Source organism: Alloyangia pacifica (assembly GCF_020524285.1).
In the GTDB taxonomy this organism is placed as follows: Bacteria; Pseudomonadota; Alphaproteobacteria; order Rhodobacterales; family Rhodobacteraceae; genus Salipiger; species Salipiger pacificus_B.
In genome coordinates, this window is the sequence record NZ_JAIVKX010000013.1 from 55,932 (window position 1) to 112,633 (window position 56,702).

A 56,702-nucleotide genomic window follows, 5' to 3' on the forward strand; every position below is an offset into this window, starting at 1 on the left:
GCCGGTGGAGCTGCTGCGCCGCCAGGGCGACGCGGTGATCATCCGTGCCGCCGGGCTCGACGGGCGGCAAGTCGTGTCCGAACGCACGCCCTTGCTCGGTGCGGGGATCAAGGTGCGGCCTCTGAACACCGAGGCCGCCAGCGGCCCGAGCGGCCCCGATGTGCAGGCCGAGGCCGCCATGCTCGAGCTGACCGAGGCGCGCCGCGCGCGGCTTGTCGCCTTCATCGAGGGCAGCGCCGGAATGCCCGACGAGGCCAAGCAGCGCCTGCTGGCGCAGCTCTCGGAGCCGATGGTGCCCGCGCAGGTGATCGAGCGGCTCGAAGCGCGGATGGGGGGCTGAGCCGATGCGGCACATCCCCGGCTCCGCGAGCGGCATCCTGAGCTATTTCACCCGCCACCGCACGGTGGCCAACCTGCTGCTGGTGCTGCTTCTCGGCGCCGGGCTGCTGGCCGTGCCCAACATGCGTGCGCAGTATTTTCCTGATGTGATCGAGGACGAGATCGACGTGACCCTGCGCTGGGAGGGCGCCGGGGCATATGACATGGACAATGCCATGGTCCAGCTGCTCGAGCCGACCCTCCTGGCCGTCGAGGGCGTGGTGGCAACCGAAAGCATCTCGCGCGAGGCTTGGGCCCGGATCGAGCTGGAGTTCGAACCCAACTACAATATGGCCAAGGCGCTGGACGATGTGCAGACCGCGGTGGATTCGATCGACAACCTGCCCGAGGAGGCCGACGATCCGCGGGTGACCTCGGGCGGCTGGCGTGACCGGGTGACCGACGTGGTGATCACCGGGCCGGTCGGCGTCGACCAGCTCGGGCGTTTCGCCGACGAGTTCGTCATGCGGCTCTTTGCCGAAGGGGTGACCCGCACCACCGTCCGCGGCGTCGCCGCGCCGCAGATCATCGTCGAGGTGCCGACCGCCAACCTGCTCGGCTACGACGTCACCATGCAGCAGATCGCCGAGGCGATCTCGGCCGAGGTGGATGCCGCCCCGGCGGGGGACGTCAGCGGTGCCAATGCCCGTGTCCGGGCCGGCGTCGAGAAACGCGCCGTGCGCGACATCGCCTCGATCGTGCTGCGCTCCGAGCCCGACGGCACGAAGTTGACGGTGGGCGACGTGGCGCTGCTGCGCGAGGCGGGCATCGACCGCGAGCGCGCCTATTACGTGGGCGAGCACCCGGCGATCTCGGTGCGGGTCGACCGTTCGGCCGATGGCGACGCGATCAAGATCCAGTCCGCCGTTGCCGAGGTGGCGCGGGAGTTCCAGTCGGTGCTGCCGGAGGGCACGACGGTCGACCTGATCCGCACCCGCGCGGAGGCGATCACCAACCGGCTCGACCTGCTGTTGCGTAACGGGCTGTCGGGGCTGGGTCTGGTGCTCTGCCTGCTGTTCCTCTTCCTCAACGCCCGCACCGCGCTCTGGGTCGCGGCGGGCATCCCGACGGCGATGCTGGCGGCGCTGGCGCTGATGTTCGTCTCGGGGCTGACGCTGAACATGATCTCGCTGTTCGCGCTGATCATCACGCTGGGCATCGTGGTCGACGACGCCATCGTGGTGGGCGAGCATGCCGATCACCTGCACCGGCGGCGCGGCCTGTCTCCGGTCGAGGCCGCCGAGACCGCCGCGCGGCGCATGGCGCTGCCGGTGTTCAGCTCGACCCTGACCACGATCATCGCCTTCTTCGGCCTGACGGCGATCAGCGGGCGCTTCGGGCAGATGATCGCCGACATTCCCTTCACGGTGATTGTCGTGCTGATCGCCAGCCTCGTCGAGTGCTTCCTGATCCTGCCCAACCACATGGCCCATGCCATTGCCAAGTCGACCGAGCATCACTGGTACGACTGGCCCTCGCGCATGGTGAACCGCGGCTTCCGCTGGGTCCGCGAGACGCTGTTCCGCCCGTTCATGGCCGGGGTGATCGCGGCCCGTTACGTGGTGCTGGCGGCGGCGGTGCTGCTGCTCGCCTCGCAGGCGGCGAGCTTCATCCGCGGCGACGTGGTCTGGCGCTTCTTCAATTCGCCCGAGCAGCCCTCGGTCAGCGGCAATTTCGCCATGGCGCCGGGTGCCTCGCGCGCCGACACGCTGGCGCAGCTGCGCGAGATGCAGCGCGCGACCGAGGAGCTGGGCGCCGAGTACGAGGCGCGCTACGGCCGCAACCCGCTCGAATATGTGATCGCCGAGATCGGCGGCAACTCGGGCCGTCCGCTGGCCGAGGCCGAGAATAAGGAGCCCGACCAGCTCGGCGCCATCTCCATCGAGCTGATCGAGCCCGACTTCCGGCCCTATTCCAGCTTCCAGTTCGTCGCCGACCTGCAGGAGCGGGTCGAGCAGATGCCGATGGTCGAGGTGATCAGCTTCCGCGGCTGGCGTTCGGGGCCCGGGGGCGATGCGCTCGACGTGCAGTTCTACGGTGCCGATGCCGCGACGCTGAAGCGCGCCGCTGAGGATCTGAAGACCGCGGTCCTGCGCTATCCCGAGGTCTCGGCGGTCGAGGACAACCTGTCCTACGACAAGGATGAGCTGGCGCTCGAGCTGACGCCGCAGGGACAGGCGCTGGGGCTGACCGTGGACGATCTGGGGCGGGTCCTGCGTGGCCGCATCGGCGGGATCGAGGCGGCGACCTTCCCGGTCGGCCCGCGCAGCGCCGAGGTGCGGGTGGAATTGCCGGAACGCGAGCAGACCGCCGACTTCCTCGAGCGCACGCAGATCCGCACTCCCGAGGGCGCCTACGTGCAGCTTGCCGATATCGTGCGGGTCGAGCGCAGCAGCGGCTTTTCCTCGGTGCGGCGCCAGAACGGGCTGAACACGGTCTCGGTCACCGGCGACATCTCCGAGGATGACGCCGAGCGGGCCGCCGAGATCGTGCAGACGCTGAAGGACGAGATTCTGCCGGCCATCGCGGCCGAACGGCAGATCGAGTACCGAATCTCGGGCATGGCCGAGGACGAGCGGAACTTCCTGTCGGATGCCGGGTCCGGCCTCGTGCTGGTGCTGCTGGGCATCTACCTCGTGCTGGCCTGGGTCTTTGCAAGCTGGACGCGGCCGCTGGTGGTCATGGCCGTGATCCCCTTCGGCCTCGTGGGGGCGATCTACGGCCATGCGCTCTGGGACGTGCCCCTGTCGATGTTCACCGTGGTGGGACTGCTGGGCATGACCGGGATCATCATCAACGACTCCATCGTGCTGGTCAGCCAGATCGACGAATATGCCCCGGACCGGGGCATATTCCAGGCGATCATCGACGGCGCGGCGGACCGGCTGCGGCCGGTGTTCCTGACCACGGCGACCACGGTGCTGGGTCTCGCGCCGCTGCTCTACGAGCGCAGCTCGGACGCGCAGTTCCTCAAGCCGACGGTGATCACCCTGGTCTACGGTCTGGGCTTCGGAATGCTGCTGGTGCTGCTGGTGGTGCCGGCGCTGCTGGCGGCGCAGCATGACATCGCCCGGCGCATCGCGGCGGTGCGCCGCGGGGCGCGGCACCGCCACGGCGGCGTGCGGGCGCTGGTGCTGGGGCTCGGGGCGCTGGTGCTGGGCTGGCTCGCCGCGACGATGGGCAGCCTGCTGGTCCGCGGCGCGCTGCCCGAGGCGCTGCAACTGCCCGCGCTGGCGGGACTGCCGGGGCCGGTGGCCGGGTTCGTGCTCTTCGTCGGAGGCGTGGCGCTGCTGCTGGGGCTGGTCTGGTTGGCGGTGCTGGGACTGGCGCTGCGCCGGGGGCGGGCAGGGGCCTGATCGCGGCCCCGATCGGGGTCGGAACCCCTCTGCCGGAGGCGCTGTCGCCCGTGCTGGCGGGGGCCTCGTCAAGAACGCATCAAACAAGCATCGCGCCGAAGGGTCATGCGGTCAGGCGCCGTCCGGTGGACATATCCCGAGGCTCATGGCGATCTGTGAGAAGACTTCGCGGGCCAAGATCGTAAGATCGTCGGAATGCGATCCGGCGGCTAGGCGCGAGTCCGACTTCCGGCGGAGGCTTCAGCCGCAGCCCTGGATGTCGACCGCCTGGCTGTCGCCCAGCACGGTGAAGCGCAGCTTCGAGCGGTCGAGGGCGAAGGGCTTGCCCTCCATGTGCATCAGCTTGGTCTCGCTGACCAGCGTGCCGCCGGTGCGCCGGGTCTTGGGTTCGGAGGCCCAGAGCTCGGGCTGGCCGGCCTCGACCACGGTTTCCTCGGAGCCGGTGATCGCCGGCATGTCGATCTCGGCGCGCAGCTTGATGCCGCCCTTGGTGGGGCTGACCGAGCAGCGCACCGCGCTCACCCGGGCCTCCTTGGCGGTGAAGGGCGCCTCGGCCAGCGCCGCGGCGATCATCGGATCGACGCTGGTGCTGTCGGGCAGGACGGCGGTCACATGCAGGGTCTGCGGCACGCAGATGTCGCTGCACACGCCGATCATCATGTTCGCCTTGAGGGTCACCGGTCCGCCGCTGCCCGCGATGCGCAGCGGCAGCACCAGCTCGTCCTTGTAACCGACCGAGCGCGCGCCGGATTGGCGGAAGATATGCGGCGTCGGCCAGAGCGCCGTGACCCGCGCCACGTTCGAGGAGCCACTCCAGTCGAAGACCGGCGGAATGCCGGCCTCGCCGGGCGCGCGCCAGTAGGTCTTCCATCCCGGTGCGAGGCGCAGGTGCAGCGCCGCCATGTGATCGCCGCCCGGCAGGCGCCACCCGGGGCGCAGCTCGGCGGTGACAGGCTCTTCGGCACGGGCCGTCCCGGAGGTCAGAACGGGCACTCCGAGGGCGCACAGGCAGGTCAGGACACGGATGGCTTTGCGGATCATGACTTTCAAATGGCGCCTCCCCACGCTCCTGCCAAGTCACATTGCAGCGAGAGCGCGGTGTTTCAACCCGCTTGTGTGCTTGCACCCTCAGTTCCGGAAGGTCACACTCGGGAGGCAGATTGCAGAAAGGTCCTCATGACGCACGCCCAGATCGCCTCCGGCGCCACCGACCTCACCGGCTCCGTGCTGATCGCCATGCCCGGCATGGGCGACGAACGTTTCGAACACGCGGTGATCTACCTCTGCGCCCATTCCGACGAGGGAGCGATGGGGTTGATCCTCAACAAGCCGTCCTCGGACGTGACGCTGGAAGGGCTGTTCGAACAGCTTGGAATCGACGCGGAACCCGGATCGGGGCACGAGCCGGTGCACTTCGGCGGCCCGGTCGAGATGGGCCGGGGATTCGTGCTACACAGCGCGGATTACCGCTCGGAGCTGACCACGCTGCAGGTCGACGACGGGTTTTCCATGACCGGCACGCTCGACGTGCTCGAACATATCGCGCGCGGCGACGGGCCGGACGACTGGATCGCCATGCTCGGCTATGCCGGCTGGGGGCCGGGGCAGCTCGAGGGCGAGCTGGCCGAGAACGCCTGGCTCGTCTGTCCCGCGAGCCGCGAACTGGTTTTCGGCACGCCGGACGATTCCAAGTGGGGGGCCGCGCTCGACAGCCTCGGCATCGCGGCGCTGGCGCTCTCGGGCGAGGGCGGACGCGCCTGAACGGCGCGGTCGATGCCGCACCTCCAATGTAAAATGCCGCGCTTCAGCGCGGGGCGGCGGCGCGGCTGAGCCGGTCGTTGATGGCCACGCCCGCGCCGACATGCGGGATCGGCGCGACGGCGATCACCTCGGCGCCCTGCGCATCGAGCGCGTGCAGATGTGCAAAGAGGTTGGAGGCCGCCTCGTCGAGATCGCCCTCGGTCGAGAGGTTCAGGTCGCACTCGATATCCCCGAAGCCGAGCCGGGCCTCGCCCTCGCGCCATTCGGCGGCGTTGAGGCGCATCCGCGCCCGCGGCGCGTAATGCGAGGCGGTCTGGCCGGGGGCGGAGATCTGCTCGCGCTCCTGACGGCGCATCACCGGGTGGCCGAGCGCGTCCGAGAGTTGCTCGGCGCTGATCCCGCCGGGGCGCAGCAGGGTGGGGCGGCCGGCGAGGCCGAGAATGGTGCTTTCGAGGCCGACCGGGCAGGGGCCGCCGTCGAGCACCGCGGCGATGCGCCCGTCGAGGCTGCTGAGCACGTGGTCGGCGGTGGTCGGGCTGATCCGCCCGGAGCGGTTGGCCGAGGGGCCGGCGAGCGGGCCGCCGAACGCGGTGAGCAGGTCGCGCGCCAGCGGCGCGGCGGGCAGCCGCACGGCCAGCGTGCTGAGCCCGGCGGTGACGCGATCCGAGATGCCGGCATCGTCGCGCAGCGGCAGCACCAGCGTCAGCGGGCCGGGCCAGAAGGCCTGCGCGATATTGTCGGCGGTGCCGGACCACTGCACGAGTTCCTTGGCGTGCTCGATGCTGGGCACATGCACGATCAGCGGGTTGAAGCTGGGACGGCCCTTGGCCTCGTAGATCGCGGCCACCGCCGCATCGTCGCGGGCATCCGCGCCGAGGCCGTAGACCGTCTCGGTCGGGAAGGCGACGAGCTTGCCGTCGCGCAGCAGCTCGGCGGCGCGGGCGATCCCCGCCGCATCGGCGGTCAGGCGCTGGGTCGAGGTGTCGGGCATCGGGCTATCCGTGACGCTGCGTTCCGTTTGGTCGGGGGCGAGCCATGGTCTTAGGGTCGCTCACAAATCGTGGGATCCTCCCTACCCGAGGGGACCCGCCTTGCCAACCGGGATCGGAGGACCTGCCATGCCCTATCGCGCGCCTGTCGCTGAAATGACCTTCCTGCTCGAGGAGGTGGTCGGCTTCGATGCGGTCAGCGCGACGGAGCGGTTTGCCGAGGCGAGCCCCGACATGGTGCAGGCGGTCCTGGGCGAGGCGGGGCGGATCTGCGACGAGGTCATGGCGCCGCTCAACCGCGCCGGTGACCTGCAGGGGGCGAAGCTGGAGAACGGTGTGCTGCGCAGCTCGCCGGGCTTCGCCGAGGGTTATGCCGCGCTGGCCGAAGGGGGCTGGGTGTCGGTCTCGGCGCCGCCGGAATTCGGCGGCATGGGCCTGCCGGTGGCGGTGGGCACGGCGGTCAACGAGATGATGGCCGGGGCCTGCCTCGCGCTGCAATTGAACCCGCTGCTGACGCAGGGCCAGATCGAGGCGCTGGAGCATCATGCCAGCGAGGAGATCAAGGCGCTCTACCTGCCCAAGCTGATCTCCGGCGAATGGTCGGGCACGATGAACCTGACCGAGCCGCAGGCGGGCTCGGACGTAGGGGCGCTGACCAGCAAGGCGGCGCCGAACGGCGACGGCACCTATGCGGTGACCGGGCAGAAGATCTTCATCTCGTGGGGCGATTGCGATTTCGTCGGCAACGTCTGCCACCTCGTGCTGGCCCGGCTGCCCGATGCGCCCGCCGGGACGAAGGGGATCAGCCTCTTCCTCGTGCCCAAGTACATTCCCGACGCCGAGGGCGCGCCGGGGGTGGCGAACGGCCTCAAGGTGGTCAGCCTCGAGCACAAGATGGGGCTGCACGGCTCGCCGACCTGCGTGATGAGCTTCGAAGGGGCCACGGGCTGGCTGATCGGCGAGGAAGGCGGCGGCATGCGCGCCATGTTCACCATGATGAACAATGCCCGGCTCGGCGTCGGCGGGCAGGGCATCGGCGCGGCCGAGGGCGCCTACCAGCACGCGCTTGAATACGCGATGGAGCGCAAGCAGGGGCGCTCGCCGGATGGCACCATCGTCGGCCATGCCGACGTGCGGCGGATGCTGGCGGGGATGAAGGCGGACATCCTCGCGGCCCGGTCGATCGCGCTGGCCTGCGCCGTGGCCATCGACATGGGCCGCGCCGCCGGCGAGGCCGACTGGATTGCCCGCGCCGCCTTCCTGACGCCGATCGCCAAGGCCTTCGGCACCGATGTCGGCTGCGCGGCGGCCGAGGCGGGCGTGCAGGTCTACGGCGGCATGGGCTACATCGAGGAGAGCGGCGCCGCGCAATTCTACCGCGACGTGCGGGTGACGGCGATCTACGAAGGCACCAACGGCATCCAGGCGATGGACCTAGTCGGGCGCAAGCTGATGGACGGTGGCGAGGCGGCGGCGCGGCTGCTCGACGAGATCGAGGCGCAGGCCGAGGCCGCCAAGGCGACCGTTCCCGAGCTTGCCGGTGCGGTCTGGGAGGCCGCCGAGAGCCTGCGCGAGGCGACCGAGGCGCTGGTGGCGCGCCCGATGCCGGAGCGCTTCGGCGTGGCGGTGCCCTACCTGCGCGCCTTTGCCCGCGTGCTCGGGGGGCATTTCCATCTGCGCGCTGCCGTGGCAGACCCCGCGGGAGCCCATGCGCGTCTCGCGCATTTCTACATCACGCGGCTCCTGCCCGAACACGCCGGCCTGCTGGCCCATGTCGCGCGGGGGGACGCCGAGCTGATGGCCATCACCGCCGAGGACCTTGCCGCCTGATGAAGCCTGCCCTGCACTACCCGTTCGACACGCCGCCCGCCTGGGGCGAGGCCCTGGAAGTTGCCGAGGGGGTGCTCTGGATGCGCCTGCCGCTGCCGATGAAGCTCGATCACGTCAACGTCTACGCGCTGGACGACGGCGACGGCTGGACGCTGATCGACACGGGCATGCACACGCCGCGGGCGCTGCGGGTCTGGGAACAGTTGCTGGAAGGGCCGCTCAAGGGCAAGCCGGTGCGGCGGGTGGTGGTGACCCATCACCACCCGGATCACGTCGGCCTCGCGGGCTGGTTCCAGCAGCAGGGGGCGGAGCTGCTGACCACGCGGACGGCCTGGCTGTTTGCGCGCATGCTGCAGCTCGATGCGCAGGAGGCGCCGCCGCCGGAACAGGTGACCTATTGGCAGCGCTGCGGCATGGCGTCGCGCGTGCTGGAACGGCGGCGCACCGAACGGCCCTTCAACTTCGCCGATTGCGTCTGGCCGATGCCGCTCGGCTTCACCCGGCTGCAGCAGGGCGACGTGCTGCGCATGGGCGGGCGCGACTGGGAGGTACACATGGGCAACGGCCATGCGCCCGAGCATGCGACCTTCTGGTCGAAGGACGACGCGCTGGTGCTGGCGGGGGACCAGATCCTCTCGACCATCAGCTCCAACCTCGGCGTCTATGCCACCGAGCCAGAGGCCGACCCGGTGGGCGACTGGCTCGAGGCCTGCGAGCGGCTCGGGACCATGGCGCGCGACGACCACTTCGTGCTCGGCGGGCACAAGCTGCCGTTCTCCGGTCTGCCGTTCCGCATGCGCCAGCTGATCGACAACCACCACGGCGCGCTGGAGCGGCTCGAGGCGCACCTCGATACGCCGAAGAGCGCCGGAGATTGCTTTGCGCCGCTGTTCAAGCGCACGATCGGCGATGCGGAATACGGGCTCGCGCTGGTCGAGGCCATGGCACATTGTCAGCGCCTCTACCTCGAGGGGCGCGCAACGCGGAGCCTCGGCGAGGACGGCGCGTGGCTGTGGCAGGCGGCACGAAGCTGATCTCCGACGCGGCTGCGGTACGGGGTCGGGACTGGCTCAAGACAGGTGACAGCTGGGTGAGAATCCGCTAAGCCTCTGGTCGGAGAAGAAACGCCCGAGGGATGGACGGACACATGGCAGACTACAAGCCCGGCAGCATGGATATCACCGCGCAGGAAGCGACCTTTCACGGCTTCATCAAGTGGGTCATCCGCACGGTCTACGTGATCATCGCGGTGCTGCTGTTCCTGGCGATCTTCAACTCCTGATCCCCCGGGATCGCGGGAGGGGAATTCCAGCCAAGTCCGGGCGGCGGAGGAGCCGCCCGCTGACCAGTGAAGGGTCGGCTTTCATGTTTCATCGCGCCACGGTTCTGGCCGCTCTCGCCGCGCTTGCGCTGGCGGGATGCACGACGCCGTCCAATCAATACCCCAATGCCACGCCCGAAGAGGTCGCCGCTGCCCGCTACGTCGATGGCGGTCCGACGAAGCTGACGCTCTACACGATGATCAACAACACCTCGAACGCCGGGGCGCATTCGAGCCTGATGATCAGCGCGCCGTCGCAGCGGGTGGTCTTCGACCCGGCCGGCTCGGTGCGGGCGCGCAACGTGCCCGAGGTGGACGATGTGCTTTACGGGGTCACACCCGAGGTGGCGGATTTCTACGCCCGCGCCCACGCGCGGGAGTCGTTCCGCGTGCGCATCCAGAGCGTCGAGGTGCCGCCGGAGGTGGCCGAGCAGGCGCTGCGCGCGGTCGAGGCCTACGGGCCGGTGTCGCAGTCGCGCTGCACCCGGGCGACCTCGTCGGTGCTGGGCGAGCTGCCGGGCTTCGAGCGCATTGGCCGGACATGGTTCCCCAACAGTCTTGCGGATGAGTTCGCGCAGCTGCCCGGTGTCACCGAGCAGGTGCTGCGCGAGGCCGATTCCGACGACAAGAGGCTGGCCGTCGCCGCCTTCGAGGAGAGCGCGGCGAACTGAGCGGCTCAGCCCAGCAGGTAGCCGCCCGCGACCAGCGCCGCGGCGCCGCTGAGGATCGCCAGGATCACGTTCTTGCTGAACAGGCCGACACCGAGGGTGACCGCGGCGGCAATCATGCGCACGGGGTCGGTCTGGCCACCGGTCGCGGCGGGCCAGACCACCAGCGGCGCGACCAGAGCGGGCATCATCGCCACGGCGGTATAGCGCAGGTGGCGGGTCAGCCAGGCGGGCAGGGGGCGGTCGCCGACCAGCCCGAGGAACAGAAAGCGCAGGCAGAAGCTGCCGAGCCCGAGGCCGATCACCACCAGCCAGAGATCCCCGCGGTCGATCATTGCGCCATCCTCCGTTCGGTCTCGGCCCCGGCCATCATGCCAAGCGCGGCGGCGCAGAGCACGCCGAGGTTATAGGGCATCCAGGCGAGCAGCAGCGTGCCGAGCGTGGCGACCAGGGCCGCCACCACATGCGATCCCGTGCGCAGCGCCGGGGCGATCATTGCAAGAAAGGCGATGGGCAGGGCGAAGTCGAGGCCGAAGTCGGCCGGCACCGCCTCGCCCAGCCAGGCGCCGATCAGGGTGAAGAGATACCAGGGCGGGCAGATCGGCGTCATCGTCCCCATGAAGAAGGCGAACTTCTGGCCCAGGGTCTTCTCCGGGTGCTGCTCGAAGTGCAGCGCCGCCGAGGCGTAGGTCTGGTCGACGAGAAAATAGGCGCTCAGCGCGCGTTTCCACAGGGGCAGCCCGCCCATGTGCGGGGTGATGGCGGCGGAATACATCGCCATGCGCAGGTTGACCGCCAGCGCCGAGGCCAGCACGATCAGCGCCGGCACGTGGTCCTGCAGCATCTGCAGCGAGACGAACTGCGCCGCCCCGGCGATCACCACGACCGAGAAGGTGAGCGTCTCGAAGAGGTTCAGCCCGGCCTCGGTGGCGAGCACGCCGAAGAGCGTGCCGAAGGGTGCAATCACCAGCAGGAAGGGCAGCCCGGCCTGAAAGCCTTGCCAGTAGTCGGATTTTTCGGTTGCCACGGGCTGCTCCTCCTCGGTCTGCCGGGCAAGCCGTAGCCAAGCCCGCGGGGAGATGCAATCGCGGCGGTGACGGGGGCGCGGGCCGTGTGACCTGCGCGGAAGAGGGGGCGCTGCCCCCGCCCGCCTGCGGCGGTCTCCCCCGGGATATTTCAGCCTAGGCGAAAGCCGGACAGTCGCGCCAAGCCTGCCGGTCGCGATCCGGGATCAGTCGAAGGCGCCGGCGACGCGGCCGAGCAGCATGAAGGCGCGGGCGGTGCGGGTGTTCGACAGCTCGGCGATCTCGGTGTCGGTCGCGGTCTCGGCGAAGCGCACGAAGGCGCGGTCGTAGAGGCGCAGGAAGTGGTGGGCGGCGTCGCGGAAGATCGCGTCCTGCTTCATCCGGCCCGAGCTCAGCGCCAGGGAGGCGCGGTCGCGCACGCCGCCGAGCGCCGCCACGGCGCGGCCGCGGGTGCCCTTGGCAAAGTCGCGCCAGACCTCGGGACGGGCGAGGTCGGGGCGCAGGTCGTCCATGTAGATGCCGTCCTGCGAGAGAAGCGTCAGCACGTCTTGCGAGGCCTGGATCAGCTGCGCCGCGGGCCGGTCCTTCAGCGCCCGGCGCAGGGCGGCGAAGCCCTCGAGATCCTCGGCGGTGTCGGGGAAGTTCAGCGCGCGGATGAAGTCGGCATGGGCCAGCGGCGGCTCCAGCGCCTCGGCCGGGGTGCCGAGCGAGAGCGCGGGCTGGTCGTCGGCGGGGGCGGGCTCGGCAGCCGCCGCCGGGGCCTGCGCCTGCACCAGCGCCGCCTGCGCCGCCCGGGTCGAGCCGAGCATCGCCAGCGTCGTCTCGATCTTGCGCTGCGCCGCCGCGATCTCGTCGAGCTTGCGGGCGAGGGTGCTGGCCGAGGGATCGTTGCGCCCGGTCTGCGCCTGCGTCAGGTAGGACTTGCGGATCGCCTCGATGGCGGTCTGCAGCCGGGTGCTTTCCTCGCGCATCACGCGCGAGGCGCGGGCGGTCATCGCCGCGACCCAGATTATCGCCACCGGCAGGAACACCACCATCACCGCCAGCACGAAGCCGAGCCCGCCCGGGATCGCCGGACCGAGGGCGAAGACATAGCCGCCCGAGAGGATCAGCCAGAGCAGGCTGGCGGCCAGCGCTGCGATCTCGATCCCGGTCATGCGGCGCTTGCCGCCCTGGTCATACATGCCAAGCGGCGCGGAACGGCTGTCATTGCTGTCTGCCATGATGCGGCGCGACCCTTACCTGTGGGGATTACTTGTAGGCGATCGTCAGGATCTCGTAGCTCTTCTCGCCGCCCGGGGTGCGGACCTCGACGCTGTCGCCCTCTTCCTTGCCGATCAGGGCGCGGGCGATGGGCGACTTGATGTTGAGCAGGCCCTTTTCGATGTTGGCCTCGTGCTCGCCGACGATCTGCCAGGTCTTTTCCTCGTCGGTGTCCTCGTCGACCACGGTGACCGTGGCGCCGAACTTCACCGAGCCGGTCAGCTTCGCCGGGTCGATCACCTCGGCCAGCGACATGACGCCCTCGATCTCCTTGATCCGGCCCTCGATGAAGCTCTGCTTCTCGCGGGCGGAATGGTACTCGGCGTTCTCCGAGAGGTCGCCATGCTCGCGCGCCTCGGCGATGGCCTTGATGATGGCCGGACGCTCCACGGACTTGAGCGTTTTCAATTCGGTCTCGAGCGCGGTGAAGCCCGCGCGGGTCATCAGTATCTTTTCCATAGAGTCTTTCCGGAACTGTCCCGGGGGCCTGTCCCCGGCCCCTTTGTGTTTGCCGTCTAAAACCATGTGCGGTCGGTTCTGGCAAGAGTGGGGATTGTCCCGGGCTTTGGCAAGGGCGGGCTTGGCCGGCGGTGCATGGCGCGGCGATGCGCAGGGTTTCGCCGGGAAAGATTCATGCGCTGTCCACTATTATTTTCCGAAGGTCGCGACAGGCACCTTTTATGCCGCGTTTCGATTGACCTGTGCCGCGGTGCCGCGCTACGCCAATGCGCAAGATAATTACAGCTTACAGCCAGCGGAGGGCCCTGATGGCCGAGGTCGAGCGCGAGTCGATGGAATATGACGTGGTGATCGTGGGGGCGGGGCCCGCGGGCCTATCGGCCGCGATCCGGCTGAAGCAGCTCGACGCTGACCTGGACGTGGTGGTGCTGGAGAAGGGCTCCGAGGTCGGCGCGCACATCCTGTCGGGCGCGGTGCTCGACCCCTGCGGCCTCGACGCGCTGATCCCCGACTGGAAGGACAAGGGCGCGCCGGTCACCGTGCCGGTCAAGGAAGACAAGTTCTACCTGCTCGGCGAGGCCGGCAAGGTGAGCATCCCGCACTGGCCGATGCCGAAGTTCATGTCGAACGAGGGCAACTACATCGTCTCGATGGGCAATGTCTGCCGCTGGATGGCCGAACAGGCCGAGGCGCTCGGCGTCGAGATCTTCCCCGGCATGGCCTGCTCGGAACTGGTCTACGGCGAGAGCGGCGAGATCCGCGGCGTCGTGGCGGGCGAGTTCGGCAAGGAGGCCGACGGCACCCCCGGGCCGGGCTACGAGCCGGGCATGGAGCTTTTGGGCAAATACGTCTTCCTGTCGGAGGGCGTGCGCGGCTCGCTGTCGAAGGAGGTGATCGAGAAGTACAACCTCGCCGACGGCCACTGCCCGCAGAAGTTCGGCCTCGGTATGAAGGAGATCTGGGAGATCGACCCCGCCAAGCACAGCGAGGGCCGGGTCGAGCACACCATGGGTTGGCCGCTGGGCGGCAATGCCGGGGGCGGGGCCTTCATCTACCACCTCGACAACAATCAGGTCTATGTCGGCTTCGTGGTGCACCTGAACTACCGCAACCCGCACCTCTATCCCTACATGGAGTTCCAGCGCTTCAAGCATCACCCGCATGTGGCGGCGCTGCTCGAAGGCGGCAAGCGCGTCGCCTACGGCGCGCGGGCGATCTCCGAGGGCGGCTTCCAGTCGATGCCGAAGATGGTCGCGCCCGGCGTGGCGCTGCTCGGCTGCTCGGTGGGCATGGTCAACGTGCCGCGCATCAAGGGCAACCACAACGCCATGCTCTCGGGCAAGGCGGCGGCCGAGGCGGCCTTCGAGGCCATCAAGGCCGGCCGGGCCTCGGACGAGCTCTCGGCCTATGAGGCGGAGGTGCGCGAGGGCGCCATCGGCAAGGACCTGTGGAAGGTGCGCAACGTCAAGCCGTTGTGGTCGAAGACCGGGCTGCTCGGCTCGCTGGCCCTCGGCGGCCTCGACATGTGGACCAACAGCTTCGGCTTTTCGCTCTTCGGCACGGTCAAGCACGGCAAGAGCGACGCCGCCTCGACCGAGATGGCGGCGGGGCACCAGCCGATCGACTATCCCAAGCCCGACGGCAAGCTCAGCTTCGACCGGCTGACCAACGTCAGCTTTTCGTTCACCAACCACGAGGAGAGCCAGCCGGCGCACCTGAAGCTCAAGGACAAACGCGTGCCGGTGCTCGACAACCTGCCGAAATACGCCGGGCCGGCGCAGCGCTACTGCCCGGCGGGGGTCTACGAATTCGTCGAGACCGACGGCAAGACGGAGTTCGTGATCAACTTCCAGAACTGCGTGCACTGCAAGACCTGCGACATCAAGGACCCCAGCCAGAATATCACTTGGACGGTGCCGCAGGGCGGCGATGGGCCCAATTACCCGAACATGTGAGGCGCCGCACTGCAGGTTGACCCGACGAAATGCCCCGGCCAAGTGCCGGGGCGAATTTTTTAGGAATCCGGCTCTTGCACCCGGTCGCGACTTTCCGGTAAAGCGGTCCGCGGAGAGGTGGCCGAGTGGTCGAAGGCGCACGCCTGGAAAGTGTGTAGGCGGGGAACCGTCTCGAGGGTTCGAATCCCTTCCTCTCCGCCACAAAACCTTGCGAGGTTTTGGCGAGTTACCAAGCAAAAACAGAATGTTAGATCGATGCGACGCGCGCGATCCGTCATTTTGCCTTGTTTTGCAACACATCGCCAAACAAGCCGCTAGTGGGGACATGGCCATGACCATCATGAGGCGGGGCAGCACTTACCATCTGCACAAGCGCGTGCCGCGCCGCTTTGAGGGCGTGGAAGAGCGCAAGAGCATCTGGGTCAGCCTGCACACGGAAGGCGATCTGAGGCATCCATGGTCGGCGATCTCCTTTGCCGGGGCGGCTCGGAGCCCTTTGCGACGGTCAACCACCACGCGGCGGTCGAACTGTAGCCTGTCCTCGTAACTTGGAGTTGCCCTGCAACGCAGCGGCGACGGTCTTTCTGGCGGTGCCGTCGCCCATCCTTCATCGCGATGCCTTTTCCAGGAGATGGTCCACAGCCCCTAGGCCCCCAACAGGGATCAGCCCTCGAGGAATCCGCCGAGGACACGGCCGAGGTTGGCGCCCAGAGAAGCGCTCAGGTAGCCGCCCTCCTGCACAAAGAGCGTCGGGACCCCGGCCCTTGCGATCGCGGCGCCGATCCGGGCGAAGCCGTCCTGGGTGACCGCGAGGCCTTGGAACGGATCGTCGATCGACGCATCCAGTCCGAGCGCGACGACCAGCGCGTCGGCGCCGAAGTTGCGGACCCGTTCAAGGGCGGTCTCGAGGGCGGTAAGGTAGGCGGCATCATCGGTGCCGCGGGGGAGCGGCAGGTTCAGGTTGCAGCCCAGCCCGCGGCCCTCGCCGCGCTCTTGCGCATGGCCCCAGAAGAACGGGTAGAAGCGCGCCGGGTCGGCATGGATCGACACGGTGAGCACGTCGTCGCGGGCGTAGAAAATGCCCTGCGTGCCGTTGCCGTGGTGCACGTCGACGTCGAGGATCGCGGGGCGGAAGCCCGCCATCCGCAGGCGCTCCGCGGCGATCCCCGAGTTGTTGAGAAAGCAGAAGCCCCCGGCCAGGTCGGCAAAGGCGTGGTGCCCCGGCGGCCGCGACAGCGCGTAGGCCGGGCCGGTGCCGGAGGCGATGAAATCGGCACCCGAGATGGCCGCCTGTGCCGACCAATAGGCCGCGTCGAAGGTGCCCTCGGCGATCGGGCAGGCGGTGTCGGCCTGGTGGTAGCCGGCCTGGCCGATGGCGGATTTCGGGTAGCCATCGCCGCGGTTGGCGGGGTGGATGTTGGGGATCACCTCGGGGCCGGCGTCGGGGATGCGTTGCCAGCGCGTGTAGATATTGCGCAGGAACGTCAGGTACTCGGCCGAATGCAGCGCGGCGATCGGACCGAGGCCGGCGTCGCCCGGTGCCTCGAAGACGCAGCCGGCTTCTTCCGCGGCCGCCTTCAGCACCTCGATCCGGCGCGGCTGCTCGGGGCTGGGCAGGACCTGGCCGTTGGCCATGAAATGCTTGGGGTCGTGCAGCCGCTGGCGGTCGTCGAAAAAGGCTTTCATCGGGTCTCCTTCAGGGCGGCGCAGCCCGTTGCGTCGAGGTGCATCTCGGTCTGTCCGTTGGCGGGCGCGAACCCCAGCCGCTCGTAGAAGCTGCGGGCGCGCGGCGTGGCGTGGTAGACGTTGAGTTTCATCTTCTGCGCACCCCAGGTGGCCTGCGCATCGCGCACCACCGCGGCGAGCAGGCGCGGGCCGAGGCCGCTGCCGCGGGTGTCCGTGTCGACCCAGAGATCCGAGACGTAGACCACCGCGCCGCCACGCGCGGTGGAGAAGCTGGGGGAATAGAGCGCCGCGCCGACCACTCTGTCTCCTTGCTCGGCAAGGATGGCGCGGAACGCCGGGTGGGGGCCCCAGCCCGCCGCGGCGATCTGCGCGTCGCTCGCATGATGCGTGTCGCCCAGCGTGTCAGACAGTTGCGCCAGCGCGTGATTGAGCCGCCCGGCATCGTGCCGCGTCGCTTGGCGCAGGGTCGCCTCGGTCATATCGTGGTCCTCTCGCCGCCCTTGAGGCCCAGCATCGCGCGCGCCTCGACGGGGCTGGCGACCTCGCGACCGAGCTCCTCGACGATGCGGCGGATCTTGGCCACCTGCTCGGCATTGGTCCGGGCGAGCTGGCCGCGGGCGATCATCAGGCTGTCTTCGAGCCCGACGCGCACGTGCCCGCCCATGGTCGCCGCCATGGTGGTCAGCGGGATCTGGTGCCGCCCCGCCGCCAGCACCGAGAACATGTAGTCCTGCCCGAAGAGCTTGTCGGCGATCAGCTTCATGTGGCTGAGGTTTTCCGGGTCTGGCCCCATGCCGCCGAGCACGCCGAAGACGAACTGGATGAAGAACGGCGCCTTCACCAGCCCGCGGTCGGCAAAGTGGCGCAGCATGTAGAGATGGCTCAGGTCGTAGCACTCGAACTCGAAGCGCGCGCCGCGCTCCTGCCCGAGCTCGGTGAGGATGCGCGCGATGTCACGCGGGGTGTTCTTGAACACCAGGTCGTCGGAATTTTCGAGGAAGGGCTTTTCCCAGTCGTGCCGCCAGTCGGTGATGCGGGCGGCGGCCGGGTAGAGCGCGAAATTCATGCTGCCCATGTTGAGCGAGCACATCTCGGGTTCCGCGGCCCTGGGCGCGGCGAGCCGCTCGTCGAGGCTCATCGTGGCGCTGCCACCGGTGGAGAGGTTCAGAACGGCATCGGTCGCCTGCTTGATCCGCGGCAGGAAGCCGCTGAAATGCGCCGGGTCGGCGGAGGGCCGCCCTGTCAGCGGGTCGCGCGCGTGCAGGTGCAGGATCGCCGCGCCGGCCTCGGCGGCGCCGACGGCATGGTCGGTGATCTGCTCGGCGGTGACCGGCAGGTAGGGCGACATCGACGGCGTGTGGATCGAGCCGGTGACGGCGCAGGTGATGATGACCTTCGACATCTCAGTGCACCCCCTGCAGCGCCGGCAGCTCGGCGGCGAATTGCGTCAGCGAGAGATCCAGCACCTGCTCGATCTCGTCGAGGTGGGTGTCGGTGGCGATCAGCGGCGGGCAGACGAGGATGTGGTCGCCCTCGCGCCCGTCGCGCGTGCGGCGCGAATAGACGATCAGCCCATTGTCATAGGCGATCTGCACAAAGCGCAGGTAGGCGTTGAGCGCTCGGGGGAGCGGGGTCTTGCGCCGGCGGTCGGCCATGAACTCGAAGGCCAGCAGCAGCCCCTTGCCGCGCACGTCGCCGATGATCTCGTGGCGCTGCATCAGCCGCTCCAGTCGGGCCTTCAGGGCGGCGCCCTGTTGCGCGGCATTGGCCACCAGCCCCTGCGCGTCGATCTCTTCGAGCACGGCGAGCCCCGCGGCGCAGCTCAGCGGGTTGCCGGCATAGGTGAAGCCATGGGCGAAGCCGCCCTGCGCCAGCACCGGATCGACGATGCGGTCCGGCGCGACGATCCCGCCCAGCGGCGCGTAGCCGGCCGCGAAGCCCTTGGATAGCGCCACGATGTCAGGGCGGGTGCCCCAATGCTCGCAGCCGAGGAAGGCCCCGGTTCGCCCTGCGCCGGTCATCACCTCGTCCATGATCAGCAAAACGCCGTAGCGGTCGCAGATCTCGCGCACCCGGTGCATGTAGCCCTCGGGCGGGACCAGAGCGCCGGTGGAAGCGCCGCCGACCGGTTCGAGCACGAAGGCCAGCACGCTGTCGGGCCCTTCGCGCTCGATCGTCTCGGCGAGCAGGTCGGCGTAGTGATGCCCGGTCGCCGGGTCGTCGGGGTCGAGCCCGTCGAGATAGGCGCGCGGGGCGGGCACCTTGGGCATCTCGCGCATCATCGGCGCGAAGGGCGCGGTCAGCGGCGCGTAGCCGGTGATCGCCAGCGCGCCGAGGGTACAGCCGTGGTAGGATGGGCTGCGCGAGATCACCTTCCAGCGGCTGCCCTGGTCGGTGGCGACGGCCCATTGTCGGGCCAGCTTCATCGCGCTCTCGATCGCCTCCGACCCGCCGGAGACGAAGAACACCTTGTCGAGCCCCTCGGGCATCTTCTCGGCGGTCTTGGCGGCGAGTTTCTCAGACGCCTCGGTCTCGAAATGCAGCCGGTAGCCGAAGGTGGATTTCTCCATCTGCTCGCGCATCGCCGCGAGCACGTTCTCGTTGGAATGGCCGATGTTGCAGACCATCGCGCCTGAGGAGCCGTCGAGATAGCGCTTGCCCTCGGTATCCCACATGTAGACGCCACGCGCCTGTTCGAGGACCGGCTTGCGACCCCCGCTCTGGTAAAATAGATGGCTCATTTTCAGCTCTCCGGAAGGGCCGCGCAGTCCTTGGGGCGGAAGGCGGCTTGCACCGCCTCTCCCTGGGCGTAGGGGCGTTCGTCAATCATGTTGATCGCCTGCATCTGGGTGTTCCCGACGCGCACGAAATAGCGCACAGTCTGCCCCTGGTAGTCGACCGTCTCGACGAAAGCGGGCGCGGCGATCATGCCGGGCGTGGGGGCGCCCGCCGCCACGATCTGCAGCTTTTCGGCCCGCAGCACCAGCTTTGCGCGGCTGGCGCCGGCGAGGGCCGGGGCCTTGGCCGCGGGCACGGGAACCGCGCCGAAGAGCGGATCCTCGAGATGTACCGTGTCGGCGTCCTGACCGGTGATCCGCGCGGGCAGAATGTTCGAGGCGCCGAGGAAGCTGGCGACGAACTCGCTCGCGGGGGTGTTGTAGACCTCTTCGGGGGTGCCGACCTGCTCGATCCGCCCGGCGCTCATCACCACGATCCGGTCGGACATGGCCAGCGCCTCGGACTGATCATGGGTGACGAAGACCGTGGTTACGCCGATCTGTTCCTGGATGCGCTTGAGCTCGACCCGCATGTCCTCGCGCAGGTTGGCGTCGAGCGCCGAGAGCGGCTCGTCGAGCAGCAGCACGTCGGGCTCGATGACGATGGCGCGGGCCAGCGCGATGCGCTGCTGCTGGCCGCCCGAGAGCGCCTTGGGGTAGCGCGTGCCGACGTCCGGCAGTTGCACGAGGTCGAGCGCCTTCTGCACGCGGCCGGCGATCTCGGCCTTCGGCACGTCGCGGTACTTCAGCCCGAAGGCGACGTTCTCGGCGACGGTCTTGTGCGGGAAGAGCGCGTAATTTTGGAACACGATGCCGAGGTTGCGCTTGTGGATCGGCACGTCGTTGACCCGTTTGCCGCCGATCAGGATCTCGCCCTCGGTCGGGTCGAGCAGCCCGGCGATCATCCGCAGGTTCGTGGTCTTGCCGCAGCCCGAGGGGCCGAGCAGGGTGACAAAGGCGCCGTCGGGGATCTCGAGGTTGACCTCGTGCACCGCGGTGAATCTGTGAAAGCGCTTCACGACGTTTTGGAGGGTGACGGAGCTCATGTGCGGTCTGTCCTGGGTGGAATGGGAGGAAAGGGCAGGGGCGACGCGCGCCCCTGCGGGCTGCCTCAGTAGCCCTTTTGGACGCGCCCGAAGGTCTTCGACCAGGCCTGCTCGTGGCCGTTCCAGTAGTCGGGGTCGGCAAAGGTCAGCCCCTCCAGCGTGCCGCTGGGGTCGAAGGCCGGCAGGGTGGGGATCTTGTCGCCCAGCTCGACCTTCTGCGGGTCGAGCGCCGGCGGGTAGTTCTGGCCCTCGGCGACGGCGATCGAGGTCTCCGGCGCGAGCATGAAGTTGAGCAGCTCCTCGCAGGCCTCGAGCGGCGAGTCCTTGATGACGAACATGCATTCCTGCCAGCCGAAGCCGTTGGGCGGATCGAAGTAGCCGATGTCGTGGCCCTGTTCCTGCAGCGCGTAGATGCGGCCCGACCAGGCCTCGGTGACGTGGATTTCCTCTTCAGCCAGAAGGCTCATCAGCTCGGCGCCCGACCCCCAGTATTTCAGCGCGAGGTCGCGATGCTTGCGGACCGCGTCCCAGGCGGCCTCCTCGTCGGTGATGCCGTTCGGGCTCTGCCCGGTCTGCAGCGCCGCGTACCACATGCGGGTGCGCCAGTCGGACCAGCCGGCGATCTTGCCCTTGTAGGCCTCGTCGATGAGGATCTTGGCGCCCTTCTCCTTGATCTCGTCATCGGAGATGTACTTGCGGTTGTAGGCGAGGCCGGTGGTGCCGTAGTCGTAGGGCACGCAGCTCAGCGATCCGTCGGTGATGTTGCGGAACACGTCGACCAGCTTGGGGATCACGTATTGCAGGTTGGGTAGGTTGTCCTCGTTGAGCTTGGTGGTCAGCCCCAGCCCGTGGTAGCGCGCATAGTCGAAGACCCCCGACAGGTGCGCGATGTTGTACTCGCCCGGCTGGCTCGCCTTGACGCGGCTGATGTATTCGTCGCCGCCGCCGAAGGTGCCATCGACCACCTCGATGCCGGTCTTGGCGGTGAACGGGTCGAAGGCGTTCTTGCGCAGCGCCTCCGAGACCACGCCGCCCCAGCCGTCGAACCGCACCTGGCTGACGCTCTGCGCCAGGGCGCGATAGGGGGTGACGAGCCCGTAGGCCGCACCGGCCGCGCCCAGCAGGCCGAGGAACGAGCGGCGGTCGAGATCGCCGTTCATGTAGCGCTCGCGCAGGCGCTCGTAGCGGGTTGTGTTGTCGATCTTCTTCATGGGTGTCTCCGTGTTGGTCGGGATGGGAGGCGGCTTCAGACGCCGCTCTTGCGTGAAATCGTGCGGGCGATGGCCGCGCCGAGCAGGGGCAGGCCGACGGTCATGGCGATCATCACCGTGCCGAGGGCGTTGATCTCGGGCGAGATCGAGTTGCGCAGCATGGCGAAGATCTGCGTCGGCACCGTCTCGACCCCGCCGGGCTTCCAGAACAGCGTGCCGGTGATGTCGTCGAAGCTGATCGTGAAGGCGAAGAGCGCCCCGGCCAGCACCGCCGGCAGCATCAGCGGCAGGGTGATCTGGAAGAAGGTCTGCACCGGCGAGGCGCCGAGGCTCATCGCCGCCTCCTCGACGTCGCGGCGGATGGCGATCAGCCGCGCCTGCACCACGAGGATGACGAAGGGCAGGGTGAAGAGCACGTGACCGAAGAGCAGGAGCGCAAAGCTCTTGTTGATGCCGAGGAAGTTGAGAAACAGCAGCAGCGCGACGGCCAGCACCACCTCGGGCACGAGGATCGGGGCGATGAGCAGGGTCGAGATGACGTTCTCACCGGGCACCCGGTAGCGCACCAGCGCGAGGCTGGCGAGCACGCCGAGGGTGGTGGAGATCAGCGCGGTCAGCAGGCCCAGCACCATCGAGGTGCGGAAGGCACGCAGGATGGCGTCGTTCTGCGCCAGTTCGATGAACCAGCGGAACGAGAAACCGGTGATCGGGAAGCTTCCGAACTGCGAGGCGTTGAAGCTCAGCAGCACGACCACGGCCACCGGCAGGAACATGAAGACGTAGACGAGCAGCGCGTAGCCGCGGATCAGCTGCCAGCCCATCAGCCCAGCCCCTTCATCAGTTGCGCCATGCCGAGGTAGCGGTTGTAGATCATCACCAGCACGCCCAGCACCACGAGCAGCATCAGGCTCAGCGCCGAGCCCAGCGGCCAGTTCAGCTGGGTGATGATGGCCTCGTAGACGAGGTTGGCGAACATGGCGTCGGTCGGCCCGCCCAGCACCAGCGGCGTGATGTAGGTGCCGGCGCCCAGCACGAAGCACAGCAGCCCGCCGGCGGCGAGACCGGGCAGCGACAGCGGCAGGGTCACCTGCAGGAAGGCTTCCCATTTCGTCGCGCCCAGCGAGTTGGCGGCATCCTCGAGCGTGACGTCGATGCCCTCAAGGCTGACGAAGACGTTGAGGATCATGAAGGGCAGCAGGAAGTGCACCAGACCGAGGATCACCGTGGTCTGGTTGTAGAGCATCTGCATGGGCTCGGAGATGATCCCGAGCCAGATCAGCAGCGAATTGAGCGCCCCCGACACCCCGAGGATGTTGATCCAGCTCATCGTGCGGATGATGTAGCTGATCCAGAACGGCAGCATCAGGAGCAGCAGCAGGATCGCCTTGTTGCCGCGCGAGCGGGCGATGAAATAGGCCGCCGGATAGCCCATGACCGCGCAGACCAGCGTGGTGATCGCCGCGATCTTCAGGGTGAACAGCAGGATGTCGCGGTAGAAGGGATCGCTCAGCGCCTCGCGCCAGTTGTCGAGATAGAACCCGGCCTGGTCCGCGCCCGTCGCGGTGCGCAGCCAGAAGCTGTAGACGACGATGAACAGCAGCGGGACGAAAAGCAGCAGCCCGATCGTGGTCAGGGCGGGCGACAGCAGGATCCACGGCTGCCGCCTTTCGCGGGCTTCGATCGACATGCGGGCTCCCCCTGCGGTTGTGGTCCGTGCGTTTTGCTTTGACGCGACCTTGGGAAACTGCTTTCCATTGGGCAAATAGATATTCAAAATTTTGGATATAGACGAAATTTATGGTGGAGCCTGACAGTGATCCTCTGGGCGGTGCAGATGGCCGCTACGATCCCGAGCGGATCGCGCGCGAACTGGACTGGAACCTGCTCCGGACCTTCGTCGTGCTGGCCGAGGCCCGCTCGGTCACCGAAGCGGCCGAACGCCTGCGCCTGACCCAGCCCTCCGTGTCTACGGCCCTGAAAAGGCTCGAGGATCGTATCGGCCGCAAGTTGATCGAACGCGGGCCGGGTCGCTATGCGCTGACCGAGGCCGGCGAGTTGCTCTACCGCGAGGCGCTCGACATCAACGGCTCGATCCTGAGGCTGTCGACCCTGATGCGTGAAATGACCGACGAGGTGCGCGGCCATGTGACCATCGCCGTGGCCAGCCATGTCGTCTGCCCGATCTTTGACCAGTTGCTCGCCGATTTCCACGCCGCGCACCCGGAGGCGAGCCTGTCGATCAACGTGGTCTCCAGCGCCGACGCGCTGGCCGAGGTCTCGGCCAAGCGCGCCTCCTTCGCGATCTGCCTGGTGCGCACGCGCAGCCCGAAACTGGAATACCGGCGGCTCTATCGCGAGTTCTTCGGGCTCTTCTGCGGACCGCGCCATCCGCTCTTTGGCCGCACGGGGCTGACCAAGGCCGATCTCGCGGGGCGGGCCACCGTCAGCTTCGACACCGATCGCCTGCAGGACGTTCTGAAGCCGGTGACGCTGATGCGGGCGCAATCGCTGCTGGGAGAGAAGATCACCGGCACCTCGTCCAACCTCGAGGAGGTGCGGCGGATGATCATTGCCGGGCTCGGCATCGGTCCGCTGCCGGTGCATGTGGCCGCACGCGACGTGGCCGACGGGCACCTCTGGCAGACGCCGCCCTACGACGATCTTCCGGCCATCGACGTGCACGTGGTCTGGAATCCCCGGGCCGTGAAGAACCGGGCCGAGTCGATCCTTCTGGGCATGCTGAACGACGTGATCGAAGCCACGCCGATCGCGGCGCGCACCTACACTGGCTCCGGACTTTCACAATCCGATCGGCGGCGGGGGTGAGCTAGGGGGCAGAGCTTGAGGGTTGTCCTGCCATCAGTCATTTTGACCGGCTCTCCATTTGCGGACGCACCTTCCCGCAATGCGCGTGGTGGTCTTCGCGGATCGCGCCCCGTCCGACGGGTGACGCGTCCCAAGCTCCCAAGCCGCAATGCATCTCGTCTGTCAGGCAGGTCGGGCACAGGGCAGGAAGAAACCGCCGCGCAAGGCGCCGATGAGTCTCCCGCCCGGATCGTGTATGATGACTGCGCCAACGCGCGCGAGCCGGTTTGACCCGGATCAACGCGGCGTGCCAACCTACGCTGCAGGCTGTCAGGGTCGAGGAGGACCTCCAATGGCCGACAAGCAACCGCCACCGGACCGCACACCACCGCCGCCACCGCCCGAACAATGGCTGCGCGTCGCGATCATGCTCGTCGCGATCGTCATCACGCTTGCCTTGGTCTTGGACGAGGACACGCAAACCTCCACGGCGGAAACCAGATCCTACAGCGCGGTGAAGGAGATGATAGCCAGCGGTCAGGTTACCTCGGCGACGCTGGCAGACCATGCGATCACCGTGTCGGTGCCGGATGCCGCCGGGGGCACCACGCTCTACCGCGCGACCACCCCGGCGCAGAGCGATCCCTCGCTGCTGCCGCTGCTGGAGGAGCACGAGGTTCCGATCTCCGCCGATCCGCCGAGCGACACGTCGATCTGGATGTTCCTGCTGCCGTGGATGCTGATCCTCGGCGTCTATTTCTGGCTGCAGCGGCGGATGATCGGGCAGATGGGTGGCGGCATGGGCGCGGGCGGCGCGGCGGGGCTGTTCAAGGGGCGGTTCTCGACCCCGGCAGAGAACCGCACCCAGGTGACCTTCGCCGATGTCGCCGGGCAGGAGCAGGCCAAGCGCGAGGTGGCCGAGCTGGTCGACTTCCTGCGCGAGCCCGAGCGGTACCAGAGCGTCGGTGCCGAGGTGCCGCACGGGGTGCTGCTGATGGGACCGCCGGGCACCGGCAAGACGCTCATGGCCAAGGCGCTGGCCGGGGAGGCGGGGGTGCCCTTCTTCTCGACCTCGGGCTCGGAGTTCATCGAGGTCTTCGTCGGGGTCGGCGCGGGGCGCGTGCGCAAGATGTTCGAGGCGGCGCGCAAGGCGGCGCCCGCGGTGATCTTCATCGACGAGCTCGACAGCATCGGCCGCACCCGCGGCACCGGCCTCGGCGGTGGGCACGACGAGCGCGAGCAGACGCTGAACCAGATCCTCGCCGAGCTGGACGGGTTCGAGGGCAAGGAGGCGGTTGTGGTGCTCGCCGCCACCAACCGGCCCGACGTGCTGGACCCGGCGCTGCTGCGGCCCGGGCGGTTCGATCGCCACGTCACGCTGAGCCTGCCGGACCGCGCCGGGCGGTTGGCGATCCTGAAACTGCATTCCGCCGATCTGCCTCTGGAGGCGCCCGAGGCGCTTTCGGAGATCGCCGCGGGCACACCCGGCTTTTCCGGTGCCGATCTGAAGAACCTGCTGAACGAGGGCGCGATCAACGCGGCGCGGCGGCGGGCGCAGAGCATCACCACGGCGGATCTGCAGGACGCCCGCGACAAGGTGATGATGGGCACGGTGCGCAGCCTCGCCATCGGCCCGGGGGAGCGTCACCGTCTCGCGGTGCACGAGGCCGGACATGCGGCGGCGGCGTTCTACTCTCCGGGCGCGGACCCGCTCTACAAGGTGACGATCATCCCGCGCGGGCAGGCGCTTGGCGGCACGCACATGCTGGAGGGCGAAGAGCATCACACGCTCCCAGAGGAATACCTGCGCACGCAACTGGTGATCCTGCTCGCGGGGCGCGCCGCCGAGCGCCGGTTCACCGGCTCGGTCAGCTCCGGCGCCGATGACGACATCCGCCGTGCCACGCGGCTCGCCCGCTCGATGGTCACCCGCTGGGGCATGACCGAGGCGCTGGGGCCGGTGGATCTTCGAACCTCCGAGGACAGCCCCTTTCTCGGGCAGTCCTTCGCCCAGCCCCGCGAGCATTCCGACGCCACCGCCGCGCGCGCCGATGCGGCGGTGATCCTGCTGCTCAAGGAGGCCGAGAAGGCCGCCGCCGCCCTCATCGAAGAGCATGAGGCGGAGATCCTCCGCCTTGTTGACCGGCTGGAACAGGACGAGACCCTGGACAGCGACTTGATAACACAGCTTCTCGCCGGGTCGGGAAACGTGCACCGTATCGAACGCGCGCCGAACGGGCGCAGCGGCGGCGAGCCCGGCTGAGGGGGAGCGCCGGAGAGAAGCCGCGTTGCGCAAGATTTCGACGGCCCCTGCGTGTCACTGGTCCGCCACGAGCTGCCGCTGGGGTGGGTCGGGCGAAGGCCGTGGATAGGAAGACCGAAATCACGCGGCGGCTAGTCCTGCCAGCGTGGCCGAGCGCCTTTCGATGAAAGGGGGCTGGCGCCGCCGGGTTCACGTCGCCAAAGGTGCCGTTCGGGGCGCAGCGATCGCCCCGCCCGCGCCGCTGATTGGCGGCCCCGGCGCCAAGTCGAACGCCGTGTTGAACGCGGTCAGCCCTCCTCTCGAAAGGCCGCGTGGCAGGTGTTGCAGGTGGCCGCCACATGCCACGCGGCAGAGACCGATCCGCTGCCGCTCATCATCCCGCCTCCGCGCATCATGCCCGGACCCATCTGGGCGTCCTCCCAGCGTTTCGGCAGTCTGCCCCTTGCCGGGGTGCTGGCCTGCGCCGCGAGCTCCCGCGACCATCCTTCCAGCATCTCGGCGAAATGGGCGAAGGTTCCGAAATCGCGCCAGATGTCGTCCGCCGCTTCGCTGGGCGCACCGCCCGATCCCGGCGGGAAGAGGTCGGTCAGATGCCGGCCCGCGCCCTGCGCGACCTCCTCTGCGGCATTGCGGACCGCCCGTGGGTCGTAAGACAGCTCGCCATGCATCATGGCGAAAACCCGGTCGATCAGCTCCTCGAAGCGCTCCATACGCTCCATCCGTTCCTTGACGACCCAGGTCGCGCTCTCGTGCGCCAGCGCGGCGAAGCCAACAGGCAGCGCAAAGGCCAGAGCTGCGGTAAAGGCGACGGTTTTCATGGCAATCTCCTTCTCGTGGCAGGTGCAGAGCGGTAGGTGCGTGCTTCGGCTCCGGCACGCCTCCTGTGGTGGTCAGAGCTGTCCCTCGATTGGCAGGAGCGCGGAAATTCCCGCCGTTGCCCTGCGCAGGACGGAGGCACCGGGATCGGCCGAGTAGATCTCGGTCCTTCCTCCGTACGACCACGTCCAGCGCAATTCGCCCGCCTCGCTCTGCGACAGGCGGAAAGCGTATCTCTTCAGGTCCTCCTCGATGGCCGACAGGAAGCCGCGGGCGGCGCCGCGGCCCTCGATGAACACCCCCATCTCGGAGTTGAGGTTGATCGAGCGCGGGTCGAAATTCAGCGACCCGACGAAGCTCGTGTCGTCGTCGATGATGATCAGCTTGGTGTGCATGGTGAGCTGCGTGCCCGAGCCGGGGGCGGTTTCGCCAAGCCGCTCGAGCACGTCCGCCCGCACCTCGTATAGCTCGACCCCGGCCTCCAGCAGCGCCTTGCGGTGCCGCAGGTAGCCGCCGTGCACGTAGGGGTGATTGTTGGCCGCCAGAGAGTTGGTGACGATCCGCACCCGCACGCCGCGCTGCGCGAGCTCGGTGAAGAGGTCTGCGCCCCAGGCGCGGGGCACGAAATAGGGGCTGATCACCGTGACCTGCGTCTGTGCCGCTGCGAGGCGCTGCACCAGCGCGTCGGCGACGCGGCGCGCGCCCGGTCCCGGCGGCAGGCGCAGTTTCTGCGGCAGGTCCGAGACCGCCCGCGCGTGGCCCCATGTCGCCGGGACCGCGCCGCTGCGCAGTTCCTGCAGGTAGGTGGAGCCCATGGCGCGGCGGTAGATTCCGGCCGCGCCGGCCTGCGCCCGCACCTCGAGCCCCGCGCGCACCTCGGCCGGATCGACCTCCTCGCGCCAGAAGGCGCCGGCGGGCACGGACCAGCGATCGCTCCAGAAGGTCTCGAAGGCACGGATGAGGTCGGTCACCGCGGGCCCGGCCTTGAAGAGATCGAAATCGGCGAACTCTGTGGTCGTGTCGACCTGGTAGTATTCGTCGGCGATGTTGCGCCCGCCGATCACCGCCACGCCGCGGTCCACGATGAAGGCCTTGTTGTGCATCCGCCGGTTCACCCGCCCGAAGTCGAGCAGGTAGTTCATCGCCTTGGGGCTCTGCCGCGAGAGCGGGTTGAACAGCCGCACCGAGATCCGCGGATGCGCCGCAAGATAGGCGATCTGGGCATCGCTCGCGGTGGTGAAGACGTCATCGACCAGCAAGCGCACGTTCACGCCCCGGTCCGCCGCCTCGATCAGCGCGAGCGAGATCAGCGCCGCGGCGCGGTCCGGCTTGATCAGGAAGGTCTGGATATCGATCTGGCTCTTGGCGGCGGCGATAAGCGACAGCCGGGCGCCGAGCGCGTCGTTTCCGGCCACCAGAGGGTAGAAGGCCGTCTGCCCGCCGCGCCCCGAGGAGGCCGCAGAGACCCGCGTCTCGATCGCGGAAGGCGCGGCGGGCTGCGCTTCAGGCAGGACCTCGCGCGGCGTTTCGAACGGAACATAGGTGCAGGCGCAGAGGAGTGATGAAAACAGGAGTCGGAAGAACACTCTGTGAGGGAGTAAATGTAGTAATGAACAACCATATAGAGAATTTTGCTCAATCACCGAGGGCCAAGATGCGCAAAATTGGAGGCGCAGTCGCGATGACGCAATTCTTGCGGGTTCTGTAAATCGCGAGCGCATGCCCATAGGTTCCTTGGCATAGCATTGAAAGACCGAAAACTTTTCAAAAACGTATATTGAAGAACAATCTTCCCGCGGCGGCGGAGACAAAGCATCGAGAGATCATTGATCCAGATCAGTGTTTTATCATAGATTTTCCTGCATGTATGCAGAACTCAGCCGCAACTGTACGGGAGGACTGCGCGGCATCTCTTTGATTTAGCGCATCTTGATTGCTGTCGGCCCGGGGTCTGAACACGCCCGCGGCTGGCGTTCCGATTATGCCCGCTCGACCGAAATGCGGGCGGTGATTTTTGAAGCCTCGAAAGCCTGATCTCCGCAAATTCGGCGGACCAAGAACGAGTGACCTTTTTCCCTTCATTTCGTCGTGGAAGCGGCCGGGTGTTTCCAGATGCTCGCGACCCTGGCTTGCGAATTCAATGGAAGGACGAAAGAGATGAAACTCAAAGCATTCTTCGGCGCGGTCGCGGCTTCGGCCCTGCTGGCCAGCGCCGGCGCCGGTCTCGCGCAATCGAAACCCGGCGCCCTGCGCGAGGTCCTCGAGGGCAGGACGGTCAAGATCGACACGTCGAACTTCATCCGGGCCGCGACCAACATCGAGTTCGAGAAATACCTCGCCCTGTCTGGTGGCGTGAACACGCTGCTGCACATCAGGGAGGTCACCTCGATCGAGCAGCAGCCGACGATCCGGATGAACCGCGACACGATCTACAGCATGGCGCTGGTCGACATCTCCGAAGGGGCCACCCTGACCCTGCCCGATGCGGGCACGCGCTACGTCTCGGCGATGGTGGTCAACCAGGATCACTACATCAACAAGGTGTTTCTCGGCGGCGGGAGCCATACGCTCGACCTCGCCACCTTCGACACGCCCTTCGTGGTGATCGTGATCCGCACGCTGGTGGACGCCTCCGACCCCGATGACCTTGCCGCCGCCCATGCCGTGCAGGACGCGATGACGCTCGAGGCCGGCTCCGCGACACCCTTCATCGTGCCGAACTACGACATGGAAAACTTCGAGGAGGTCAAGCAGGCGGCGCTGGCGCTGTCACGCTTCACCCCCGACAGCGCCGACACCTTCGGTGCCAAGGGAGACGTGGCACCGCTGCGGCATTTCCTCGGCACCGCCTTCGGCTGGGGCGGGCTGCCCGAGGAAGAGGCATTCTACCTCAACGTCGAGCCGGGCCTGCCGGTCGACAGCTACAAGATCGAGGTGCCGGCGGATGTGCCCGTCGACGAGTTCTGGTCGGTCAGCCTCTACAACGCCAGCGGCTTCTACGAGAAGAACGCCCAAGGCGCCTACAATATCAACTCGGTCTCCGGCACGCGCAACGCCGACGAGAGCATGACCGTGCATTTCGGCGGCTGCGAGGACGAGAGCCGGGTGAACTGCCTGCCGATCATGGAGGGCTGGAACTATTCGGTGCGGCTCTACCGCCCGCGCCCCGAGATCCTCGACGGCAGTTGGCAGTTCCCCGGCGTCGAACCGGGCTGAGGCAGGGGCGCTGCCGCCTTGAGGGAATCCCATTTGGACCGGGCCGAGGCCCGGAAGGAGGTGCAAGATGAGACGCTTCAGACCCTGCATGACCGCGATCGGCCTTGCGCTCGCCGCCGTCGCCGCCACCGGAGCGCCCGCCGCGGCGCAGGACTGGGAGTTCCGGATCACCCCCTACGTCTGGATGGCCGGGCTCGAGGGCGATCTCGGCACGATCCCGGGCTTTCCCGCACAGTCCGTCGACCTGTCGTTCGGCGATATCTGGGACGATCTCGAGTACGGGCTGTTTCTCTCGGGCACCGCGCGCAACGGCCCATGGGTGATTTACTTCGACGGTTCCGTCGTGCAGACGGACTCGACCGAGAAGATCGGTGGCCCGAACGTCGACAAGGTGAACATCAAGAGCGAAACCTCGACCCTGACGCTGGCCTTCGGCGGCACCGTCTCGCAGTCCTACACCCACAATCTCGATCTCTACGGGGGCTTCCGCTACTGGAACCTCGAGAACGACTACAGCGTCTACACGCCCAGCGGCCGCATCAAGCGGGAAACGGACGTCGACTGGACGGATCCGATTGTCGGCATGGCCGGGCGCTATGTGCTGAGCGACCGCTGGCAGGCCTTCGGCGCCGCCGACATCGGCGGCTTCGGCGTGGGGTCGGATTTCGAGTGGTCGCTGATGGCCGGGGTCAGCTACGCCTTTGCCGAGAATTTCTCGATGGCCTTCGGCTGGCGAGTTCTCGATGTCGACTATGACGACGACGGCGTCGTCTATGACACCACCCAGTCCGGTCCGATCCTCGGCGTGACCTTCAGGTTCTGACATCCACTGCGGCCCCGGGCGATGGTCGTCCGGGGCTGATCACTCAAGGGAGGATGGTATGCGGTATCTCTTACTCACCGGCGCATTGATCGCAGGCGCGCTCACCGGGGCCTGCACCGACAATCAGGGCATCAACGCGGCGACCGGCGGGCTCGCCGGCGCGGCCATCGCGCATGAGGTCAGCGGCGGCAACAAGACCGCGGCGGCGCTCGGCGGCGCGGCCATCGGCACGGCCATCGGCGGCAGCGTGCCCACCAGTTCCAGCGGCACCAAGCTCTGCAACTACTACAACCCGCAGACCGGCGCCTCCTACAAGGCGGAGTGCCCGAGATAACGGGCGACGTGCAGACCTACTGACCTGCTTCGCGCAGGGCGCCCCACGCGGCGCCCCCTCCCTCTCGGCGCGGTGACATTCGCATCAGGCCGACCGACGTGCGCGACACGCCGGGCGGTGCTCGGCAACCGAAAGGGAGAGACATGAAACCCGCATCACTCTGGAGCACGCTGCTGCTGACGGCCATTCCGGTCGCCGCCTCGGCGCAATTCATCCCTTCCGAGGACTCCCTCAGCGGGCTCTACCACGGCAAGACCTACTCGCCCTACGCGCAGCGCGCCTTCCCCAGCCGGGTCTTCTGGGGCGACACGCACCTGCACACGGCGCTGTCGGTCGACGCCGGGCTGTTCGGCAACACGCTGGGGCTCGAGCCCGCCTACCGTTTCACCCGCGGCGAGGAGGTCACCTCGGCCACCGGCCTGCCGGTGAAGATGGGGCGTCCGCTCGACTGGGTGGTGATCGCCGACCATTCCGACATGATGGGCTTTTCCATCGATCTCTCCGCCGGTGCGCCCAACATCCTCAGCGTGCCGGAGGGCAAGGCGTGGTACGACGGCCTGCAGGCCGGTGGACAGGAGGCCGCCGATGCGGCGCTCGACCTGATCACAACCTTCGCGCAGGCGAGGCTTCCCGAGCAGTTCCTCGAGGATTACGCGCCGGGGTCGAAGGTCTACAACACCGTCTGGGGCGACGTCATCGAGGCCGCTGAGCGGTTCAACGATCCGGGCAATTTCACCGCCTTCATCGGCTACGAGTGGACATCGCTCGACAAGGGCAACAACCTGCATCGCAACGTGATCTTCCGCGATGGCGGCGACAAGGCTTCGCAGGTCGTGCCGATGGTCACCCAGCCGCCCTACGGCAGCACCGACCCGCTCGACCTCTACCAGTATCTCGAGGACTACGAGGCCAAGACCGGCGGCTCGGTGCTGGCGATCGCGCACAATGGCAACTTGTCGAACGGCATCATGTTCCCCTTCGATCAGCAATTCACCGGCAAGCCGATCGACGAGGACTATGTCCAGAAGCGCGCCAAGTGGGAGCCGCTCTATGAGGCCACCCAGATCAAGGGCGACGGCGAGGCGCACCCGCTGCTCAGCCCCGACGACAAGTTCGCCGACTACGAGACATGGGACGTCGGCAACCTCGACCTGACCGAGGCCAAGACTGACGACATGCTGAAGTACGAGTACGCCCGCGAGGCCCTTAAGATGGGGCTGCAACTCGAGGACAAGCTCGGAACCAACCCCTACAAGTTCGGCATGGTCGGTTCGACCGACTCCCACACCTCGCTGCCCGCCATCGAGGAGGAGAACTTCTTCGGCAAGGCGGCCTCGGCCGAGCCTTCGCCGACACGGATGGAGCACCCCTTCGCCAAGTCCGACAAGGGCGCCTTCGAGGGCTACCAGCTCGTCGCGTCGGGCCTTGCCGCCGTCTGGGCGAAGGAAAACACCCGCGCAGCGCTCTTCGACGCGATGGAGCGCAAGGAGGTCTATGCCACCACCGGGCCGCGCATGATGGTGCGCTTCTTCGGCGGCTGGGACTATACCGACGACGACCTGCGCTCGCGCCAGCCGGCCTTCATCGGCTACGAGAAGGGTGTGCCCATGGGCGGCGATCTGACCGCGGCGCCCGAGGGGGCCGCCGCCCCGAGCTTCATGGTCTACGCGCTGCGCGATCCGGTTGGCGCGAACCTCGACCGCATCCAGATCGTCAAGGGCTGGATGGACATGCAGGGCGAGACCCAAGAGAAGGTCTTCGACGTGGCCTGGTCGGAGGGCCGCGAGATGGACGCCGACGGCATGCTGCCCGATGTCGGCAACACCGTCGATATCGCCGCGGCCACCTGGTACAACACCATCGGTGCCTCGGAGCTGGCGACGGTCTGGACCGATCCGGAGTTCGATCCGGCGCAGAAGGCCTTCTATTACGCGCGGGTGCTGGAGATTCCGACGCCGCGCTGGGTGGTCTACGACGCGCAGCGCTTCGGAGTGGAGATCCCCGAGGCCGCCGAGACCATCGGCCAGGAGCGCGCCTATACCTCGCCTATCTGGTACACACCGTGATCTGAGCCGATCAGGGGCGGGGCGGCAGAACGCCCCGTTCCTGCAGAAGCTGCAGCATGGCGATGATCGTGGTCGCGCCCAGATCGACCGATCCTTCGAGGCCAAAGCCGAGCCCGCCGCTGCCCATCTCCATCGGCGCGCCGGACCGGAACTGCGGGTCGAGCACACGCAGTTCCGCTGGCAGCTCCGGGCAGAGTGGCCGGTCCTGCAAGAGGTGGTCGACGGCATCGATGAAGAGCGTGCGCGCAGCCTCGCTCCGCGCGCCCTGCCGCCCCTCGGCGACCACCGGGAGCGGCGGGTCGCGCGCCAGATCCACGAGGTGAAAGATCAGGCAGTTGTCGGTGACCGAGGCAGAGATCTCGGCGCGCACGTCCACCTCTTCGGCACGCTCCAAGGCGCCGCGCTGCCAGGAACTGTCGCCGGTCCGCTCGCAGGTGTAGCTGCGCGCATCGAGCCGGGCCAGCGCGACGAGGTTCTCGGCCTGAGCGAGGAGCTCGATGTCCTGCACCTCGACGCGCGCCCGGCAATCGTCGACCAGCACCGCTCCATTGGCCATGTCAGGCAGGCGCCGCTGCACGTCCCGCAGATCAAGTCCGGCAGTTGCCGCGATGCGGGTCGGCGAGACGGCTCTCAGGCGCAGGTCGAGACCGTAGGAGAGCGGCGGGTCGAGCGCTTTCAGGCTGTCCTCGAAACGGAAGGCGACAGTCCCGGCGGGAAGGCCGGAGTTGCCCTCACCTGCCGCTGGCAGGGCGCCCTTGTCCTGCCACAGGCCCATCAGCGCCACGAGGCGCTCCGCGTCGCTGGCGACGGAGCCGGAGAGCGCGGCGCCCATGCCTCCGTCGCCGATCTCGACCGCGCCGCCCGAGGTGAAATCCGGCGACAGAAGCGCGAGCCCCTCGGGCATCTCGGGACAGACCGGGGCCGCCTGCAAAGCCGCGTTGCCCTGCGTGACGATCGCCCGCCGCACCCTTTCGGTGATCCCGAAAAGGGTGCCCAGCCCGCCGGTGAGGCCACGGGGGTCGAGCGACAGATCGCGCAGCTCGAAGCCGACGCATTCCCCGGTGAGCCCGCCGGAGACCAGCGCTTCGAAATCCACCACCTGTGTCCAGAGATGCGCCCCCCGCGTTTCGGTTTCGCTTCCCCGGCCCTTGCAGCGGTAGAGCTCGGCCCGCACCGCGCCCTGCGCCCGCACCGCATCGCCCTCGGCCTGCGCGCTGGTCAGCCCGACCGTGAGGCCAAGGCCGCAATCGGGGTCGAGCCTGTTCGAGAGCAGCGTGGGAAGAACGCGCTGAATCTCCCGCAAGTCCACGGCAGCTTTTGCCGCGAGCCGTGTTTCGCTCTGCGGGAAGAGGCCGAGGTAGACGTGCAAGGGAAGCGTGCGGCCGGCCGCGGCGATGCTCTCAGAAATGCCGAGCGTGACATCCGCGTCATAGAGGTCCTGCGGAAACGGCGCTTCGGACACCGGCTGAACGGCCGGCACGGTGATCTCGTCATCCGCGCAGCCCGCCACCGCCATGCCCATCGCGAAGACCGTGGCCCGGCAGCCGCGCGCGAAAATGGACACAGGGTTCCTCATCGGCCAGTCCCTCCCGCATGGCAGGCGCCATTTTGTAGAGTCACATGATTCTACTGCAGAGTTTCACACAAGCCGGGTGCTCGGGACATAGGCTTGCCGCCGCCGCAGCTCGTGCCATGGCGGAACCGATGCGCGCCGGCAGTGACATCCCGGCACGAGTCTTTTCACTTCAAATTGCGAGCGATCGGCATCGACGCGTCTCGGGAGCTGCGCCGGGGCGGCCCGGGAAGCTCGCGCGCGCTAGGGCTGGTCGTCGCTTTCGGCGTTCTCCGCGGCCCATGCCCCGGCTGCCTCGACGGCTACCGGAGAGCTGCTCGGCAGCACGTTCAGGTAGCTCTCGGCATCCTCTTTCGGCGGTGCCGTGCGCTGGGTCATGCGGTAGAGGGCGTAGAGGGCGATGATGGCGAAGGTCGCGGCAAGCACCAGCCAGAAGGCGTAGGGGCCGATCACCTGCATGCCCCAGCCGGTCACCAGGGGGCCGGAGATCGCCCCGAGCCCGAAGGTGAACACCAGCCCGCCCGATGCGGCAGGCATGTCCTCGGGGGCGAGCGAGTCGTTGGTATAGGCTAGGAACAGCGCGTAGAGCGGCGTGGTGACGCCGCCCGCGATGAAGGCGGCGACGAGCAGGGCCACGAGCCCGCCCCCGGTGAGCCAGCCGAAGGCGCAGGCGGCTGCGCCCACGATCGAACCTCCGAAGATCAGCATGCGACGGTCCATCTGGTCCGAGAGCCAGCCGATCGGGTATTGCAGCAGCAGCGCGCCAGCGAAGAGCATGGCGATGAACAGCGAGATCTGTGGCGCCGTCAGCCCGATCTCCGAGCCGAAGACCGGCCCCATGCCCGACTGTGTCGCGTAGACGCTGCCAAGCAGGAAGATGCCCACGGTGCTGAGCGGCGCGAAGTGGAAGAGCTTGAACAGGCTCATCGGCCGCGTCACCTCCACCGCCGGGACGGGGGTGATCGACAGCAGGATCGGGGCAAAGGAGATCGACACGAGGATCGAAGCGCCGATGAACAGCGCGGAGGTGCCCGCATCGCCCAGCGTCAGCAGCCCCTGCGCCCCGATGAGCCCGAGCGTCTGCGCGATCATGTAGGCCGAGAGCACCTTGCCGCGGGTCTCGTTGGTCGCCGCGTGGTTCATCCAGCTCTCGGCGGTGACGTAGACGCCGGACATGCAGAAGCCGACCAGCACGCGCAGCGCGGTCCAGGCCCAGGGTTCGGTGACCAGCGGGAAGGCGATGAGACCGGCCGACATGAAGCTGCCGAGCGCGGCGAAGACCCGGACGTGGCCGACGCGCCGGATCAGCCGCGGCGTGACCTGCGCACCCGACAGGAAGCCCACGAAGTAGCCCGAGGTGATGATCGCCAGCGCGGTGGGGGAAAACGACTCGATCGCGCCGCGCAGGCCGATCAGCGTGAAGTGCATGCCGTTGCCCAGCATGATGAGCACGATGCCGAGCAGCAGGGCCCAGACCCCGGACAAGACGGTAATCATGACAGGAACTCCAACGCTGCCGGGCGACTCTTCCTGCGAGCGATATCGCGCTGGCGGAGGCCGCCGCTAGCGCAGGCGCGTCATTTCCTCTGCGGTTTACGACAGAGCACGAGGTCAGCGAGCGCGGTGGCGGTCTCGGGCAGGGCAGGGCTGCCGTGCCACCCCGGCGACTTGCGGTGCAGTGACGCGGATCTCGGCAGCCAAACGGCCGCAAGGTCGGAGACAGGCGAAGCGGGCGGCTCCTTGGCGAGCCGCCCGGGCATCAGGTCTTCAGCTGGCGAGTTGCGTGACCTTGCCTGCCGCTGCGAGGATGTCGGCGACCATCTCGTCGGCGACCTGCGTGGTGGTCTTGTGCTGGTCCCGGCTGATCTCGATGATCTGCCCGACGCGGCTGGCGATCTGCGCGAGGCGGTCGGCGCGGTACTCCGGCCCGGCGCGATGCACCTCGCCGGCGACGCTGATGATCCCGCCGGCGTTGACCACGTAGTCGGGCAGGTAGAGGCAATCGCGCTCCAGCAGCGCCTCGGCGACCGAGGGCTCGAGCAGCTGGTTGTTCGCCGCACCGCAGACCAGCTTCGCGCTCAGACGCGCCACGCTGTCGTGGGTGAGAATGCCGCCGAGGGCGCAGGGGGCGAAGACGTCGATCTGCTGCGCGAAGACGGCGTCCGGGGCGCAGAACTCTGCGCCCAGCGTGTCGCGGGCCTTTTCGACCGCGGCGGTGTTCACGTCCGACACCACCAGTTGCGCGCCTGCGGCGTGCAGCTTCTCGGCGAGGCTCCAGCCGACGTGGCCGAGGCCCTGCACCAGCACGCGGCGGCCGGTGAGGTCATCGCTGCCGAACACGGCCCGCGCGCCGACCTTCAGGCACTGGAACACGCCCTCGGCGGTGAAGGGCGAGGGATCGCCGCTGGCATGGGCGCCATGGTCGAGACCGACGGCATAGGCGGTCTGCGTGGCGACTACCGCCATGTCCTCGGGCGAGATGCCGACGTCCTCGGCGGTGTAGTAGCTGCCCTTGAACGACTCGATGGCGCGGCCGAAGGCGCGGAACAGCGCCTCGGTCTTGTCGCTGCGCGGATCGCCGAGGATGACGGACTTGCCGCCGCCGAGGCCGAGGCCGGCCATGGCGTTCTTGTGGGTCATGCCCGCGGCGAGGCGCAGCACGTCGGTGCGGGCCTCCTCGAGCGTGGCGTAGTTCCACATCCGGCAGCCGCCGACGGCCGGGCCGAGGACGGTGGAATGCACGCAGACAAAGGCGCGCAGCCCGGCCTCTTCGTCCTCGATGTAGACGAGCCGTTCGTAGCCGGCGGGAGCCTGTTCTTCGACGAGTTTCAGGGCCATGGAATCCTCTCAAGCCGCTCAATGTGTGTGATTGCATACAGTGTGCCATGTGCCGCCGGGCCGTTGTCGCCAAAGGAATATGCCGCTTGCTGAGACGCGCGCGCTTTTCCCCACGATTTCCCGCTTTGTTGGCGATTGTCGCTCAGATATCCTCTTCCCCGGTTGCGAAGGTCCGGTGTTCGGGCCATGCGTGGCGGGTTCGAACGGCGGAGACACGGATGGTCCCGCAGATGGCGGAGGAGCCGAGGTGACGATTGCCCTCGATGAGCTGGATCGCAGGATCCTGCGGGTGCTGCAGACCGACGGGCGGATCACCGTGGTCGAGCTGGCCGAGAAGGTTGGCCTCTCGCCCACGCCCTGCAAGCGCCGTCTGCAGCGGCTCGAGGACACCGGGCTGATCTCGGGCTACGTGGCGAAGATCGACCGCAAGGTCTCGGGCTTCGGCGTCACCGCCTTCATCTCGGTGGAACTGGAGCGCTCGGACGGCCCCGACGTGGAGAAGTTCCAGAAGGCGGTCTCGGGGCTCGAAGAGGTGGTCACGGGCATGCTGATGACCGGCTCGCAGGATTTCCTGCTCGAGGTGCTGGTGCGCGATCTCGAGGAATACGAGGCCTTCCTGCAGAAACGCCTGATGAAAATCCCCGGGGTGCGCAGCGTGCGCTCGCGCTTCGCGCTGCGCAAATTCATCGAAAGAACGCGGATCCCCTGACCGGGAGGGCCGGCACCGGAGTGCCAGCCCCGAGTGTACGAGGGTCTCAGGCCGTCGCGGCGGCGAGCCCCTGGTCGAGGTCGGCGATGATGTCGGCCACGTCCTCGATGCCGATCGAGATGCGCACCACGTTCGGCGCCGCACCCGCCTGTACCTGCTGCTCGGGCTCGAGCTGCCGGTGGGTTGTCGAGGCCGGGTGAATGATCAGGCTGCGGGTGTCACCGAGGTTGGCCACGTGGCTGAACAGCTTCAGGCTGCCCACCAGCTTGACACAGGCCTCGTAGCCGCCCTTCAGCGAGACGGTGAAGAGCGCGCCGGCGCCCTTGGGCACGATGCGCTGCGCCCGCTCGTACCAGGGCGACGAGGGCAGCCCGGCGTAGGTGACCGCCTCGATGCGCGGATCCTTTTCCAGCCATTCGGCCACCGCCTGCGCGTTCTTCACGTGCCGCTCCATGCGCAGGCCCAGCGTCTCGATCCCCATCAGCGTGTAATGCGCACCCTGCGGGTTCATCGTCATGCCAAGGTCGCGCAGGCCGACCGCGATGGAGTGGAAGGTGAAGGCCATCGGCCCCAGCGCCGCGTGGAAGGTCAGCCCGTGGTAGGCGGGCTCGGGCTGCGACAGCGAGGGGAACTTGGCCGAGGCCGACCAGTCGAACTTGCCGGAATCCACCACGATGCCGCCGGTGACCGTGCCGTTGCCGGTGAGATACTTGGTTGCCGAATGGACCACCAAGGTCGCGCCGTGCTCGATGGGCTTGCAGAGCCACGGGGTCGCGGTGGTGTTGTCGACGATCAGCGGGATGCCCGCGGCATCGGCGATCTTCGCCATGGCATCAAGGTCGGTCACGTAGCCGCCGGGGTTGGCGATGGTCTCGCAGAACAGCGCGCGGGTGTTCTCGTCGATCGCCGCCCTCACCGCGTCCAGATCGTCGGTGTCGACGAAACTGGCGGACCAGCCGAAGCGGCGGATGGTCTGGCTGAACTGGGTGATCGTGCCGCCGTAAAGCCGCGAGGACGAGACGATGTTGCAGCCCGGCGCCATTAGCGGGAAGAGCGCCATGATCTGCGCCGCGTGGCCCGACGAGCAGGCGATGCCGCCCGCGCCGCCCTCGAGCGCGGTGACCCGGTTGGCCAGCGCCGAGACGGTGGGGTTGGTCAGCCGCGAGTAGATGTAGCCGACCTCTTCGAGATTGAAGAGCCGGGCCGCGTGATCCGCGTCGCGGAACACGTAGGACGTGCTCTGGTATATCGGCACCTGACGCGCGCCGGTGGCGGCATCGGGCTCGGTGCCCGCGTGCACGGCGAGCGTGTCGAAGCCGGGGGTCCTGTCGGTCATGAAATTCCTCCTCCTTACCTTGCGGCACGTTAGGCAAGAGGGGCGGTGGCGGCAATGACGATGGCGAGGGATTTGGCGGGGGCCGCTTTCTGTCGCGCCTGCCCGCGCCCCGTGCGTTCTGCCGCCACCGGTCCGCCACGTCAGGACGGTCCCGAGTGCGGGCCGGGCAGCTCCGGGGGGATGGGCGGATCAGCGCGGGGCGGGCCGGCGCGGGCGGCTCAGGGGAACACCAGGTAGCCGCCGCGCCCGCCGTCGAGGGTGAAGCTGGCGCTGCTGCCATTGCCCTCCTCGGGTGTCGCGAAGAGCGCGTTGCCCTGCGCCCCGTCGGTGCAGGCCAGCGCCGAGCCCATGCTGGGAAACAGCGCGGGTGGCCCGTCGAGCTGGCCGAGGCAGGTGACGCGGCTCTCGGGCAGGGTCAGCAGCAGCACGTAGTTCTCGCCATCCGAGCTGAGCACCTGTCCCAGCGCACTGCCGCCGCCATGCAGCTCGCCGACGCCCTGCTGCGCCTGTCCCGGCGGCAGGGTGGCCGGGGAGGCCGGGGCCCGCTCCACGATCGGCGGTTGGCCGAGGCGGGCAGTGGTGGCCTTCGGCGCGCTGACCACCGGCGCGCCGGGCGAGTTGCGGATCTGCCTGGTGCGGGCGGGGCTGTCGCGCTCGATGGTCATCACCGGCTCGCGCACCGAGCCATCGGCGCCGGGCAGGCGGGTGCCGAGGTCGATCGAGACGCCCAGGCCGCCGTAGCCGCCCCAGCCCGTGTGCCAGCCGCCGCCCCAGCCGGGGCGATAGGGACGATCGGGGCGCGCGGGCCAGCCCGGACGCTCGGGCCAGCGAAAGGCAGGACTGCGCGCGGCGGCGTCGAGATCGACGGCCGGGGATTGCGCCGACAGCGGCGCGGCGAGGGCGATCAGCAGCGGGGCGAGGCGGGGAAACCTGAACATCGGGGCAACCTCCGGAAGCGAAAAGCGTCGTCCTCAGAATGGCATGCAAGCCGAGGGTGAACGCAAGCCGGAAGTTCGCAGGGCAGTTCGGCGGAAGTGTGGCGGGGAACGGTGTCGACAGGTCCGGCACGCACGCCACGCGCCGGACCCGGTGTTTCCGCGTGTCTCAGACGTAGCGGTTCCAGAGGTTCTCGAGCCGCTCCTGCCGTCCGGACCGCGGCTTGGGGTTGATGCCCTGATCGCGCACCCGCGCCTCGATGCTGGCGAGGTCCGAGGTCAGCAGGGCCTTGTTCGCGGGGGTCTCCCAATCGGCGTAGCGCTCGGCGCGCAGGGCCTCGAGCGTGCCGTCCTCGAGCAGCGCCGCCGCCGCCTTGAGGCCCCGGGCACAGACGTCCATCGCGCCGGCATGGCCAAGGATCAGGTCCTCGGGGTCCAGCGACTGCCGCCGCAGCTTGGCGTCGAAATTGGTGCCGCCGGTGGTGAAGCCGCCCGCCTTCAGGACCTCGTAATAGGCGCGCGCCACCTCGGGCACGCTGTCGGGGAACTGGTCGGTGTCCCAGCCGGACTGGTAGTCGTTGCGGTTCATGTCGATCGAGCCCAGAAGGCCCAGCGAGGCGGCCAGCGCCAGCTCGTGTTCGAAGCTGTGCCCTGCAAGGATCGCATGACCCTGCTCGATGTTCAGCTTCACCTCGTTTTCCAGCCCGAAGCGCTTGAGAAAGCCGTAGACCGTGGCAACGTCGTAGTCGTACTGGTGCTTCGACGGCTCCTGCGGCTTGGGCTCGATCAGGATGGTGCCCTTGAAGCCGATCTTGTGCTTGTAGTCGACGACCCTCGACAGGAAGGCGCCGGCCTGCTCGGCCTCGCGCGTCAGGTCGGTGTTGAGCAGCGTCTCGTAGCCCTCGCGCCCGCCCCAGAGCACGTAGTTCTCTCCGCCAAGCTTGTGGGTGGCATCCATGCAGGTCTTCACCGTGGCGGCGGACCAGGCAAAGACCTCGGGGTCGGGGTTGGTGGCCGCGCCGGACATGAAACGGCGGTTGGTGAAGAGGTTCGCCGTGCCCCAGAGCAGGCGGGTCTTCGACCCCTCCATCTTCTGCGCGAAGTACTCGACGATCTCTTCGAGGTTGCGCGTGGTCTCGGCAAAGTCTGCGCCCTCGGGGCGCACGTCGGCGTCGTGGAAGCAGAAGAAGGGCACATCCAGCAGGTCGAACATCTCGAAGGCGACGTCGGCCTTCATCTTCGCCTTCTCCATCTCCGAGCCGAACCAGGGCCGGTCGAAGGTGCGCCCGCCGAAGGGATCGCCGCCCTCCCAAGCGAAGCTGTGCCAATAGGCGACGGCGAAGCGCAGGTGATCTTCCAGCCGCTTGCCCATGACGATCTCGTCGGGGTTGTAGTGGCGGAAGGCGAACTCGCTGTCGCCGTCCGACTGGTAGGTGAATTTCGGGATGTCTCCGAAGAAGCCCGTCATGAGTGCCTCGTGTTGAATGGGGTTTGGGGGATCAGCCGTGCGGCTGCTTGCCGAGGATGATCATGCCGAGGATGTCCTCGTCGGTGACTTCGCCGACATTGACCGTGCCGACGAGCTTGCCGTTCTTCATCACCGAGGCGCGGTCGCAGAGTTTCATCACGTTGTGGATGTCGTGCTCGATGAGGAAGATGCCGAGGCCCTGCGCCTTGAGTTGCTCGATCAGCTCGGCGACCATCTGGGTCTCCTGCGGGCCGAGCGCGGCGGTGGGTTCGTCCATGATCAGGATGCGGGCGTTGAAGTAGACCGCGCGGGCGATGGCCACCGACTGCCGCTGCCCGCCCGAGAGCGCCTTTACCGGGTCCTGGAACTTGCGGAAGTTAGGGTTGAGCCGCGCCATGATCTTGCGCGTCTCGGCCTCCATCTGCGCATCGTCGACGAGGCCGGTGGGCGTTACCAGCTCGCGCCCCAGGAAGAGGTTCGACGCGGCATCGAGATTGTCGGCTAGCGCCAGCGTCTGGTAGATCGTCTCGATGTTGTACTTGCGGGCGTCGCGCGGGTTGCCGATCTCGGCCTTTTGCCCGTCGATCAGGATCTCGCCGCTGTCCATGCGGTAGGCGCCGGACAGGCACTTGATCAGCGTCGACTTGCCCGCGCCGTTGTGGCCGAGCAGGCCGACCACCTCGCCAGGGTAGAGGTCGACGGTGACGTGGTCGACCGCCTTGATGCCGCCGAACGAGACCGAGACGTCGCGCATCTCGACCAGCGGGGCTCCGGTTCTGTCAGCCATCACGCGTCTCCCGTGCGTTTGCGGTAGAGGATGTCGATGAGCACGGCGAGCACCAGCACGACGCCCACGACGATGTTCTGGAAAGGTGCGTCGACGCCGACCATGGCCATGCCCGATTGCAGCGACTGCATGATCAGCGCGCCGAGGATGGCGCCGTAGATCGTGCCGATGCCGCCCGCCAGCGCGGTGCCGCCGATCACCGCCGCGGCGATGACGCGCAGCTCGTCGAGCGTGCCGATGTCGTTGGAGTGGAACGACAGGCGGGCCGAGGCGACCATGCCGGCGAGCGCGCAGAGCACGCCCATCACCGCGAAGACCTTGACCGTCAGTAGACGGGTGTTGATGCCGGAAAGCTCCGCGGCCTCGGGGTTGCCGCCGGTGGCGAAGATGTAGCGCCCCAGCCGGGTGCGGCGGGCGACCACGGTCATCACCACGGCCACGGCGATCAGCAGCAGCACCGAGTAGGGGATGCCGTAGCCGGCGGTGAAGCCCTCTGGCATGGTCTCGCCGCGCGCCTCGAAGGCGCGGCGCAGCACGCGGCTCGGCACCTCGTAGGCATTCAGGATCGCTACGAAGCCGAGGATCGCCACGGCCGAGAGCGCCATGAGCACGCCTTCGGCCCAGAGCGGCTTGACCGGGAACTCGTGGCTGATCCTCGCCTTGCGGGCATTGGCGATGGCGGCCCATGCGACAAGCGTGGCGAGGACACCGAAGATCCAGCTGCCGGTGACGCCGAGCGTGCCGCCGATGCCGCCGAGGGTCTGGAACGTGTCGTCGAGCGGGCCGATGGTCTGGCCGCTGGTCAGGTACCAGGCGACGTTGCGCCAGACCAGCAGCCCGCCGAGCGAGACGATGAAGGCGGGCACGGTGAGATAGCCGACGATCCAGCCCTGGAAGGCGCCGATGAGCGCGCCGGTGAGCAGCCCGACAATGATGGCGAGCGGCGCGATGACCGGGTTGCCATAGTCGAGCCCGAGCCCGGGCAGAAGCTGCGTCTGGGTGATCGCCATCATCGCCGAGCAGGTGGCGAGCAATGCGCCGACGCTGAGGTCGATGTTGCGGGTGACGATAACGAAGACCATGCCGGTGGCCATGATCGCCACGCTGACCGTCTGGATCGTCAGGTTGAAAATATTGCGCGGGGTGAGGAAGCGGCCGTCCGTCAGGACATTGAACACGATGCAGACCAGGATGAACGCGCCGACCATGCCCAGTAGGCGGGTGTCGAATTCGAGGGTCTGGAAGATGTTCCTGCGGCCGGCCGACGCGCCGGAGGTCTTCGCCTCTGCCATTGGGGCCTCGGGGGATCTGAGAATTGCGTTACGGGGAGCGCCCCCGCCGCGCCCGGGATCGGGGGCGGGGGCGCCTCTGTCAGTCGCGTGCCGCGATCAGTTGCAGGGCGCGGGGCCGTCGGTGACGCCCTGGCAGAGCGCGTCCTGGCCGATCCAGCCTGCGTCCACCACGCTCTCGAGGTTGTCCTTGGTGATCGGCACCGGCTCGAGGAACTTGGCCCAGAGCGTCGTGCCCGCCGGGGAGGTCCATTCCGCCGCACCCTCGATGTCGCTGGCCATCGTGTCGCCGGCAAGTTCGACGGCGATCTCGCCCGCTGCCTTGCCGAGCTCGCGCGCATCCTTCCAGACCGAGACGGTCTGGGTGCCGCGGGCGACGCGGTTCAGCGCGGCGTGGTCGCCGTCCTGTCCCGAGACAGGGATGCCGTCGAGCCCCTGCGCGGTCAGCGCGGCCACGGCGCCGCCGGCGGTGCCGTCGTTCGAGGCGACCACCGCGTCGACGTTGTTGTCGTTGGCGGTAAGGATCTGTTCCATGTTGCGCTGCGCGTTGGCGGGCAGCCAGCCGTCGGTATAGGCTTCGCCGACGATGGTGATCGCGCCGCTGTCGATGGCCTCCTGCAGCACCTCCTGCTGGCCGCCGCGCAGGAAGTCGGCGTTGGGATCGGTGGGCGAGCCCTTGATCATCACGTAGTTGCCCTCCGGCGCCGCATCGAGCACCGCGCGGGCCTGCATCCGGCCGACCTCGACGTTGTCGAAGGTCAGGTAGAAGGCGCGGCTGTCCTCGATCAGGCGGTCATAGGCGATCACCGGCACGCCCTCGTTGGCGGCGGCCTCGACGGCGGGGATGATGGCCTGGGTGTCCTGCGCCAGGATGATCAGCGCGTCGACGCCCTGCGCCATCAGCGACTCGACGTCCGACAGCTGCTTCGAGGACGAGGACTGCGCGTCGGCCGAGATATAGGTCGCGCCCGCGGCCTCCAGCGCCGACTTGATCGCGGCCTCGTCGGTCTTCCAGCGCTCTTCCTGGAAGTTCGACCAGGACACGCCGACGGTCTGGGCCGATGCCGTGACGGCAAGCCCGAGTGTGATGGCCGCAGAGGCCAGCAAGGTCTTGTACATGTTTTCCTCCCTAGGTGCCCCGGTGGGGCGTGCGCCGTTCTCCCTCGGCGCGTGGTCAGCCTGTGCTCCTTAAATTCAGTTGTCAAATTAAATTTGCCCCCGCATATTGCCGGACAGGGCAAACATCGGCCATGAGCCGCTGAGGAGTGCCGGTTTCGCGCTCTTTCCGCGGTCCATAAGGTGTATTTTGTTCGCGAAATAAATGAATTCTGGGCGCATCAGAGGCATGAACGACGAGGCGGAGATCAACGGCTGCGGCCCCCTGCTGCAGGCCCCGGAGACGGTGCAGCGCCCCTTGCGCCAGCAGGTCTTCGAGCACGTCCGGGCGCTTGGCCGCGTGCCGCGGGTGCAGGTGGCCAAGGACCTGCGGGTCAGCCCCGCCTCGGTCACCACGATCACCTCGGAGCTGATCGAGACGGGGTTTCTCGAGGAGGTGCAGGCCGCCCGGATTGGCGACAGCGGCCGGGGGCGCCCGGCGGTGGCGCTGCAGGTCCGCCCCGGCGTGCATCACGTCATGGGCGTGAAGCTGTCGGACATCGACCACACCGCGGTGCTGGCCGACCTGTCGGGGCGGGTGGTCGCCTCGGCCTCGATGCCGCGCGCGCCGGGCCAATTGTCGGTTCAGGCGGTCGGCGAGGTCACCGAGACGCTGATGCGCGACCTGTGCGACGCCGCCGGGGTCGCGCCGGAGGACTTGCACGCGATCGGGCTCGGAGTGCCAGGCTTCGTCGAGGCCGAGACCGGCCTCGTGCGCTGGTCGCCGATCCTCGCGCAGCGCGACATCGACCTCAGCGCGGCGCTGGCACAGCGGCTCGGCCTGCCGGTGCATATCGACAATGACGCCAATCTCGTGACCCTCGCCGAACTCTGGTTCGGGGCCGGGCGCAGCCTGTCGAACTTCGCCGTGGTGACCATCGAGCACGGCGTCGGCATGGGTTTCGTGATGAACCACCGGCTCTACCGGGGGGCGCATGGCATGGGCATGGAGCTGGGCCACATGAAGGTGCATCTCGACGGCGCGCTCTGCCGCTGCGGCCAGCGCGGCTGCCTCGAGGCCTATGTCGCCGACTACGCGCTGGTGCGCGAGGCGCGCACGGCGCTGAACCTGCCCGACCTCGAGACCCGCTCGGTGCGCGCGCTGCTGGAGAGCCTGTTCAGCCAGGCCAAGGCCGGCAATCCGGCGGCGCATTCGATCTTCCGCCGCGCCGGGCGCTACCTGTCGCTGGCTCTGGCCAATGTCACCAACCTCTTCGATCCGCAGCTGATCATCCTGTCGGGGGAACGGATGCGCTACGACTACCTCTATGCCGGGGACACGCTGGCGGAGATGAAGACGATGATGATCGAGACCGGCCGCGCCGCGCCAAAGGTCGAGATCCACGCCTGGGGCGACATGATCTGGGCGCGGGGCGCGGCGGCGCTGGCGCTGGAGACGCTGACCGGGCAGATGCTCGGCGCGGGCCGCGAGATGGCGGCGCAATGATCCGGGCGGTGGGTCTTCTGGCGCTTGTTCCAACGCTTGCGGCGGCGGGGCCGGTCTTCGTCGATGACAGCGCGGGACTCCCGGTGGAGCACGTCTACTCCGGCGGCTGGGAGCACTTCGTCGGCGGCGGTCTTGCCGCCTTCGATTGCAGCGGCGACGATCTGCCCGAGCTCTTCGCCGCCGGCGGCACCGCGCCCGCATCGCTTTTCGTCAACCGATCCGCGCCGGGCGGGGCGCTGCGCTTCGAGGCGGCGGAGCTGCCCGAGATGACCGGAGTCACCGGCGCCTACCCGCTCGACCTGGACAGCGACGGGCAGCTCGATCTCTTCGTGCTGCGCGTCGGGCCGAACCGCGTGCTGCGCGGGCTCGGCGGCTGTCGCTTCGAGGACGCCACCGAGGCCTGGGGCCTGCCGCAGCGCGACGCCTGGACCACCGCCTTCGCCGCGACATGGGAGCCGGGGCAGGGCTGGCCCACGGTCTTCGTCGGCAACTACGTGGACCGCTCCGACCCCGAGGGACCCTTCGAGGCCTGTGACGGCAGCGAGGTGATCCGGCCCGGCGAGACCGGCTTCGGCACGGTCGAGACGATCGCGCCCGGCTGGTGCACCCTCTCGGCGCTGATCTCCGACTGGCAGCGCAGCGGCATGCCCGAGCTGCGGCTGTCGAACGACCGGCACTACTACGTGAAGGGCGGCTACGAGCAGATGTTCCGGCTCTCGCCGCTCGAGGAGCGCACCGATTGGGCCAAGGTCTCGCTCTGGGGCATGGGCATCGCCTCGCGCGATCTCACCGGCGACGGGCTGCCCGAGGTGATGATGACCTCGATGGGCGACCAGCTCCTGCAGTTCAACCGCGGGACGGGGTTCGAGGATGCGCCCTACGCACAGGGCGCCACGGCGCACCGGCCCTACACGGGGGACGACGGGCGGCCCTCGACCGGCTGGCACGCCGAGTTCGGCGACGTCGACAACGACGGGCGGGCCGATCTCTTCATCTCCAAGGGCAACGTCGACCAGATGCCCGGCATGGCGATGGACGATCCCAATTCGCTGCTGATGCAGGGCGGGGGCGGGCGCTTTGTCGAGGTCGGGGCGGAGGCGGGGATCGCCACGATGCACCGCGCGCGCGGGGCCGCGCTCGCCGATCTGAACGGCGACGGGCGGCTTGATCTGGCGGTGGTCAACCGGCGTGCTCCGATGGAGCTCTGGCGCAACGTGACCGAGGCGGCGGGGGGCTGGGTCGGGGTTGCCCCGGCGCAGTCTGGGGTGAACCGCGAGGGCGTGGGCGCCTGGGTCGAACTGCGCTCCGCCTCCGGGGTTCAGACGCAGGAGGTCACCGTCGGCGGCGGCCACGCGGGGGGCAGCGCCTTGCCGCTGCACTTCGGTCTCGGCGTGGAGACGGGGGCCGAGGTGCGGGTGATCTGGCCAGACGGCACCGAGGGCGACTGGCAGCCCGTGCGCCCCGGCGAGGTGATGCGGATCGAGCGCCCCTAGGCCCCGCGCCCTCAGCGGTCCACCGGCAGCCCCGAGGGCACGCTGTCCGGCACGCCGAGCCGCCCCGACAGCGCCGCCGGATCGGTCAGCGTGTCGAGAAACGCCATGAGCGCCGCGATCTCCGCGGCCGTCAGCGCCGCACCCGGACCCGCCGCCGTGACCAGCGCCTGGACCTCCGCAGGGTCATCCATCACCGCCCAGTCGGGCTTGGTCTCCGGCAGCTCGGGCAGGACGACGGAGCGCGCGTAGTGGCTCAGCCCCTCGGCCCGTGCCGCGTGGTCGGCAAGGAAGGCCGCCAGATCGTCATGCCCGCCCGCGTGGCCCCAGGGGCCGGTCTTCGCCACGTTGCGCAGCGACGGTGTGCGAAAGGCGAAACGGTCCTCCGCGCGCCCGGTCACCCGCATCCGCCCGTCGTCGCGCGCGTGATGCTCGAAGCGCTCGGCCTTGCCCGGCCCGAGCTGCGGTGCAGCCATCGCGTGGAATCCGTGATCAGTGAGAAAAGGCCCCGCGTGGCACGCCGCGCAGCCCGCATCCCCGTAGAACAGCGCCGCCCCCTCCGCCGCGGCACCGCTCAGAGGCGTCTCGCCGCGCAGCGCCGCGTCGAAGGGGCTGTCGTCGGAGCGCCACTCGAAGGCGACGAAGGCGGCGATGGCGTTGGAGATATCGGTGAAATGGATCGGCGTGCCGCCCGCCACATGCGGATAGACCGCCTCGAACCGCGTGCTGTAGGCGGGGATCGCCGCGATCCGCTGCGAGATGATGTCCCAGGCGCCGCCCTCGCCGGTGATCCGCCCCGAGCGCACCGCCTTGGAGACGTCGCTTTCGGAATAGTGCCCGGCCATCTCGTCGGGCGAGAGCACGGGGAACATGGTCTGCGCCGAGAGCACCCCGGAAAAGCCCTGCTCCATGTCCTCGGCCATCGGCGTTCGGATGCCGCCTGGGCGCGACGGGTCGGCCTCGATCCGGCCGTCGTGGAAAAGCGTGGTGAACTCATGCGCCCCGAGGTTGAACAGCGCCGTGGCATTGCGGGGAATGCGCTGCTCGGGGGTGTTCTCGGCGGTGACATGGCGCTCCGGCCCGAGCCCCAGGCCGCCCTCGCCGAGCCCGAGGCTCAGCCCGTCCGAAGTGGCAAAGCGCGGATGATGGCAGGTGGCGCAGGCGATGTTGCGGTTGCCCGAGAGGATCGGATCGTAGAACAGCAACTGGCCGAGCGCGACCTCGGCCGCATCCGTCTCGACGAAATCCACATCGCTCACGGCGCGCGGCAGGCGCGTCTCCGCACCGGCGGTGGTGCCCACAAGCAGCGTCAGCCCGACAAGGGCCATGCCCGTCCTGCGCATCGTCCTCTCCTCCCCCTCGGTGGGGTATTGATGACACGCGTACGGGGCCTGCGGCAAGCGGTGGAGATGGGGGCGCCGCCCCGCCCCGCGCGGGGCGCGGACTCCCCCGGGGTATTTGCCTCTAGACGAAGGGGCTCAGCGCAGCGCCAGCCCCTCGGCGTCGAAGGCATGGACGTGGAGGGGCTCGAAGGCGAGGCCGCAGGGCGCGCCGGGGGTCAGATCGGTGCTGCCGATGGCGCGCACCGTGAGCTTGCCCGCGGCGCCGCAGTCGACGATCACGTAGGTGTCGGCGCCGAGGTACTCGAGCACGTCGACCGTGCCGTCGAGCTGGCCCGCGCCCGGGGCGGTCAGCGTGATGTGCTCGGGGCGGATGCCGACATGACGCGTTGCGGGGGGCATCGGATCGGCGAGGTGCAGCCCCTCGATGTCCGCGGCCATCACGTTCATCTTCGGCGAGCCAATGAACTGCGCGACGAAGAGGTTGCCGGGCCGCTCGTAGAGTTCGCGCGGGCTGCCGACCTGGCTGATCCTCCCGGCCTCCAGCACCACGATGCGGTCGGCGAGGGTCATCGCCTCGACCTGGTCATGGGTGACGTAGATCATCGTCGCGCCGAGCGCCTGGTGCAGCTTGGCGATCTCGTAGCGCATCTCGACGCGGAGGGCGGCGTCGAGGTTCGACAACGGCTCGTCGAAGAGGAAGGCGGTGGGGTCGCGCACGATCGAGCGACCGATGGCGACGCGCTGGCGCTGCCCGCCCGAGAGGTCCTTGGGGCGTCGTTCGAGCAGCGGCTCGAGCTTCAGCACCCGCGCCGCCTCGTCGACCTTGGCCAGGATCTCCTCCTTCGGTGCGCCCGCGGACTTCAGCGAGAAGCCCATGTTCTCGCGCACCGACATATGCGGGTAGAGCGCGTAGCTCTGGAACACCATCGCAAGGCCGCGTTCGGCCGGCGGCTCGGCGGTGGCATCGCGCCCGCCGATGACGATCTGCCCGCGCGAGGTCTCCTCGAGTCCGGCGATCATCCGCAGCAGCGTGGACTTGCCGCAGCCCGAGGGGCCGACGAAGATGACGAACTCGCCCTCCTCGACGGCGAGATCCACGCCCTTGATCACCTGCGCGTCGCCGTACCATTTCTCGACGGATTTCAGCTCGATGCCAGCCATGTCAGTCTTTCCTCATCAGTCTTGCGGAGGGCGCCTCGGCGCCGCTCATCCTTTCACCGAACCGGCGGTCAGCCCCTTGGTCATGAAACGCTCGAGTCCCAGGAACAGCACCATGATCGGCAGCGTGGCGATCACCGATCCGGCCATCAGGTGCTGGCGCGGCACCTCCGAGGAGTTCAGCGAGGCGATGCCGCGGGTCAGGGTGAACTTGCCGGGGTCGTCGAGCAGCATGAAGGCCAGCAGGAACTCGTTCCAGGCGATCATGAAGACGTAAAGCGAGACCGAGGCCAGCGCCGGCAGCGACAGCGGCAGGGTGATCTTCCAGATCACCTTGAGCCGGGACAGCCCGTCCATCAGCCCGGCCTCCTCGACCTCCGAGGGCAGGCCGCGGAAGTAGCCCTGCAGCATGTAGAGCGCCACGGGGATGGTGGTGACCGGGTAAATCAGCACGATGCCAAAGATGGTGTTGCGCAGCCCGGTCATCGAAAAGGCGATGTAGATCGGCAGCGCCAGCACGATCATTGGCACCATGTAGATCAGCAGGATCGAGCGCGAGAACACCTTCTGCCCGCGGAAGCGCAGCCGCGCCACGGCGTAGGCGCCGGGGATGGCGAAGGCGAGGGTGATCAGCACGGTCAGCACAGAGACGTAGAAGGAGGTCCAGAGGTAGCTGCCGAAATTGTAGTCCCGCATCAGCTCGACGTAGGAGCGGAAGAGCCCGAGCCCCTGGCCCAGGTCGAGCGAGAAATCCAGCGGGTTCTGCACCAGCGCCGCCTGGTTCTTCAGCGAGGTCATCACCATCACGTAGAAGGGGATGACCACGATGGCGGTGAAGAAGATGTAGCCGAAGCCGGTGAGGAAGCGGATCACCGCGGCCTCGAAGACATGGCGGGTGAGCGCGCCCGGCACCACCTTGTCGAGGATCCTCCACAGGCCCACCCCGGTGAAGAACACCGTGGCGAGGACGCCGATCCAGCGGGCCAGCGGCGCGGCCTCCGGGTCGATGGCGATGGGCGAGAGCCCCGCCAGACCGGAGGCGAGCAGCATCACCACGCCGAGGCCAAGCGGCAGCGCGGGCCTGCCGCCGCCGCCGCGCAGGCAGGCAAGCCCCATCAGCGCCCCCCAGGGCAGCGAGAGCCAGGATGGGCGGAAGCCGGCGCCGGTGGCGAAGCTCATGGCGACCGCCACGGTGGTGGCGATGACGAAGCACCAGAGCGCGCCCAGCAACGGTGCGGTGGCATATCCGAAACGCAGCGGTCTCATTTCATCCCCCTGCTTCGTCCAGAGAAAAATATCCCGGGGGTTCGGGGGCTGGCCCCCGGTCCGGCGCCGGTCAGATGCGGGTCGGGTCGGCAAGCGCGCATCACAGCCCCTCCTCCCGGCTCATCACGCGGAAGAAGAACAGCGAGAAGAGGATCAGCGACAGGAAGATCACCACCGCCACCGCCGCGCCCGCGCCGATGTTCGACAGGGCGAATGCCTGCTCGTAGACGTTCACCGTCAGCACCCGGGTGCCGGCGTTGCCGCCGGTGAGCAGGAAGATGTCGTCGAACTTGTTGAAGGTCCAGATGAAGCGCAGCAGGAACAGCACCGACAGGATCCCCAGCAACTGCGGCAGCGACAGGTAGCGGAACTTCTGGAAGGGCGAGGCGCCGTCCATGTCGGCGGCCTCGTACATGTCGGTGTCGATCGACTGCATCCGGGCGAGGATGAAGAGGAACGACAGCGGGAAGTAACGCCAGATCTCGAAGAGCGTCACCATGATCAGCGCCAGCGGGCGCTCGCCGAAGAAGTTGATCGCCTGGCTGGTCACGCCCATCTGCATCAGCAGCGCATTGGCCGAGCCCGAGTAGGGGTCGAAGAGCAGGATCCAGGCGAAGGCGACGGCGATCACCGGGGCGACGTAGGGAAAGAGGTAGAGCCCGCGCAGGATGCCCTGGCCGGTGAAGCTCTTGTCGAGCAGCATGGCGGCGAACAGCCCCATGATCAGCGCGCCGGCAGTGCCGAAGACCGTGTAGAACAGCGTCACGCCGAGCACCGACCAGAATTCCGAGCCGTCGAAGATGCGGGCGAAGTTCTCCAGCGTGAAGCTCGAGAAGGAGGTGAGCACGTTGTTGGCCTTGCCGGTGATCACCGGCTCGGTCTCTTCGACGTCCGGCCCTTCGAAATAGCTGGGGTCGGCCGCGACGGGGATGCGGATCTGGTCGCGGAAGCCGCCCTCCCAGTCGCCGAGATCGCAGCTCAGCGTGGATCCTTCGAGCGTGCAGCGCGGGTCCATCTCGGTGGCGCTCAGCCCCTCGGGCCAGGTGTCGGTCAGGGTGACGCCGGTGATCGCCTGGTCCTGCGAGGAGTTGCGCAGCCGGTAGCGCAGGTAGGCGCCCGGATCGCCCTCTTCGAGGTCGCCGCGGATGTCCTCGCGCACCACGGGGGCGGGTGGGCGCAGCTCTGCGAGGCCGATCGGCTTGAAGGCGATCCAGAACACCGCGAGCAGCGGCAGGATCACCACCAGCGCCACGGCGGCGAGGGTGGGAAAGAGCAGGCCCCAGGCGAGCCGCGCCTCGCGGCGGGCGAGCGGGCCCATGCCCTTCGGTGGAACGGGTTCCGTCATGGACACCCTCCGGTCTTGCACGTCGAGAAATGTGGGGCGCCGGGAAAGCGCCCCGCTGTATCAATTGCTTACTGGATCGCGCCCAGCTCTTCGTTGAGCTGGCTGACCGCCTCGGCGGCGTCGATCTCGTCGTCGATGAAGGCGCGGACCACGCGGTTCACCGCCTGGCTGTTGACCATCTTCGAGGCCAGCGCCATCTGGTTGACGTCGCCGCCCCAGCGCTGCGCCACGTCGAGGCCGGCGACCAGCTCGTCCACCGTCTCCTCGCCGTAGAGATCGACCAGCGACGCCTGGCGGTCGACCCCGACCGGCAGCTTCGACCATTCGGTGACGAACATCTCGGGATCCTCGTCGGTGCCGCGGCGGACCGGGAACTTGCCCTCGGGGGCGATGGCCAGCGTGTCGAGATAGCCCTCGTCCATGGAGAACTTCACGAACTCCTCGGCGACATCGGTGTTGGCATCGCCGGTGATGCCGAGGAAGTTCAGCTCGGCAAAGGCGGCGCCGTCGGGATTGGACGGGCCGGAGAAGTTGGTGACGATGCCGGTCTTCCCGGCAAGCTCGGCCGAGGTCGGATCATCGGTGATGGTGGGCGGCGCGCTGTCGCGCAGGCCGGCCAGCTCGTCGAGGATGAAGGGCGACCAGATGGTCATCGCGGTGTTGCCCGAGAAATAGATCGTCCGGGCCTGATCCCAGAACAGATCGCCCGGCGGCGAGGCCTTGGCGATCGCCTTGTAGAACTCGAGCACCTCGGTGGTCGCGGCCTCGTCGAGCTCGGCGAACCCGTCCGGGCCGACCGGCGAGACGCCGTTGGCGAGGAAGACATGCTCGAGCACCTGGCTCATGAAGGCCTCGTCGACCTTGGTCGCCGCGACGAAACCGTACATCTCGGGCGGGTTGTGCAGCGCTTCGAGCGCGGCTTCCACATTGGCGTAGCTGGTCGGCGGCTCGAGCCCGGCCTCCTCGAAGAGATCCTTGCGGTAGATGATCATCTGCGTCCAGCCGTCGGCAGGCACCGAGGCGAAGCCGTCGTCGAACTCGGCCATCTTCAGCGCGCCGGGGGCGAAGGTGGCGCCGCCCAGATCCTCGATCACGTCGGTCGCTGCATCGGGGTCGAGAATGCCGGCCTCGGCCCAGGGCAGGGCGTAGGACAGCGGGTGGTAGATGACATCGGGCATGTCGCCGGCCGCATAGGCGGCGGTGGCGCGGGTGCCCATCTCGCTCTCGGTGACCGGGATCACCTCGACCTCGTGGCCGGTGGCCTCGGTGAAGGCGGCGGCCATGGCCTCCTGCTTGGCAAGTCGCTCGGGCTGCTCCTCGATGGTCCAGAACCGGATCGTGTCGGCCTGGGCCATCCCGGCGGTCAGCGCCAATGCCATGGCGGTGCCGCCGAGCGCGCGGCGTTTGATGGGTGTCATCGTCTTCCTCCTGTCGTTGGTCGTCAAACCGGCGAGTGGAAGGGGATGGGCGCGGCTTGCGTGATGGCTGCCTGCGCGGTGGCTGAGCGAGGAAAGGCGCGCAGACGCGCGCGGCTGCCGAAATGCAGCGTGACCTCCTCCCTCGAAAACCCCTTCAACACCATGAACATCTGAACAATCTCCTGACCGGAGACTTGGGGCTCAAAGCGCTTTAGGCAAGGAAAAAAGACGCCGCAACGCAGCAACTTACCGGATTTTGCCGTCAGATTGAGACTTTTTCGAGCAGCGCCTCTCGATCGATCTGCCCGGCCTGTCCGGAAAGCGACACAGCGCCGCGCGTGACGGCGTAGAAACTGTCGGCCAGTCCCCAGGTGAAATCGAAATACTGCTCGACCAACACCACCGCCATGTCGCCCTGATCGCGCAGCTGCGCGATGACCCGGCCGATCTGCTGGATGATGTTGGGCTGGATGCCTTCCGTCGGCTCGTCGAGCAGCAGCACGCGCGGCCGGGTGATCAGCGCGCGGGCGATGGCAAGCTGCTGCTGCTGCCCGCCCGAAAGATCGCCGCCGCGGCGCTGCAGGAAGTCCTTGAGGATGGGGAAGAGCTCGAAGATATGCGCCGGCACGCCGCGCTCGGAACGATCGAGGCAGGCAAAGCCGGACTCGAGGTTCTCCTGCACGGTCATCAGCGGAAAGATCTCGCGGCCCTGCGGCACGTAGGCGATGCCCGCCCGCGCCGCCTGATAGGCGTTGAGGTGCTCCAGCGGTGTTCCGTCGAGGCTGATCGTTCCGCTGGAGTAGGGGTGGCGCCCGGCGATGGCCTTGAGCAGCGAGGTCTTGCCCACGCCGTTGGTGCCCATCACCGCGGTGACCTTGCCCGGCTCCGCCGCGAGGCTGATGCCGTGGAGGATCTGGCTTTGCCCGTAGTGCAGGGTAAGGTTGTCGACTTTCAGCATGGCATCTCACTCCATCCGCAAATCTCTTCGAAGAGATTTGCAACGTCCTTCGAAGGACGTTGCAGTTCCGCGTGTGTCTTCATCGTCCGAGGTAGACGTCGATGACGTCCTGGTTGGCGGTCACGTGATCCAGCGAGCC

At 68.1% G+C, this 56,702-nt stretch carries 50 protein-coding genes and 1 tRNA gene (2 of these 51 cut by a window edge); 18 read left to right on the forward strand and 33 right to left on the reverse strand.

The annotated features are described in order from the left end of the window. Positions 1-340, forward strand: the 3' end of a protein-coding gene (locus LC039_RS18120) for an efflux RND transporter periplasmic adaptor subunit (RefSeq protein WP_226627096.1). Its footprint begins 1,136 nt before the window's first position; the window shows 340 of its 1,476 coding nt (coding positions 1,137-1,476); the start codon falls outside the window, past its left edge; it ends in the stop codon at positions 338-340. Positions 341-344: 4 nt separating this feature from the next. Further along, positions 345-3,734, forward strand: a complete 3,390-nt coding sequence (locus LC039_RS18125) for an efflux RND transporter permease subunit (RefSeq protein WP_226627098.1) — start codon at positions 345-347, stop codon at positions 3,732-3,734. 240 nt (positions 3,735-3,974) lie between these two features. On the opposite strand, the gene LC039_RS18130 is transcribed toward LC039_RS18125, so the two are convergent. After that, on the reverse strand, positions 3,975-4,775 hold the full coding sequence (locus LC039_RS18130) for a protein-disulfide reductase DsbD domain-containing protein (RefSeq protein WP_226627100.1): 801 nt from the start codon (positions 4,773-4,775) through the stop codon (positions 3,975-3,977). Positions 4,776-4,910: 135 nt separating this feature from the next. Between LC039_RS18130 and LC039_RS18135 the strand changes: the two genes are divergently transcribed. Then, positions 4,911-5,495 carry a YqgE/AlgH family protein gene (locus tag LC039_RS18135; RefSeq protein ID WP_226627101.1) on the forward strand — a complete coding sequence of 195 codons (585 nt, stop codon included), beginning with the start codon at positions 4,911-4,913 and terminating at the stop codon, positions 5,493-5,495. Between the two features lie 43 nt (positions 5,496-5,538). Here the strand turns inward: LC039_RS18135 and LC039_RS18140 are convergent, their stop codons facing one another. After that, positions 5,539-6,486, reverse strand: coding sequence for an L-threonylcarbamoyladenylate synthase (locus LC039_RS18140; RefSeq protein ID WP_226627103.1), 948 nt, complete (start codon positions 6,484-6,486; stop codon positions 5,539-5,541). A 127-nt stretch (positions 6,487-6,613) separates the two neighbouring features. Here LC039_RS18140 and LC039_RS18145 point away from each other — a divergent pair, with 127 nt between their 5' ends. The 4 genes from LC039_RS18145 to LC039_RS18160 all read left to right on the forward strand — a co-directional run bounded on the left by LC039_RS18145 (position 6,614) and on the right by LC039_RS18160 (position 10,306). Then, positions 6,614-8,314, forward strand: a complete 1,701-nt coding sequence (locus LC039_RS18145) for an acyl-CoA dehydrogenase (protein WP_226627104.1) — start codon at positions 6,614-6,616, stop codon at positions 8,312-8,314. After that, positions 8,314-9,348 (forward strand): MBL fold metallo-hydrolase, encoded by a 1,035-nt coding sequence (locus tag LC039_RS18150; protein ID WP_226627106.1) that lies wholly within the window; start codon positions 8,314-8,316, stop codon positions 9,346-9,348. Before LC039_RS18145 ends, LC039_RS18150 begins: the two co-directional genes overlap by 1 nt. Before the next feature lie 113 nt (positions 9,349-9,461). Continuing rightward, positions 9,462-9,596, forward strand: a complete 135-nt coding sequence (locus tag LC039_RS18155; protein ID WP_226627108.1) for an aa3-type cytochrome c oxidase subunit IV — start codon at positions 9,462-9,464, stop codon at positions 9,594-9,596. Between the two features lie 83 nt (positions 9,597-9,679). Then, positions 9,680-10,306 (forward strand): hypothetical protein, encoded by a 627-nt coding sequence (locus LC039_RS18160; RefSeq protein ID WP_226627109.1) that lies wholly within the window; start codon positions 9,680-9,682, stop codon positions 10,304-10,306. 5 nt (positions 10,307-10,311) lie between these two features. Here LC039_RS18160 and LC039_RS18165 read toward each other — a convergent pair whose 3' ends face one another. The 4 genes from LC039_RS18165 to greA all read right to left on the reverse strand — a co-directional run bounded on the left by LC039_RS18165 (position 10,312) and on the right by greA (position 13,050). After that, positions 10,312-10,638: an AzlD domain-containing protein gene (locus tag LC039_RS18165; protein WP_226627111.1), complete on the reverse strand. Its 327-nt coding sequence runs from the start codon at positions 10,636-10,638 to the stop codon at positions 10,312-10,314. Next, a complete protein-coding gene (locus LC039_RS18170; protein WP_226627113.1) occupies positions 10,635-11,330 on the reverse strand; it encodes an AzlC family ABC transporter permease in 696 nt (231 codons plus the stop codon). Before LC039_RS18170 ends, LC039_RS18165 begins: the two co-directional genes overlap by 4 nt. Before the next feature lie 204 nt (positions 11,331-11,534). Next, positions 11,535-12,551, reverse strand: coding sequence for a hypothetical protein (locus tag LC039_RS18175; RefSeq protein WP_226627114.1), 1,017 nt, complete (start codon positions 12,549-12,551; stop codon positions 11,535-11,537). A gap of 28 nt (positions 12,552-12,579) precedes the next feature. Further along, positions 12,580-13,050 carry a transcription elongation factor GreA gene (greA, locus tag LC039_RS18180; RefSeq protein WP_226627116.1) on the reverse strand — a complete coding sequence of 157 codons (471 nt, stop codon included), beginning with the start codon at positions 13,048-13,050 and terminating at the stop codon, positions 12,580-12,582. A 308-nt stretch (positions 13,051-13,358) separates the two neighbouring features. On the opposite strand from greA, the gene LC039_RS18185 reads away from it, so the two are divergent. After that, positions 13,359-15,005, forward strand: coding sequence for an electron transfer flavoprotein-ubiquinone oxidoreductase (locus LC039_RS18185; protein WP_226627117.1), 1,647 nt, complete (start codon positions 13,359-13,361; stop codon positions 15,003-15,005). Between the two features lie 111 nt (positions 15,006-15,116). Beyond that, positions 15,117-15,206 (forward strand) — tRNA-Ser (locus LC039_RS18190). 462 nt (positions 15,207-15,668) lie between these two features. Here the strand turns inward: LC039_RS18190 and LC039_RS18195 are convergent. From LC039_RS18195 to LC039_RS18230, 8 genes are all read right to left on the reverse strand, one after another. After that, positions 15,669-16,691 (reverse strand): histone deacetylase family protein, encoded by a 1,023-nt coding sequence (locus LC039_RS18195; protein WP_226627119.1) that lies wholly within the window; start codon positions 16,689-16,691, stop codon positions 15,669-15,671. Then, positions 16,688-17,170, reverse strand: a complete 483-nt coding sequence (locus LC039_RS18200) for a GNAT family N-acetyltransferase (protein ID WP_226627121.1) — start codon at positions 17,168-17,170, stop codon at positions 16,688-16,690. The genes LC039_RS18195 and LC039_RS18200 overlap by 4 nt, the downstream gene beginning before the upstream one ends. After that, positions 17,167-18,093 (reverse strand): 3-keto-5-aminohexanoate cleavage protein, encoded by a 927-nt coding sequence (locus tag LC039_RS18205; protein ID WP_226627122.1) that lies wholly within the window; start codon positions 18,091-18,093, stop codon positions 17,167-17,169. The genes LC039_RS18200 and LC039_RS18205 overlap by 4 nt, the downstream gene beginning before the upstream one ends. 1 nt (position 18,094) lies before the next feature. Next, complete coding sequence (locus LC039_RS18210; RefSeq protein ID WP_226627124.1) at positions 18,095-19,432, reverse strand: aspartate aminotransferase family protein; 1,338 nt, start codon at positions 19,430-19,432, stop codon at positions 18,095-18,097. 2 nt (positions 19,433-19,434) lie between these two features. Then, positions 19,435-20,514: an ABC transporter ATP-binding protein gene (locus LC039_RS18215; protein WP_226627125.1), complete on the reverse strand. Its 1,080-nt coding sequence runs from the start codon at positions 20,512-20,514 to the stop codon at positions 19,435-19,437. A 65-nt stretch (positions 20,515-20,579) separates the two neighbouring features. Next, positions 20,580-21,716 carry an ABC transporter substrate-binding protein gene (locus LC039_RS18220; protein WP_319003734.1) on the reverse strand — a complete coding sequence of 379 codons (1,137 nt, stop codon included), beginning with the start codon at positions 21,714-21,716 and terminating at the stop codon, positions 20,580-20,582. Between the two features lie 44 nt (positions 21,717-21,760). Next, positions 21,761-22,546 carry an ABC transporter permease gene (locus LC039_RS18225; RefSeq protein ID WP_226627129.1) on the reverse strand — a complete coding sequence of 262 codons (786 nt, stop codon included), beginning with the start codon at positions 22,544-22,546 and terminating at the stop codon, positions 21,761-21,763. Then, positions 22,546-23,412: an ABC transporter permease gene (locus LC039_RS18230; RefSeq protein ID WP_226627131.1), complete on the reverse strand. Its 867-nt coding sequence runs from the start codon at positions 23,410-23,412 to the stop codon at positions 22,546-22,548. The genes LC039_RS18225 and LC039_RS18230 overlap by 1 nt, the downstream gene beginning before the upstream one ends. A 110-nt stretch (positions 23,413-23,522) precedes the next feature. Here LC039_RS18230 and LC039_RS18235 point away from each other — a divergent pair, with 110 nt between their 5' ends. Then, complete coding sequence (locus tag LC039_RS18235) at positions 23,523-24,551, forward strand: LysR family transcriptional regulator (protein ID WP_226627133.1); 1,029 nt, start codon at positions 23,523-23,525, stop codon at positions 24,549-24,551. Between the two features lie 331 nt (positions 24,552-24,882). Continuing rightward, positions 24,883-26,793, forward strand: a complete 1,911-nt coding sequence (gene ftsH / locus LC039_RS18240; protein ID WP_226627134.1) for an ATP-dependent zinc metalloprotease FtsH — start codon at positions 24,883-24,885, stop codon at positions 26,791-26,793. A 287-nt stretch (positions 26,794-27,080) separates the two neighbouring features. Here the strand turns inward: ftsH and LC039_RS18245 are convergent, their stop codons facing one another. Next, positions 27,081-27,611 carry a cytochrome c gene (locus LC039_RS18245; RefSeq protein ID WP_226627136.1) on the reverse strand — a complete coding sequence of 177 codons (531 nt, stop codon included), beginning with the start codon at positions 27,609-27,611 and terminating at the stop codon, positions 27,081-27,083. A 72-nt stretch (positions 27,612-27,683) separates the two neighbouring features. Beyond that, positions 27,684-29,195, reverse strand: coding sequence for a phospholipase D family protein (locus tag LC039_RS18250; protein WP_226627138.1), 1,512 nt, complete (start codon positions 29,193-29,195; stop codon positions 27,684-27,686). 571 nt (positions 29,196-29,766) lie between these two features. On the opposite strand from LC039_RS18250, the gene LC039_RS18255 reads away from it, so the two are divergent. The 4 genes from LC039_RS18255 to LC039_RS18270 all read left to right on the forward strand — a co-directional run bounded on the left by LC039_RS18255 (position 29,767) and on the right by LC039_RS18270 (position 34,048). After that, positions 29,767-30,825, forward strand: a complete 1,059-nt coding sequence (locus LC039_RS18255; protein ID WP_226627140.1) for a DUF1214 domain-containing protein — start codon at positions 29,767-29,769, stop codon at positions 30,823-30,825. Positions 30,826-30,892: 67 nt separating this feature from the next. Next, entirely contained in the window at positions 30,893-31,648 is a 756-nt protein-coding gene (locus tag LC039_RS18260) for a hypothetical protein (protein ID WP_226627141.1), read from the forward strand. A 58-nt stretch (positions 31,649-31,706) separates the two neighbouring features. Beyond that, positions 31,707-31,982: a hypothetical protein gene (locus tag LC039_RS18265; protein WP_226627143.1), complete on the forward strand. Its 276-nt coding sequence runs from the start codon at positions 31,707-31,709 to the stop codon at positions 31,980-31,982. A 143-nt stretch (positions 31,983-32,125) separates the two neighbouring features. After that, positions 32,126-34,048 carry a DUF3604 domain-containing protein gene (locus LC039_RS18270; protein ID WP_226627145.1) on the forward strand — a complete coding sequence of 641 codons (1,923 nt, stop codon included), beginning with the start codon at positions 32,126-32,128 and terminating at the stop codon, positions 34,046-34,048. Positions 34,049-34,058: 10 nt separating this feature from the next. On the opposite strand, the gene LC039_RS18275 is transcribed toward LC039_RS18270, so the two are convergent. From LC039_RS18275 to LC039_RS18285, 3 genes are all read right to left on the reverse strand, one after another. Further along, a complete protein-coding gene (locus LC039_RS18275) occupies positions 34,059-35,612 on the reverse strand; it encodes a hypothetical protein (protein WP_226627146.1) in 1,554 nt (517 codons plus the stop codon). A gap of 252 nt (positions 35,613-35,864) precedes the next feature. Further along, positions 35,865-37,118 (reverse strand): MFS transporter, encoded by a 1,254-nt coding sequence (locus tag LC039_RS18280; protein WP_226627148.1) that lies wholly within the window; start codon positions 37,116-37,118, stop codon positions 35,865-35,867. Between the two features lie 270 nt (positions 37,119-37,388). Continuing rightward, complete coding sequence (locus tag LC039_RS18285) at positions 37,389-38,459, reverse strand: Leu/Phe/Val dehydrogenase (RefSeq protein WP_226627149.1); 1,071 nt, start codon at positions 38,457-38,459, stop codon at positions 37,389-37,391. 247 nt (positions 38,460-38,706) lie between these two features. On the opposite strand from LC039_RS18285, the gene LC039_RS18290 reads away from it, so the two are divergent. Continuing rightward, positions 38,707-39,168, forward strand: coding sequence for an Lrp/AsnC family transcriptional regulator (locus LC039_RS18290; protein ID WP_226627151.1), 462 nt, complete (start codon positions 38,707-38,709; stop codon positions 39,166-39,168). A gap of 46 nt (positions 39,169-39,214) precedes the next feature. Here the strand turns inward: LC039_RS18290 and LC039_RS18295 are convergent, their stop codons facing one another. From LC039_RS18295 to xylF, 6 genes are all read right to left on the reverse strand, one after another. Further along, entirely contained in the window at positions 39,215-40,504 is a 1,290-nt protein-coding gene (locus tag LC039_RS18295) for an O-acetylhomoserine aminocarboxypropyltransferase/cysteine synthase family protein (RefSeq protein WP_226627153.1), read from the reverse strand. A gap of 218 nt (positions 40,505-40,722) precedes the next feature. Then, a complete protein-coding gene (locus LC039_RS18300; protein ID WP_226627155.1) occupies positions 40,723-41,442 on the reverse strand; it encodes a hypothetical protein in 720 nt (239 codons plus the stop codon). A 166-nt stretch (positions 41,443-41,608) separates the two neighbouring features. Beyond that, positions 41,609-42,907 (reverse strand): xylose isomerase, encoded by a 1,299-nt coding sequence (xylA, locus tag LC039_RS18305; RefSeq protein ID WP_226627156.1) that lies wholly within the window; start codon positions 42,905-42,907, stop codon positions 41,609-41,611. A 31-nt stretch (positions 42,908-42,938) separates the two neighbouring features. Then, positions 42,939-43,694, reverse strand: a complete 756-nt coding sequence (locus LC039_RS18310; protein WP_226627158.1) for an ATP-binding cassette domain-containing protein — start codon at positions 43,692-43,694, stop codon at positions 42,939-42,941. Further along, the gene (locus tag LC039_RS18315) at positions 43,694-44,986 is read right to left on the reverse strand and encodes a sugar ABC transporter permease (protein WP_226627159.1); all 1,293 of its coding nucleotides are present in this window, start codon (positions 44,984-44,986) and stop codon (positions 43,694-43,696) included. The genes LC039_RS18310 and LC039_RS18315 overlap by 1 nt, the downstream gene beginning before the upstream one ends. Before the next feature lie 96 nt (positions 44,987-45,082). Continuing rightward, positions 45,083-46,102: a D-xylose ABC transporter substrate-binding protein gene (xylF, locus tag LC039_RS18320; RefSeq protein WP_226627161.1), complete on the reverse strand. Its 1,020-nt coding sequence runs from the start codon at positions 46,100-46,102 to the stop codon at positions 45,083-45,085. 226 nt (positions 46,103-46,328) lie between these two features. On the opposite strand from xylF, the gene LC039_RS18325 reads away from it, so the two are divergent. Further along, a complete protein-coding gene (locus tag LC039_RS18325) occupies positions 46,329-47,585 on the forward strand; it encodes an ROK family protein (protein WP_226627162.1) in 1,257 nt (418 codons plus the stop codon). Then, positions 47,582-49,078: a CRTAC1 family protein gene (locus tag LC039_RS18330; RefSeq protein ID WP_226627164.1), complete on the forward strand. Its 1,497-nt coding sequence runs from the start codon at positions 47,582-47,584 to the stop codon at positions 49,076-49,078. Before LC039_RS18325 ends, LC039_RS18330 begins: the two co-directional genes overlap by 4 nt. Positions 49,079-49,089: 11 nt before the next feature. On the opposite strand, the gene LC039_RS18335 is transcribed toward LC039_RS18330, so the two are convergent. The 8 genes from LC039_RS18335 to urtD form a co-directional block, all read right to left on the reverse strand. Beyond that, positions 49,090-50,418: a cytochrome-c peroxidase gene (locus LC039_RS18335; protein WP_226627165.1), complete on the reverse strand. Its 1,329-nt coding sequence runs from the start codon at positions 50,416-50,418 to the stop codon at positions 49,090-49,092. Between the two features lie 135 nt (positions 50,419-50,553). After that, positions 50,554-51,579, reverse strand: coding sequence for an ABC transporter ATP-binding protein (locus LC039_RS18340; protein ID WP_226627167.1), 1,026 nt, complete (start codon positions 51,577-51,579; stop codon positions 50,554-50,556). 45 nt (positions 51,580-51,624) lie between these two features. Next, a complete protein-coding gene (locus tag LC039_RS18345) occupies positions 51,625-52,842 on the reverse strand; it encodes a carbohydrate ABC transporter permease (protein ID WP_226627169.1) in 1,218 nt (405 codons plus the stop codon). Between the two features lie 100 nt (positions 52,843-52,942). Beyond that, positions 52,943-54,187 carry a carbohydrate ABC transporter permease gene (locus LC039_RS18350; protein ID WP_226627170.1) on the reverse strand — a complete coding sequence of 415 codons (1,245 nt, stop codon included), beginning with the start codon at positions 54,185-54,187 and terminating at the stop codon, positions 52,943-52,945. A 68-nt stretch (positions 54,188-54,255) separates the two neighbouring features. Then, positions 54,256-55,605, reverse strand: a complete 1,350-nt coding sequence (locus LC039_RS18355; protein WP_226627172.1) for an ABC transporter substrate-binding protein — start codon at positions 55,603-55,605, stop codon at positions 54,256-54,258. Between the two features lie 23 nt (positions 55,606-55,628). After that, positions 55,629-55,775 carry a hypothetical protein gene (locus LC039_RS18360; RefSeq protein ID WP_226627174.1) on the reverse strand — a complete coding sequence of 49 codons (147 nt, stop codon included), beginning with the start codon at positions 55,773-55,775 and terminating at the stop codon, positions 55,629-55,631. 92 nt (positions 55,776-55,867) lie between these two features. Further along, positions 55,868-56,563 (reverse strand): urea ABC transporter ATP-binding subunit UrtE, encoded by a 696-nt coding sequence (gene urtE / locus LC039_RS18365; protein WP_226627175.1) that lies wholly within the window; start codon positions 56,561-56,563, stop codon positions 55,868-55,870. A 79-nt stretch (positions 56,564-56,642) separates the two neighbouring features. Further along, positions 56,643-56,702, reverse strand: the end of a protein-coding gene (gene urtD, locus LC039_RS18370; RefSeq protein ID WP_226627177.1) for an urea ABC transporter ATP-binding protein UrtD. Its footprint extends 681 nt past the window's final position; the window shows 60 of its 741 coding nt (coding positions 682-741); its start codon lies off the right edge, out of view; the stop codon is at positions 56,643-56,645.

Bases quoted from the DNA above. Each gene is read 5' to 3' on its own strand.
- LC039_RS18125 (WP_226627098.1), top strand. From the start codon at position 345: ATGCGGCACATCCCCGGCTCCGCGAGCGGCATCCTGAGCTATTTCACC.
- LC039_RS18130 (WP_226627100.1), bottom strand. From the start codon at position 4,775: ATGATCCGCAAAGCCATCCGTGTCCTGACCTGCCTGTGCGCCCTCGGA.
- LC039_RS18135 (WP_226627101.1), top strand. From the start codon at position 4,911: ATGACGCACGCCCAGATCGCCTCCGGCGCCACCGACCTCACCGGCTCC.
- LC039_RS18140 (WP_226627103.1), bottom strand. From the start codon at position 6,486: ATGCCCGACACCTCGACCCAGCGCCTGACCGCCGATGCGGCGGGGATC.
- LC039_RS18145 (WP_226627104.1), top strand. From the start codon at position 6,614: ATGCCCTATCGCGCGCCTGTCGCTGAAATGACCTTCCTGCTCGAGGAG.
- LC039_RS18150 (WP_226627106.1), top strand. From the start codon at position 8,314: ATGAAGCCTGCCCTGCACTACCCGTTCGACACGCCGCCCGCCTGGGGC.
- LC039_RS18155 (WP_226627108.1), top strand. From the start codon at position 9,462: ATGGCAGACTACAAGCCCGGCAGCATGGATATCACCGCGCAGGAAGCG.
- LC039_RS18160 (WP_226627109.1), top strand. From the start codon at position 9,680: ATGTTTCATCGCGCCACGGTTCTGGCCGCTCTCGCCGCGCTTGCGCTG.
- LC039_RS18165 (WP_226627111.1), bottom strand. From the start codon at position 10,638: ATGATCGACCGCGGGGATCTCTGGCTGGTGGTGATCGGCCTCGGGCTC.
- LC039_RS18175 (WP_226627114.1), bottom strand. From the start codon at position 12,551: ATGGCAGACAGCAATGACAGCCGTTCCGCGCCGCTTGGCATGTATGAC.
- greA (WP_226627116.1), bottom strand. From the start codon at position 13,050: ATGGAAAAGATACTGATGACCCGCGCGGGCTTCACCGCGCTCGAGACC.
- LC039_RS18185 (WP_226627117.1), top strand. From the start codon at position 13,359: ATGGCCGAGGTCGAGCGCGAGTCGATGGAATATGACGTGGTGATCGTG.
- LC039_RS18195 (WP_226627119.1), bottom strand. From the start codon at position 16,691: ATGAAAGCCTTTTTCGACGACCGCCAGCGGCTGCACGACCCCAAGCAT.
- LC039_RS18200 (WP_226627121.1), bottom strand. From the start codon at position 17,170: ATGACCGAGGCGACCCTGCGCCAAGCGACGCGGCACGATGCCGGGCGG.
- LC039_RS18205 (WP_226627122.1), bottom strand. From the start codon at position 18,093: ATGTCGAAGGTCATCATCACCTGCGCCGTCACCGGCTCGATCCACACG.
- LC039_RS18210 (WP_226627124.1), bottom strand. From the start codon at position 19,432: ATGAGCCATCTATTTTACCAGAGCGGGGGTCGCAAGCCGGTCCTCGAA.
- LC039_RS18215 (WP_226627125.1), bottom strand. From the start codon at position 20,514: ATGAGCTCCGTCACCCTCCAAAACGTCGTGAAGCGCTTTCACAGATTC.
- LC039_RS18225 (WP_226627129.1), bottom strand. From the start codon at position 22,546: ATGGGCTGGCAGCTGATCCGCGGCTACGCGCTGCTCGTCTACGTCTTC.
- LC039_RS18230 (WP_226627131.1), bottom strand. From the start codon at position 23,412: ATGTCGATCGAAGCCCGCGAAAGGCGGCAGCCGTGGATCCTGCTGTCG.
- LC039_RS18235 (WP_226627133.1), top strand. From the start codon at position 23,523: ATGGTGGAGCCTGACAGTGATCCTCTGGGCGGTGCAGATGGCCGCTAC.
- ftsH (WP_226627134.1), top strand. From the start codon at position 24,883: ATGGCCGACAAGCAACCGCCACCGGACCGCACACCACCGCCGCCACCG.
- LC039_RS18245 (WP_226627136.1), bottom strand. From the start codon at position 27,611: ATGAAAACCGTCGCCTTTACCGCAGCTCTGGCCTTTGCGCTGCCTGTT.
- LC039_RS18255 (WP_226627140.1), top strand. From the start codon at position 29,767: ATGAAACTCAAAGCATTCTTCGGCGCGGTCGCGGCTTCGGCCCTGCTG.
- LC039_RS18260 (WP_226627141.1), top strand. From the start codon at position 30,893: ATGAGACGCTTCAGACCCTGCATGACCGCGATCGGCCTTGCGCTCGCC.
- LC039_RS18265 (WP_226627143.1), top strand. From the start codon at position 31,707: ATGCGGTATCTCTTACTCACCGGCGCATTGATCGCAGGCGCGCTCACC.
- LC039_RS18270 (WP_226627145.1), top strand. From the start codon at position 32,126: ATGAAACCCGCATCACTCTGGAGCACGCTGCTGCTGACGGCCATTCCG.
- LC039_RS18280 (WP_226627148.1), bottom strand. From the start codon at position 37,118: ATGATTACCGTCTTGTCCGGGGTCTGGGCCCTGCTGCTCGGCATCGTG.
- LC039_RS18285 (WP_226627149.1), bottom strand. From the start codon at position 38,459: ATGGCCCTGAAACTCGTCGAAGAACAGGCTCCCGCCGGCTACGAACGG.
- LC039_RS18295 (WP_226627153.1), bottom strand. From the start codon at position 40,504: ATGACCGACAGGACCCCCGGCTTCGACACGCTCGCCGTGCACGCGGGC.
- LC039_RS18300 (WP_226627155.1), bottom strand. From the start codon at position 41,442: ATGTTCAGGTTTCCCCGCCTCGCCCCGCTGCTGATCGCCCTCGCCGCG.
- xylA (WP_226627156.1), bottom strand. From the start codon at position 42,907: ATGACGGGCTTCTTCGGAGACATCCCGAAATTCACCTACCAGTCGGAC.
- LC039_RS18310 (WP_226627158.1), bottom strand. From the start codon at position 43,694: ATGGCTGACAGAACCGGAGCCCCGCTGGTCGAGATGCGCGACGTCTCG.
- LC039_RS18315 (WP_226627159.1), bottom strand. From the start codon at position 44,986: ATGGCAGAGGCGAAGACCTCCGGCGCGTCGGCCGGCCGCAGGAACATC.
- xylF (WP_226627161.1), bottom strand. From the start codon at position 46,102: ATGTACAAGACCTTGCTGGCCTCTGCGGCCATCACACTCGGGCTTGCC.
- LC039_RS18325 (WP_226627162.1), top strand. From the start codon at position 46,329: ATGAACGACGAGGCGGAGATCAACGGCTGCGGCCCCCTGCTGCAGGCC.
- LC039_RS18330 (WP_226627164.1), top strand. From the start codon at position 47,582: ATGATCCGGGCGGTGGGTCTTCTGGCGCTTGTTCCAACGCTTGCGGCG.
- LC039_RS18335 (WP_226627165.1), bottom strand. From the start codon at position 50,418: ATGCGCAGGACGGGCATGGCCCTTGTCGGGCTGACGCTGCTTGTGGGC.
- LC039_RS18340 (WP_226627167.1), bottom strand. From the start codon at position 51,579: ATGGCTGGCATCGAGCTGAAATCCGTCGAGAAATGGTACGGCGACGCG.
- LC039_RS18345 (WP_226627169.1), bottom strand. From the start codon at position 52,842: ATGAGACCGCTGCGTTTCGGATATGCCACCGCACCGTTGCTGGGCGCG.
- LC039_RS18350 (WP_226627170.1), bottom strand. From the start codon at position 54,187: ATGACGGAACCCGTTCCACCGAAGGGCATGGGCCCGCTCGCCCGCCGC.
- LC039_RS18355 (WP_226627172.1), bottom strand. From the start codon at position 55,605: ATGACACCCATCAAACGCCGCGCGCTCGGCGGCACCGCCATGGCATTG.
- LC039_RS18360 (WP_226627174.1), bottom strand. From the start codon at position 55,775: ATGTTCATGGTGTTGAAGGGGTTTTCGAGGGAGGAGGTCACGCTGCAT.
- urtE (WP_226627175.1), bottom strand. From the start codon at position 56,563: ATGCTGAAAGTCGACAACCTTACCCTGCACTACGGGCAAAGCCAGATC.